This is a genomic window from Streptococcus sp. 339 (genome assembly GCF_013277285.1).
GTDB classification, from domain to species: Bacteria; Bacillota; Bacilli; order Lactobacillales; family Streptococcaceae; genus Streptococcus; species Streptococcus pseudopneumoniae.
Genome location: NZ_VMMR01000011.1, coordinates 1 through 43,830 on the forward strand (window position 1 = coordinate 1; position 43,830 = coordinate 43,830).

Here is a 43,830-nt window from a genome sequence, read left to right on the forward strand (position 1 = left end):
ACTGCTTTGAGGTTGCAGATAGAACTGACGAAGTCAGCTCAAAACACCGTTTTGAGGTTGCAGATAGAACTGACGAAGTCAGCTCAAAACACCGTTTTGAGGTTGCAGATAGAACTGACGAAGTCAGCTCAAAACACCGTTTTGAGGTTGCAGATAGAACTGACGAAGTCAGCTCAAAACACCGTTTTGAGGTTGCAGATAGAACTGACGAAGTCAGCTCAAAACACCGTTTTGAGGTTGCAGATAGAACTGACGAAGTCAGTAACATATACATACGGCAAGACGAAGATGGCCTGGTTTGAAGAGTATGGAACAATCATAACTTATTTGAAGATTTTAAAAGATTGTAAGCTATTATATCTGGATAAATAAGTATTAGAAACTAAAGTGAGGAAAAAGATGTTTTTATATTTAAAAGGTTTAGGAAAATTTCGTAAGTCAAAAGCTTATGGATTGGTGGGATGTCTGGCATTGGTGAGTATGATTGGATTGTCGATTCCTGATTTACCAGTTGTTGGAGGAAGAACAGTGTATGCTGACGTCATTCAAGGTGGCGATGATATAAAAGATGTGAGCGTTCATGAGAAGTCCGCTGAGGGTGTTGCTATGACTTATACCACTTATGATAGTGGTACGAGTGGAAAACAAACCGCGTCTGGCAGTGGTGTCTTTGTAGCGCCGAATGTCATGGTAACCGTAGCTCATAATTACTATGATAAAAACCAAGAAAACAAGTCCGCGGTCTTGCGTGGTGGGGAGTCTGCTCGTAGTTATGTTGTGATGAACTCAGAGACGGAAAAGAACAATAAAGTACCTACTTCTGGTGTATCAGAAGCTCTTGAAAAAGACTCTATTCACTTATATAACGGCAACGACTTTGGTAAAGACTATAGCAACGACTTAGCAGTAGTGGTAACTAAAAAGCCTGTAGAAGCTATGACGGGTGGTGAGGACTCTCCAAGAGAGTTGAGCCATAAAGAGGTTTCTACTGGTGATAAAATCACTATGGTAGGTTATCCCAATGATTTTTCGACTCCGAATTTAAGTGAAGAAAACAAGAAGAGGTTGAAAGATGGTAAGGCTTATTCAGTCTCAACAACTGTAAGCAGTGTCAATAAAGAGAGCGGTGCAGTCACTTATCATTCCTCAGCTTTGGGAGGTTTTTCAGGTGCTCCTTTGTTTAATGGGAAAGGAGAGGTAGTCGGTATCCACCAGCACGGAACAAATACTTCAAACGCTCCTGAGAGTGAGCGTATTGGAGGTGGTACGATTTTTACGGAAAAGCACAGAGCTTGGATTCGTTCTATGATTGATAAATATGGTATAAAGGGTTGGTATATAGATGGTGCAAACCGTTACTACTATGATGAAAATCATATAGCTTTAAAAGATGTAGAGTATGAGATTGACGGTGCTTTGTATCGTTTTGATGAAAAAGGTCGAGCGACTTTAGTAAAAGGTGAAGAAAAAGGCCGCGTTCTACTTCGAGTGGAAGATACTAAAGGAACTCCTTTGATTTCAGATAAGGTTGTTCAGGAAGGTCCTGTTGGAAGTGGTTTGAATTTTCATTTAAGACAAAATCCAGACTTCAAACAGTTAATAGCAACTTCCCCAACAGCTAAAGTGGTATCTTACAATGGAGTTTCTGTCAACAAACTAGTAAGTGATACTAGTTGGTCTGATGAGTATGTCAGTAAGTTAGCTTTAGGTAATACCATTATAAAAGCTGTTGTTGACTCAGTAAATCCTTCATCTACTTCGTCTTCTGATTTCGCAAGAACGGAAGTTGGTAAGGTTGACTTGAGTGGCAAATCCAACTTACCTATGCCTAGTAAAGAGGTGTTACAAGCTCCGAATGGCTCAGAAAATTTCTATGCTACAACGCACATTCAAACGCCAGATGGGTCGGGGTCAGGTACTTTAATTGCACCCAATTTGGTGTTAACAGTCGCTCATAATTTTTTAACAGTTAAAGGTTCTGAGGTCGTTACGAAATCTGGTCGCACCAATACAGTGTATAAAGCAACCTTACCGAATGGGTTGTCTGTGCATTTTTCAGATGATGATATTGTTTATTGGAATAAAAAAGATTCCGTATTTGGATTTAAAAATGACTTAGCCTTGGTTCGACTAAAAGAAGATTTCAAAGCGGTATCTCCTGTAGAGGTGGTTTCTGAGTCAACTTCTATCGCTAAGGGTGAAAAAGTTTCGGTTTATGGTTTCCCGGACGGTCGTTTATCTCCAGTCTTGGATAGTGAAGTTGTAGATACTACTGATTTCGGTTCAGGTATTGAGGGTATCAGCTATGAAGGCACAAAACCCGGAGCGTCTGGTGGTGGTCTTTATAATGACAAAGGTACTTTAATTGGAGTTCACCAAAATGGTGTTGTAGGAAGCCGCAGTGGTGGTTTGGTTTTATCAAAAGAGCAACTGGATTGGGTTCGTTCTTATATTGAAGGTAAACCAAAAGAGCCTGTCTATGTAAGAGATGAAGTTTTGGTGGATGAGAAGGATAAGGATAAACTTCCTTCAACTCCAAAAGACGAAAAACAAAGTACACCTAAAATAGAGTCTGATAAAGATAAAGTAGAACCTCCTCTCAAACCGCAAAAGGAGCCGGAAACAGAGGTTATTACCACTTACGAAGGTGATAGTACCCTTGAGGTTGGAAAAGAGCGTACAGAGGATACTAAGGGTGAAAAAGAAGGTGTTCCACTTATTTACCGAGTAGTGTATAAAGGTACTAAGCCGAAAGTAGAAAAAGAATCGATTGCTTTTGATACTCTTTACCAAGGAGATGAAACAAAAGAGCTTGGTTTCCGTTCAGTTGTAGAGGGTAAAGGAGGGGTGGTTACTCGAACTACTACTTATCAAGTAGATAAGTATACAGGAGCGGTATCTTCTCAAGTTTCTGAGAAGAAAATAGCTCCTCAATCCAAGGTGATTACTTTAGGTATTAAACCCAACAGTGTCATAAAAGAACTTCCGATTACAGAGCGTTTTGAGGACTCTGAAGAGTTAGAGAAAGGGAAAACGGAGGTTGTTTCGGAGGGGTATGTAGGTAAAGAAGTTACTAAGGTGACTTATAAGGTCTTAGCTGATGGAAAGATTGTTGAAAATTCTCGTACAGTCGAGGTTACACCTATGAGAGAACGTGTGGTTCTTAAGGGTGTGAAGGAAGTGGTGTCATCGACGGAAGAAAACTCAAGTAATCTCAAAGAGGAAGTGGTATCTCCAGATAAAGTAGAGTTTCTAGTTCCAAAAGATGCGCCGATCAGAGAAGAACTGCCTGCGTCTAGTGAGGAATTTTCAGAATCAGAGGTTTTAGTATCGGGAGAAAAAATACCAGGCGACCTTGGGAAGTCTATAGTATCTTCAAAAGAACTAGTCCCTGAAAGAGTGGAAGTTCCAGACTTTGTGGCTAAAGTTACAGGTGGAGAAAAATTGACAGTAGAAGGGCACCGAGATGAGAGAAAAATAAAGACTCCATCAAAACAGGAAAGATTATCTAGCCCAGAAACCACTGCTCAATTCACAACGAACGGGACAGGTTCGTCATCGTTAACAGCTGTTTTTGGCGTTGAAGCGGATAACATGTCACTTTCTACTGTTGAACATTCTGTTATTACATATAATCAACAAAGAGGATGGCATAAGATAAATAATCAGTGGTATTTTAGAAATTCCGATGGGAAAGAACGGACAGGCTGGATGAAAGAAAATGATGCATGGTATTATTTTGATGCGAATGGAATCATGCAAACCGGTTGGATACAGGATACAGACGGTAATTGGTATTATCTCAAGGATAATGGCATGATGGAGGTAGGCTGGTTCCAAGATTCAAGTGGCGCGTGGTACTACTTAGGATCATCTGGTTCCATGGAATCCAATACATGGATTTATTATAAAGGAAAGTGGTACTATATCGATGCTTTTGGGAAACTACTTTTCAATTCGCTAACACCAGACGGCTATAGAGTGAACGAGTACGGGGAATGGATCAACTGATTTTGCTTTATGACCTATTGATGAGCAAGCGAGTAGTATAAAAAACATTAGAATTAATAGTCTAGGAAGTGGTAAGAGTTCTCTAAAACGGCTGATTTTGTAATCTTTTTTGTAAAATAGAGTCTTTAATAAATAATATGAGCAAGATTTATCTCTTTACAAGTGATTAGGATTAATAATTTTTAACTTTCTCGCTCCTTTTGTCTTTCTTTTCCGAATAAATAGGTAGTAGCAGTGAATCTAGTAAACCTAGATTTAAAAATGTGCTATAATGAAAGGAGAGGAAATATGATTCTAAGACATCCGGGCATTAGCCCGACCAATGATTTGGTTGCTAAGAAAATCTTTAGCAACCCAGAAATCACTTGTCAATTTATCCGCGATATGCTGGATTTACCAGCAAAAAATGTGACCATTTTGGAGGGAAGCAATATTCATGTCTTGACTTCCATGCCCTATTCGGCGCAAGATTTCTATACCAGTATAGATGTTTTGGCGGAGTTGGATAATGGTACGCAAGTTATCATCGAAATTCAGGTTCATCATCAGAATTTTTTCATCAATCGCCTGTGGGCTTACCTATGTAGTCAGGTCAATCAAAACCTAGAAAAAATTCGCCAACGAGAAGGTGATACACACCAGAGTTACAAACATATTGCACCAGTATATGCTATCGCTATCGTGGACAGTAATTATTTTCAAGATGACTTAGCTTTTCATAGCTTTAGCATGCGCGAGGATACGACAGGTGAGGTTTTAACAATTACAAACAATGGACAGGAAAACCATCTAGTCAAGATGGCGTTCTTGGAATTAAGAAAATACAGAGAAACCAGCAAAGATAGCATTCGCAAACCGTGGTTGGAGTTTTTTGGGAATAAACCCTTTACCCAGCAGCCCGAGCGAGCCATCAGCCAAGCAGACCAACTGCTGGACTACAAGAGCTGGTCCGAGGAGGACAGGAGAATGTTTAGTGAACAACGCAGGCGTGAAGAACAAGCATTATTGGCTCATGACTATGCTTTGGAGCAAGCTGAGGAAAAAGGTTTAGAGAGAGGTCTTGAACGTGGTCGCGCAGAGGGGATTGAACAAGGCATCGAAAAAGGTATTGAACAAGGACTTGAACGTGGGAAAGTTGAAGGAAGTTTGTCCATGCTACTAAATCTAGTCCGTCAAGGTATTCTAACTTCCGAGATTGCCAGTAAGCAGTTGGGTATGACTGTCGCTGAATTTGAGTCACTATTGAAAGATCATCATAAATAAGAATGTTGAATCTCAAATTCAAGTTAGGCAGAGAGAAGAAATTTTCAGAGAGATTTGCGATCCAACTATTTTTTAGGACAATCATTGCTTCACCTCTCGATGAAGGCAACTTTTTTAGAAGTCGTTTTTTTAGGTAAGAGGATTGACTTTAGGAAATCATCTACGAGTCAGTTTTTTTAAGTCCTCATATAGAGACTCTAGGCATAAAATCTTAAAAATCACAAACACGCATAGTATCAGGTAATTAAAAAAACTTGATATTATGCGTTTTATAGTGCATTGAATCTATATTAGGACACAACAATTCTTAAATCATTGTTAGAAATTGGTTTGAATTTTCCAATCAATTTGTTCGATTTTTACATCATTGCATTATATCATGCGACTATTAACCTTGTCTTCTCCTAAAATTGACTTTCTTGTTTTCTTATCTTGTCCACTCGAAACAAGTATTGTAAGAATTTGATTATTTTTGAAAGTACTTTTAATATATTTGATATAGTTAAAAAAGATTTGAAACTAAATTCCAAATTAGAAAAAGACTTGAAATACTAAAAAAAAGTATACTCTAATTGGAAACGGTAACAAAACTAATTTAGAGAATGAAATATAGAGTATTTCTCTCTTAAAAGTTTTTGGTGAAACGAGATGTAGAAAGGAGATTTAGCCAAAGAGTCTACTAGTGCTAGAATAATAGATTAGAATTATTTTAGAAAAACTAATACTCAATGAAAATCAAAGAGCAAACTAGGAAACTAGCCGCAGGCTGTACTTGAGTACGACAAGGCGACGTTGACGCAGTTTGAATTTGATTTTCGAAGAGTATAAGTGAGCAGCTTATAAATTCAATTTCCCAAATAGATTCATACTAGTATCTTTTGCAAAAAATAAAGGGCGACTTCCTTCATGAATATCAATTTCATCTATAAGGAAGGTAGCTCATTGAACTAACTTATTTATTCTGTTTGTCGCTAGAAAAATCAGACCTCCTTGTGAAGATTGAGGAGGTACTGAATGAAAATCAAAGAAGAAACTAGCAAGCTAGTAGCAGATTGCCCAAAACACCGCTTTGAGGTTGTAGATAAGACTGACCTATATAATCCAAGGTGAAGCGACTGTGGTTTGAAGAGATTTTCAAAGAGTATAGGCTAGAGAGTGTAGTGTTTTTATGTCCTTCTAGTAGAAAATGCTAGACAGAAGAATGGGGAACTTGGATAGGAAAAATAGATTGAGAAAGGAGGTTAGAAGAGATGATTATTACAAAAATTAGCCGTTTAGGAACTTATGTGGGAGTAAATCCACATTTTGCAACATTAATAGATTTTCTAGAAAAAACAGGACTAGAAAATTTAACAGAAGGTCCGATTGCTATCGATGGTAATCGATTGTTTGGGAATTGCTTTACTTATCTAGCAGACGGTCAAGCAGGAGCCTTCTTTGAAACTCACCAAAAATATTTGGATATTCATTTAGTTTTGGAAAACGAAGAAGCCATGGCTGTTACGTCGCCGAAAAATGTAAGCGTTACCCAAGAGTATGATGAAGAGAAGGATATTGAATTATACACAGGGAAAGTGGAACAGTTGGTTCATTTGAGAGCTGGCGAATGCCTCATCACTTTTCCAGAAGATTTACATCAACCCAAGGTTCGTATAAATGATGAACCTGTGAAAAAAATTGTCTTTAAAGTTGCGATTTCTTAATGTAGAAAGGGAAGAACGATGAAAAAAATGAGAAAGTTTTTATGTCTAGCTGGAGTTGCGCTAGCAGCCGTTGCCTTGGTAGCTTGTTCAGGAAAAAAAGAAGCTACAACTAGTACTGAACCACCAACAGAATTATCTGGTGAGATTACAATGTGGCACTCCTTTACTCAAGGACCCCGTTTAGAAAGTATTCAAAAATCAGCAGATGCTTTCATGCAAAAGCATCCAAAAACGAAAATCAAGATTGAAACATTTTCTTGGAATGACTTCTATACTAAATGGACTACAGGTTTAGCAAATGGAAATGTGCCAGATATCAGTACAGCTCTTCCTAACCAAGTAATGGAAATGGTCAACTCAGATGCTTTGGTGCCGCTAAATGATTCTATCAAGCGTATTGGACAAGATAAATTTAACGAAACTGCCTTAAATGAAGCAAAAATCGGAGATGATTACTACTCTGTTCCTCTTTATTCACATGCACAAGTCATGTGGGTTAGAACAGATTTGTTAAAAGAACATAATATTGAGGTTCCTAAAACTTGGGATCAACTCTATGAAGCTTCTAAAAAATTGAAAGAAGCTGGAGTTTATGGCTTGTCTGTTCCGTTTGGAACAAATGACTTAATGGCAACACGTTTCTTGAACTTCTACGTACGTAGTGGTGGTGGAAGTCTCTTGACAAAAGATCTTAAAGCGGATTTGACAAGTCAACTTGCTCAAGATGGTATTAAATACTGGGCTAAAATGTATAAAGAAATTTCACCTCAAGATTCTTTGAACTTTAATGTCCTTCAACAAGCTACCTTGTTCTATCAAGGAAAAACAGCATTTGACTTTAACTCTGGCTTCCATATTGGAGGAATCAATGCCAACAGTCCTCAATTGATTGATTCGATTGATGCTTATCCTATTCCAAAAATCAAAGAATCTGATAAAGACCAAGGAATTGAAACCTCAAACATTCCAATGGTTGTTTGGAAAAATTCAAAACACCCAGAAGTTGCTAAAGCATTCTTAGAATCACTTTATAATGAAGAAGACTACGTTAAATTCCTTGATTCAACTCCAGTAGGTATGTTGCCAACTATTAAGGGGATTAGCGATTCTGCAGCCTATAAAGAAAATGAAACTCGTAAGAAATTTAAACATGCTGAAGAAGTGATTACTGAAGCTGTTAAAAAAGGTACTGCTATTGGTTATGAAAATGGACCAAGTGTACAAGCTGGTATGTTGACTAACCAACACATTATTGAACAAATGTTCCAAGATATCATTACAAATGGAACAGATCCTATGAAAGCTGCAAAAGAAGCAGAAAAACAATTAAACGATTTATTTGAGGCTGTTCAGTAGATGTAAAAGACTAGAAAATAGGTGGGCTAGTGAGCTGAAAAGCTCTAGCCCAATCTTGTAAAAGAAGGGAGAAGGAGAATGGTTAAAGAACGTAATTTAACTCGCTGGATATTTGTTTTGCCAGCTATGATTATCGTAGGATTACTCTTTGTTTATCCGTTTTTCTCGAGTATTTTTTATAGCTTTACCAATAAGCATTTGATTATGCCCAATTATAAATTTGTTGGTTTAGCTAACTATAAAGCTGTGCTATCAGATCCCAACTTCTTTAATGCGTTCTTTAATTCAATTAAGTGGACCATTTTCTCATTAGTTGGTCAAGTTTTAGTAGGGTTTGTATTGGCTTTAGCTCTTCATAGAGTACGCCACTTCAAGAAATTATATAGGACCTTATTGATTGTTCCTTGGGCATTTCCTACCATCGTTATTGCCTTCTCTTGGCAATGGATTCTAAACGGGGTTTATGGCTATTTACCTAATCTAATCGTAAAATTAGGTTTAATGGAACATACACCTGCATTTTTGACAGATAGTACATGGGCATTCCTATGTTTGGTGTTTATCAACATTTGGTTTGGAGCGCCGATGATTATGGTTAATGTGCTTTCAGCTTTGCAAACAGTACCAGAAGAACAATTTGAGGCTGCTAAGATAGATGGTGCTTCAAGTTGGCAGGTGTTCAAGTTTATCGTCTTTCCACATATTAAAGTGGTTGTAGGGCTTCTAGTTGTTTTGAGAACTGTATGGATCTTTAATAACTTTGACATTATCTACCTTATTACGGGTGGTGGACCGGCTAATGCTACAACGACGCTTCCAATTTTTGCTTACAATCTGGGTTGGGGCACTAAATTGTTGGGTCGTGCTTCAGCAGTTACAGTGTTGCTCTTTATCTTCTTGATGGCGATTTGCTTTATCTACTTTGCTATCATCAGTAAGTGGGAAAAGGAGGGTAGAAAATAATGAAGAAGAAATCCAGTATTTATTTAGATATTCTCTCACATGCACTCTTGATTGGTGCGACTATTGTTGCAATTTTCCCATTGGTATGGATTATCATATCGTCTGTCAAGGGGAAAGGGGAATTGACTCAGTATCCAACACGATTTTGGCCTGAACAGTTTACATTAGATTATTTTATACATGTTATCAACGATTTGCACTTTATTGATAACATTCGAAATAGTTTAATCATTGCCTTAGCTACAACCCTTATTGCGATTATTATTTCTGCTATGGCAGCCTACGGTATTGTTCGATTCTTTCCTAAATTGGGAGCAATCATGTCGAGACTACTCGTCATTACCTATATTTTCCCACCAATTTTGTTAGCAATTCCCTATTCAATTGCCATTGCTAAAGTTGGGTTAACAAATAGTTTATTTGGCTTGATGATGGTTTATCTATCTTTTAGTGTTCCATATGCAGTTTGGCTCTTAGTTGGATTTTTCCAAACAGTTCCAATTGGAATTGAAGAAGCGGCTAGAATTGATGGTGCAAATAAATTTGTTACGTTTTATAAAGTTGTGCTACCGATTGTAGCACCAGGTATTGTAGCAACAGCCATTTATACATTTATCAATGCTTGGAATGAATTCCTGTATGCCTTGATTTTGATTAACAATACAGGAAAGATGACAGTAGCAGTAGCCCTTCGTTCACTTAATGGTTCAGAAATACTAGACTGGGGAGATATGATGGCAGCGTCTGTTATTGTAGTTCTTCCATCAATTATTTTCTTCTCTATCATTCAAAATAAGATTGCAAGTGGATTATCAGAAGGATCTGTGAAGTAATACTCAATGAAAATCAAAGAGCAAACTAGCCGCAGGCTGCTCAAAGTACAGCTTTGAGGTTGCAAATAAAACTGACGAAGTCAGCTCAGAACACGTTTTTGAGGTTGTAGATGAAGCTGACGAAGTCAGTAACCATACGCACAGTAAGGCGACGTTGACTCGGTTTGAAGAGATTTTTGAAGAGTATAAGTTAAAATTAGAAAGTTTATTCAATAATAAAGGAGAAAAAACATGGTTAAATACGGTGTTGTTGGAACAGGGGATTTTGGAGCTGAATTGGCTCGTTATATGCAAAAGAATGATGGAGCAGAGATTACTCTTCTCTATGATCCAGATAATGCAGAAGTAATTGCAGAAGAATTGGGAGCAAAAGTAGCAAGTTCCCTAGATGAGTTGGTTTCTAGCGATGAAGTAGATTGTGTTATCGTCGCAACTCCAAATAATCTTCATAAAGAACCAGTTATCAAGGCCGCACAACATGGTAAAAATGTTTTCTGTGAAAAACCAATTGCGCTTTCTTATCAAGATTGTCGCGAGATGGTAGATGCATGTAAAGAAAACAATGTGACCTTTATGGCAGGACATATTATGAACTTCTTCAATGGTGTCCATCATGCAAAAGAACTCATTAATCAAGGAGTTATCGGAGACGTTCTATATTGTCACACAGCTCGTAATGGTTGGGAAGAACAACAACCGTCAGTATCATGGAAAAAAATTCGTGAAAAATCAGGTGGTCACTTGTATCACCACATCCATGAGTTGGATTGCGTTCAATTCCTTATGGGGAGCATGCCTGAAACTGTAACCATGACAGGTGGAAATGTGGCCCATGAAGGTGAACATTTCGGTGATGAAGATGATATGATTTTTGTCAATATGGAATTTTCTAATAAGCGTTTTGCTTTGTTAGAATGGGGTTCAGCTTATCGTTGGGGTGAACATTATGTCTTAATCCAAGGAAGCAAAGGTGCCATCCGCTTAGACTTATTCAACTGTAAAGGAACTCTTAAGCTAGATGGGCAAGAAAGCTATTTCTTGATTCACGAATCGCAAGAAGAAGATGATGATCGGACTCGTATCTATCATAGTACAGAGATGGATGGAGCAATTGCTTATGGTAAACCAGGTAAACGTACTCCATTATGGCTATCATCTGTCATTGATAAAGAAATGCGCTATCTGCATGAGATTATGGAAGGAGCTCCAGTATCAGAAGAATTTGCAAAACTTTTGACAGGTGAAGCTGCCCTAGAAGCAATTGCTACTGCAGATGCTTGTACCCAGTCTATGTTTGAAGATCGCAAAGTAAAATTGTCAGAAATTGTAAACTAAATTTTGGTATTCTCCTATTATAGGTCGACTTGCTCCTCTGAAAGTACTTTTAGAGGAGCTGTTTGACTTGGCTAGTTTTTGAAACTGAAATCTATTATACTACAAACTCTTGAAAGCGTTTTAATTTTAAGGTATAATAATCTCATAGAAATAAAGAAAAAAGAAAGGGAGGAAAGAAGATGCCACAGATTAGTAAAGAAGCCTTGATTGAACAAATCAAAGATGGAATCATCGTTTCTTGTCAGGCTCTTCCTCATGAACCGCTTTATACAGAAGCGGGAGGGGTGATTCCCTTGCTGGTCAAAGCGGCTGAGCAAGGTGGAGCAGTCGGTATCCGAGCCAATAGTGTTCGCGATATCAAGGAAATTAAGGAAGTCACCAAACTTCCGATTATTGGGATAATCAAACGAGATTATCCGCCACAGGAACCCTTCATCACGGCTACTATGAAAGAAGTTGATGAATTGGCAGAACTGGACATCGAGGTGATTGCTCTGGATTGTACCAAGCGTGAACGCTACGATGGTTTGGAAATTCAAGAGTTCATTCGTCAGGTCAAGGAGAAATATCCTAACCAGCTCTTGATGGCGGACACCAGTACTTTTGAAGAAGGATTGGCAGCGGTCGAAGCAGGAATTGACTTTGTCGGAACAACCTTATCAGGCTACACATCCTACAGTCCAAAAGTGGATGGTCCAGATTTTGAACTCATCAAAAAACTCTGTGATGCCGGTGTAGATGTCATTGCAGAAGGAAAAATTCATACACCAGAACAAGCCAAACAAATCCTTGAATACGGAGTGCGAGGCATCGTTGTTGGTGGCGCTATTACTAGACCAAAAGAGATTACAGAACGCTTCGTTGCTGGTCTTAAATAAGATGTGAGGGGGGAGTTTTATATTTAAAGTTTTACAAAAAGTTGGAAAAGCTTTTATGTTACCTATAGCTATACTTCCTGCAGCAGGTCTACTTTTGGGGATTGGTGGTGCACTTTCAAACCCAACCACGATAGCAACTTATCCAATACTAGACAATAGTATTTTTCAATCGATATTCCAAGTAATGAGCTCTGCAGGAGAGGTTGTATTCAGTAACTTGTCACTACTTCTCTGTGTGGGATTATGTATTGGCTTAGCGAAACGAGATAAAGGAACCGCTGCGTTAGCAGGAGTAACTGGTTACTTAGTTATGACTGCAACGATCAAAGCTCTGGTAAAACTTTTTATGGCAGAAGGATCTGCAATTGATACTGGAGTTATTGGAGCATTAGTTGTCGGAATAGTTGCCGTATATTTGCACAACCGATATAGCAATATTCAATTACCTTCCGCTTTAGGATTCTTTGGAGGTTCACGCTTCGTTCCTATTGTTACATCGTTCTCTTCTATCTTAATTGGCTTTGTCTTCTTTGTTATTTGGCCACCTTTCCAACAACTTCTTGTTTCTACAGGTGGATATATTTCTCAGGCAGGTTCAATTGGAACTTTTCTATATGGATTTTTAATGAGACTTTCTGGAGCAGTAGGCTTACATCATATAATTTACCCTATGTTTTGGTATACTGAACTTGGTGGTGTTGAAACTGTTTCAGGACAAACAGTGGTTGGAGCTCAAAAAATATTTTTTGCTCAATTAGCCGATCCGGCTCATTCTGGATTATTTACAGAAGGAACAAGGTTTTTTGCAGGTCGTTTCTCAACAATGATGTTCGGTTTACCGGCTGCCTGTTTAGCGATGTACCATAGTGTTCCTAAGAATCGTCGTAAAAAATACGCGGGTTTGTTTTTTGGAGTTGCTTTAACATCTTTTATTACCGGTATTACAGAACCAATTGAATTTATGTTTCTATTCGTCAGTCCGGTTCTATATGTTGTTCACGCATTCCTTGATGGTGTCAGCTTCTTTATTGCAGACATCTTAAATATTTCAATAGGAAACACATTTTCAGGAGGTGTAATCGATTTCACTTTATTTGGAATTTTGCAGGGGAACGCTAAGACGAATTGGGTTCTTCAGATTCCATTTGGACTTATTTGGAGTGTTTTGTATTATATTATTTTTAGATGGTTCATTACTCAATTCAACGTTCTAACGCCAGGAAGAGGAGAAGAAGTAGATTCTAAAGAAATTTCTGAATCCGCAGATTCAACTTCAAATACTGCGGATCATTTAAAACAGGATAGCCTACAAATTATCAGAGCCTTGGGTGGATTAAATAATATAGAAGATGTAGATGCTTGTGTGACACGTTTACGTGTAGCTGTAAAAGAAGTTAATCAAGTTGATAAAGCACTTTTAAAACAAATTGGTGCAGTTGATGTCTTAGAAGTGAAGGGTGGCATTCAAGCAATCTATGGAGCAAAAGCAATCTTATATAAAAATAGTATTAATGAAATTTTAGGTGTAGATGATTAAGTACTTACTGACTTAATAAAAAATAGAGGAGAGTGATTGATGAGTAGGAAAAAATGAAAACGTATATAAATGCAAAGAACTCATTATCCAAGTTGGATACGCTTATAAAATAGGAGAATACAAATGAAATTTAGAAAATTAGCTTGTACAGTACTTGCGGGTGCTGCGGTTCTTGGTCTTGCTGCTTGTGGCAATTCTGGCGGAAGTAAAGATGCTGGTAAATCAGGTGGTGACGGTGCCAAAACAGAAATCACTTGGTGGGCATTCCCAGTATTTACCCAAGAAAAAGCTGGTGACGGTGTTGGAACTTATGAAAAATCAATCATCGAAGCGTTTGAAAAAGCAAATCCAGATGTAAAAGTGAAATTGGAAACCATCGACTTCAAGTCAGGCCCTGAAAAAATCACAACAGCCATCGAAGCAGGAACAGCTCCGGACGTACTCTTTGACGCACCAGGACGTATCATCCAATACGGTAAAAATGGTAAATTGGCTGAGTTGAACGACCTTTTCACAGATGAATTTGTTAAAGATGTCAATAACGAAAACATCATACAAGCAAGTAAAGCTGGAGACAAGGCTTACATGTATCCAATTAGTTCTGCCCCATTCTACATGGCAATGAACAAGAAAATGCTAGAAGATGCTGGAGTGGCAAACCTTGTAAAAGAAGGTTGGACAACTGATGATTTTGAAAAAGTATTGAAAGCACTCAAAGACAAGGGCTACACACCAGGTTCATTGTTCAGTTCTGGTCAAGGGGGAGACCAAGGAACACGTGCCTTTATCTCTAACCTTTATAGCGGTTCTGTAACAGATGAAAAAGTTAGCAAATATACAACTGATGATCCTAAATTCGTCAAAGGTCTTGAAAAAGCAACTGGCTGGATTAAAGACAATTTGCTCAATAATGGTTCACAATTTGACGGTGGGGCAGATATCCAAAACTTTGCCAACGGTCAAACATCTTACACAACCCTTTGGGCACCAGCTCAAAATGGTATCCAAGCTAAACTGTTAGAAGCAAGTAAGGTAGAAGTAGTAGAAGTACCATTCCCATCAGACGAAGGTAAACCAGCTCTTGAATACCTTGTAAACGGATTTGCAGTATTCAACAATAAAGACGACAAGAAAGTCGCTGCATCTAAGAAATTCATCCAGTTTATCGCAGATGACAAAGAGTGGGGACCTAAAGACGTAGTTCGTACAGGTGCTTTCCCAGTCCGTACTTCATTTGGAAAACTTTATGAAGACAAACGCATGGAAACAATCAGCGGCTGGACTCAATACTACTCACCATACTACAACACTATTGATGGATTTGCTGAAATGAGAACACTTTGGTTCCCAATGTTGCAATCTGTATCAAATGGTGACGAAAAACCAGCGGACGCTTTGAAAGCCTTCACTGAAAAAGCGAACGAAACAATCAAAAAAGCTATGAAACAATAGTCCTTAGTTATTCTATAAAAAGTAGTTTTTTAAAGAAGCTAAGAGTGTATACCCCCTTTTCCCTCTACACAGATAGTGTAAGAAAAGGGGGCTTTTGTTTAAAATGTAAGAAACTGTCACGAAATTAAAATGAAGTTCTTACATAAGCGAATCATAAAAAATTTCATTTTGATTTTAAAACAGTTCAAGAAAGTCAAAAAATTATTCTATTTGAAAGAGAGGTGCCGACTGTGAAAGTCAATAAAATTCGTATGCGGGAAACAGTGATTTCCTATGCTTTCCTAGCACCAGTGTTGTTCTTCTTTATTATCTTTGTTTTAGCACCAATGATTATGGGCTTCATCACAAGTTTCTTTAACTATTCTATGACTAGTTTCCAATTTGTGGGCTTAGATAACTATGTCCGTATGTTTAAAGATCCTGTCTTTGCAAAATCTCTGATTAACACAGTTATTTTGGTTATTGGATCTGTGCCAGTTGTTGTTCTATTCTCACTCTTTGTAGCATCGCAAACCTATCACCAAAATGCTATTGCCAGATCCTTCTACCGTTTTGTCTTCTTCCTTCCTGTTGTAACAGGTAGTGTTGCCGTAACGGTTGTATGGAAATGGATCTATGATCCATTATCAGGTATCTTGAACTTTGTGCTTAAATCAAGTCATATCATTACTCAAAACATTTCATGGCTTGGTGATAAGCACTGGGCATTGATGGCGATTATGATTATTCTCTTGACCACTTCAGTTGGTCAGCCCATCATCCTTTATATCGCTGCTATGGGGAATATTGACAATTCACTGGTTGAAGCGGCGCGTGTTGATGGTGCAACTGAGTTTCAAGTTTTCTGGAAGATTAAATGGCCAAGCCTTCTTCCAACAACTCTTTATATTGCAATCATCACAACAATTAACTCCTTCCAGTGTTTCGCCTTGATTCAGCTTTTGACATCTGGTGGTCCAAACTACTCAACAAGTACCTTGATGTACTACCTGTACGAAAAAGCCTTCCAATTGACAGAATACGGCTATGCCAACACCATTGGTGTCTTCTTGGCAGTCATGATTGCTATCGTAAGCTTTGTTCAATTTAAAGTACTTGGAAACGACGTAGAATACTAAAGAAAGGAGACAGTTATGCAATCTACAGAAAAAAAACCATTAACAGCCTTTACTGTTATTTCAACAATCATTTTGCTCTTGTTGACTGTGCTGTTCATCTTTCCATTCTACTGGATTTTGACAGGGGCATTCAAGTCACAGCCTGATACCATTATGATTCCGCCACAATGGTTCCCTAAAATGCCAACCATGGAAAACTTCCAACAACTTATGGTGCAGAACCCTGCCTTGCAATGGATGTGGAACTCAGTATTTATCTCATTGGTAACCATGTTCTTAGTCTGTGCAACCTCATCTCTAGCAGGTTATGTATTGGCTAAAAAACGTTTCTATGGTCAACGTATCCTATTTGCTATCTTTATCGCTGCTATGGCGCTTCCAAAACAAGTTGTCCTTGTACCATTGGTACGTATCGTCAACTTCATGGGAATTCATGACACTCTTTGGGCAGTTATTTTGCCTTTGATTGGATGGCCATTTGGGGTCTTCCTCATGAAACAGTTCAGTGAAAATATCCCTACAGAATTGCTCGAATCAGCTAAGATTGATGGCTGTGGTGAGATTCGTACCTTCTGGAGCGTAGCCTTCCCGATTGTGAAACCAGGGTTTGCAGCCCTTGCAATCTTTACCTTCATCAATACTTGGAATGACTACTTCATGCAATTGGTAATGTTGACTTCACGTAACAATTTGACCATCTCACTTGGGGTTGCGACCATGCAGGCTGAAATGGCAACCAACTATGGTTTGATTATGGCAGGAGCTGCCCTTGCTGCCGTGCCAATTGTAACAGTCTTCCTAGTCTTCCAGAAATCCTTCACACAAGGGATTACTATGGGAGCGGTCAAAGGATAATACTCTGCGAAAATCGAATGCAAACTAGGTCAGCGTCACCTTGCCATACTTAAGTATTGCCTGCGGTTAGCTTCCTAGTTTGTTCTTCAATTTTCATTGAGTATAAGAGAATATAGAGGTTATAAGTGTCTACAAAATGTTGGGTATTTGCTTACCTTAGAGATTTTGTCAGACACTTATCAACTTAAGAATGGTTTTAGTTAACTATCAGAAACGAAGGAAAGAGTATGATTTTTGACGATTTGAAAAATATTAGCTTCTATAAAGGGATTCATCCCAATCTTGACAAGGCAATTGATTATCTTTATGAACATCGTAAAGATTCATTCGAGTTAGGAAAATATGATATTGATGGTGACAAGGTCTTTCTAGTTGTTCAAGAAAATGTCCTAAATAAAGCTGAAAATGACCAGTTTGAACATCACAAGAACTATGCAGACTTGCATTTGTTGGTAGAAGGGCATGAATATTCGAGCTACGGTTCACGTATCAAAGACGAGGCAGTAGCATTTGACGAAGCAAGTGACATTGGTTTTGTCCATTGTCATGAACACTACCCACTCTTATTGGGTTATCACAATTTTGCGATTTTCTTCCCAGGAGAGCCACATCAACCAAATGGTTATGCAGGTATGGAAGATCAAGTTCGCAAGTATTTGTTTAAAATTTTAATTGATTAAAAATAGGATGAATTGTTTTTTTGTAAAGCTTTGATAATACTCTACCATGAAATTGATCTTTGTGAGGTAGAGAAATGAGAATAAAATATTTAAAAATTGGTATCTTCTTGTCAGTCTGTTTATTGCTAATGAGTAATATTTTACCTTCAATTGTGTATGCGAATGAAGTCTCGCATATCCAAACTATACAGTCAGAAATGGATCGAATAGATGCAAAATTATCTCAAAATTACTTGCTAACTGAACAAGAAATTAAGGATTTGGTGGAAGATAGCAAAGGAGTCTATCCAGACATATCAGATGAACGTAAAATTGAATTGCTAGAAATGGTATCTTCTAAGTATGCTGCAAGAGCTAGTTTCTTAGATGGAAAGGGAATTACAGTTAATGAGATGGCTTGGATAATTAAGGGCATTGTGACTGGATTGATTGGTAAATACATAAAATTAGGTACTTATGCGGCTAAGTATGGTATTAGTATGGCGCGCTCGATCTTAAGTAGGGCAGCTGCAACTGCAGCAGCAAGAGTAGGATTATTGACCAAGATTTCTGGATGGATTTTACAAATAGCTGTGAATGTAGCTGATGTATATGGTAATTTTGCCTACAATATTGCTGCAGCTTGGGATGCACATGATAAAATCCCTAACAATGGTCGTATAAACTTTTAAAATGCGAGAATGAAAGCACTTTGTATTTTTTTATTGAAAGCACTTTGTATTTTTTTATTGAATATGTTAGCTTGGACAGTGCTTGCAATGATAATCCGTGGAGGGCTAGATGGATTTAATGAGCATACTTGGAGTACTATTTTAATTGCTTCGCTGTCCGGGATATATATAGATTATATGTCCATAGATAAAAGTAGAAAAAAGTCCAAAAGAAAAAAGAAAAAATAGATTTGTTCATGGTAGGGACTTATGAAAGCTTTACTGACAAAAAAGAAAACAGTTTACAAAGAAAAATGATGGAGGAGCAAACATGGCACAAAAAGGAGTAAGCCTTATCAAGGCAGCATTTGATACAGACAACTTTCTCATGCGTTTTAGTGAGAAAGTCTTGGACATCGTGACAGCCAATCTTCTTTTTGTCGTCTCTTGTTTGCCCATCGTGACGATTGGAGTGGCTAAAATCAGCCTCTACGAGACCATGTTCGAAGTTAAGAAGAGCAGACGGGTGCCTGTTTTTAAAATCTATCTAAGATCTTTCAAGCAAAATCTGAAACTAGGTTTTCAGTTGGGGATGTTAGAATTAGGAATTGTATTTCTTACCTTTTCAGATCTCTATCTTTTCTGGGGTCAAACAGCTCTGCCCTTCCAATTGGTTAAAGCTATTTGTTTAGGTATTCTTATTTTCCTTACCATTATGATGCTGGCTAGTTACCCTATCGCGGCACGTTATGACCTATCTTGGAAAGAAATTCTTCAAAAAGGATTGATGTTGGCTAGTTTTAACTTTCCTTGGTTCTTCCTCATGTTAGCCATTCTTGTCCTCATTGTGATGGTTCTTTATCTGTCCGCCTTCAGTCTACTCTTAGGTGGCTCAGTCTTCCTACTTTTTGGGTTTGGACTATTGGTCTTTATCCAGACTGGATTGATGGAGAAAATTTTCGCAAAATATCAATAGGAGTCTTATTTCTGAAACTACTTTCAAAGGCTTCAAACGCTATTCTATAAGCTAGAAACTAAAATCTAAGTGTCTATAAGATATTGAAAGCCTTTTCGGTAAAGTGTATACTAAAGAAGTAAAGAAAGAATCTGCTTTAGCAGAAAATAAAAATAATAGGAGAAAATCTATGTCAGATTTGAAAAAATACGAAGGTGTCATTCCAGCCTTCTACGCATGTTATGATGATCAAGGAGAAGTAAGTCCAGAGCGTACACGTGCCTTGGTTCAATACTTCATTGATAAAGGTGTTCAAGGTCTTTATGTCAATGGTTCTTCTGGTGAATGTATCTACCAAAGTGTAGAAGACCGCAAGTTAATCTTGGAAGAAGTCATGGCAGTTGCTAAAGGTAAATTAACTATTATTGCCCATGTTGCTTGCAACAATACCAAAGATAGTATGGAACTGGCTCGCCACGCTGAAAGCTTGGGAGTAGATGCCATTGCAACAATTCCACCAATTTACTTCCGCTTGCCTGAATACTCAGTTGCCAAATACTGGAACGATATCAGTTCTGCAGCTCCAAACACAGACTACGTGATCTACAACATTCCTCAATTGGCAGGGGTTGCTTTGACTCCAAGTCTTTATACCGAAATGTTGAAGAATCCTCGTGTTATCGGTGTGAAGAACTCTTCTATGCCAGTTCAAGATATCCAAATCTTTGTCAGCCTTGGTGGGGAAGACCATATCGTCTTTAACGGTCCAGATGAACAGTTCCTAGGTGGTCGCCTCATGGGTGCCAAAGCTGGTATCGGTGGTACTTATGGTGCTATGCCAGAACTCTTCTTGAAACTCAACCAATTGATTGCGGATAAAGATTTAGAAACAGCGCGTGAGTTACAGTATGCTATCAACGCTATCATTGGTAAATTGACTGCTGCACATGGAAATATGTACGGTGTCATTAAAGAAGTCTTGAAGATCAATGAAGGATTGAATATTGGTTCTGTTCGTTCACCATTGACGCCAGTAACGGAAGAAGATCGTCCAGTTGTAGAAGCAGCTGCAGCCTTGATTCGTGAAACCAAGGAGCGCTTCCTCTAATCTATAAGGAGGTATTTATGACACACTACGTTGCAATTGATATAGGTGGAACCAACATCAAGTATGGTTTGGTTGATCAAGAGGGGCAACTTCTTGAATCGCATGAAATGCCAACTGAAGCGTATAAGGGTGGACCTCATATCTTACAAAAAACCAAAGATATTGTAGCCAGCTATTTAGAAAAAGGCCCAGTAGCAGGTGTTGCCATTTCTTCTGCAGGAATGGTGGATCCTGATAAGGGGGAAATTTTCTACGCTGGACCTCAGATTCCAAATTATGCAGGAACCCAGTTCAAGAAGGAAATCGAAGAAAGCTTTGCTATTCCTTGTGAGATTGAAAATGATGTCAACTGTGCAGGTCTGGCTGAGGCAGTATCTGGTTCAGGTAAGGGAGCAAGTGTCACCCTTTGCTTGACCATTGGAACAGGTATCGGTGGTTGCTTGATTATGGATGGGAAAGTCTTCCATGGTTTTAGCAATTCGGCCTGTGAAGTCGGGTATATGCATATGCAAGATGGAGCTTTTCAGGATCTCGCTTCTACCACAGCCTTGGTGGAGTATGTAGCAACATCTCATGGAGAAGATGTTGATCAGTGGAATGGCCGACGCATTTTCAAGGAAGCCACTGAAGGCAATAAACTCTGCATGGAAGGTATTGACCGCATGGTAGACTATCTAGGAAAAGGTCTGGCAAATATTTGCTACGTTGCCAATCCAGAAGTGGTTATTCTTGGTGGTGGTATCATGGGGCAAGAGGCTATCCTCAAACCTAAGATCCGCACAGCCTTGAAAGAGGCTTTGGTACCAAGTTTAGCAGAAAAAACACGATTAGAATTTGCCCATCACCAGAATACAGCAGGTATGCTTGGTGCATATTATCATTTTAAGACAAAACAATCCTAGTTTGGCTCAGCCAAACTAGGATTTTCTAATCAAATTCCCTTGACTTTCTTTATAATTGTGAGATAATAAATAAAATATATAAAGGAATTATATAAAATGACTATAGCGAATTCAAGTAAGATTGTGACCTTCCAAGCTAATAGAGAATTAGTAAATGATGCCATGGAAGTGTTAAAAGAAAAAAATCTCTCTCTTTCATCAGCACTCAGATTATTTTTAAAGAATGTTGCCGTAACAAATGAAGTAGATTTACTGAGTGAAGAGGAATTAGAGAAGGAGTATTTGTTTAGACAATTACAAGCAGAAGTTCAAGAAAGTTATGCCAAGATTGAGGCTGGAAATTACTTGACAGATGAGGATGTCGTGACACGCTATGGATTATAAAAGATATAGGATTTTGTATTCTCCTAGAGTGATTGATAGTCTGGATAAAATATATCAGTATATAGCGGAGGAAATCGGTTCTGTAGAGGCTGCGAGACGAAAAGTAGCCAATATTAGAAAAGATATTAATCGGCTAGAAATTTTCCCCCAAGCTGGATTTGATGCTGATGAAAAATTTGGTAAGAAATTAGACCCTCGCTACCAAACGCGAGGATGGACCTTGAGTAAGGATTACATTGTATTGTATACAATTGTTGAGGATACCGTCAGACTTGCTTATTTACTCCCTTCAAAAAGTGATTACATGAAATTATTCAAGACTAAGTCAAGATATGACTAATTCATAATCTTGAAGAGGTATGTTTGGTGATGAATAAAAATCCTAGTTTGGCTTAGCCAAACTAGGATTTTCTGACACGTTTTTGTCTACGATAGCCGTTGAGTTTCTTATTTTCCCAGTAGCTATTAAAGATTTTTTCCTTGCTTTCGCGATTGATTTCCAAAAAGTAGGCATAAATCAAATCGATAAAGAAGAGCATAGGAAGTTGAGCGGATATTCGTTGGATATAGGAAGGCTGGCTGTGGGTGGCTACAAGAACAGTCTCTGTGTAGGCCTGGCTATCTTTATTGGGAACACTTGAAAAGAGTACAGTCTTTGCCCCCATCTCCTTGGCATCTAATAAACTGTCTAAAATAGAGGGAGTTGTGCCAGAAAGTGAGAAACCAAGTACGAGACAATTTTCATCCATAATGCTGGTTGTCCAAGCAAAGCCGTCTTGATCGGTCAAAGCCTCGCAGACCACACCCAGACGCATGAAGCGCAATTTCATTTCACGAGCAACAAGGCCAGAACTCCCTGTTCCGAAGAAGTAGACACGCTCAGCATCTTCGATTAATTGGGCAATTCGTTCTAGTTGGACTTCGTCAATCAAGTCTTGTGTTTGTTCCCTCATATTGCTATAACTTCTGAGGACTCGTTTGGTCAGTGGACTGTGCTTGGAGACTTGGTTGGCTTGATTTTCTGCCTCATGTTGGTATTGGAAAATAAATTCTCGGTAGCCAGTAAAGCCACACTTTTTAGCAAAGCGGGTCAGAGCAGCCTGAGAGATATGTAATTTTTGAGTGACCTGTTGAGAAGATAAATCATCTGCAATCGTTTCCGTTTGTAAAAAATAGCGAGCGATTTCTTGCTCTAGGTCTGTCATTTCTTCAAAATGTGAATCAATGACAGTTGCGATATCTGGTTTGTCCATAGGGAAGGCTCCTTTAAATGAGTCGTGTTGGAAAAAGACTAGATTATTGAACTTTTACATTCATTATAACATATAATATAGGGATGAATAAATAAAAACGTATCTTGCCGTAAAAACGAAAAAAAGCTTCTTACTTTTCCATAATTTTCTGCTCAAATTGTGGTACAATTAAGAGTAAGATTTTAATTAGAAATGAGACTGATTTGTATGAGAAAATTTAACAGCCATTCGATTCCGATTCGGCTTAATTTATTGTTTTCAATTGTCATTTTACTCTTTATGACCATTATTGGTCGTTTGTTGTATATGCAGGTTTTGAACAAGGATTTTTACGAAAAAAAGCTAGCCTCAGCTAGTCAGACCAAGGTCACAACCAGTTCTGCCCGTGGGGAAATCTATGATGCTAGTGGAAAACCTTTGGTAGAAAATACGTTAAAACAGGTTGTTTCCTTTACGCGTAGCAATAAAATGACGGCTACAGACTTAAAAGAAATAGCTAAAAAGTTACTGACTTATGTGAGCATCAGTTCGCCAAATTTGACAGAACGCCAGCTGGCTGATTACTATTTGGCTGATCCTGAAATCTATAAAAAAACAGTGGAAGCTCTCCCAAGTGAGAAACGCTTGGATTCAGATGGCAATCGCCTATCCGAATCAGAACTGTATAACAATGCGGTCGATAGTGTTCCAACAAGTCAACTAAACTATACAGAGGATGAAAAGAAAGAAATCTATCTTTTTAGTCAGTTAAATGCTGTTGGAAACTTTGCGACAGGAACCATTGCGACAGATCCTCTAAATGATTCTCAGGTGGCTGTTATTGCCTCTATTTCAAAGGAGATGCCTGGCATTAGTATTTCTACTTCTTGGGATCGAAAGATTTTGGAAACTTCCCTTTCTTCTATAGTAGGGAGTGTATCCAGTGAAAAAGCTGGTCTCCCAGCGGAAGAAGCAGAAGCCTATCTTAAAAAAGGCTATTCTCTAAATGACCGTGTTGGAACCTCCTATTTGGAAAAGCAATATGAAGAGACCTTACAAGGAAAACGCTCGGTAAAAGAAATCCATCTGGACAAATATGGCAACATGGAAAGCGTGGATACAATTGAGGAAGGTAGTAAGGGAAACAATATCAAGCTGACCATTGATTTGGCCTTCCAAGATAGCGTGGATTCTCTGCTGAAAAGTTATTTCAATTCAGAGTTGGGGAATGGTGGAGCTAAGTATTCTGAAGGTGTGTATGCAGTCGCCCTTAACCCAAAAACAGGTGCTGTGTTATCCATGTCAGGGATCAAACATGACCTGAAAACGGGAGAGTTGACGCCAGATTCCTTGGGAACGGTAACCAATGTCTTTGTCCCAGGTTCGGTTGTCAAGGCGGCGACCATCAGCTCTGGTTGGGAAAATGGAGTCTTGTCAGGAAACCAGACCTTGACAGACCAGTCCATTGTCTTTCAAGGTTCAGCTCCAATTAATTCTTGGTATACTGCCTTTTCTGTGCCAATGCCGATTACGGCGGTTCAGGCTCTAGAGTATTCATCAAATGCTTATATGGTCCAAACAGCCTTAGGTCTTATGGGGCAAACCTATCAACCAAATATGTTTGTCGGTACCAGCAATCTAGAGTCTGCTATGGGGAAATTGCGTTCAACCTTTGGTGAATATGGTTTGGGTTCTGCGACCGGGATTGACCTACCAGATGAATCTACTGGATTTGTTCCCAAAGAGTATAGCTTTGCTAATTACATTACTAATGCCTTTGGGCAGTTTGATAACTATACGCCCATGCAGTTGGCTCAGTATGTAGCAACTATTGCAAATGATGGTGTTCGTGTGGCTCCTCGTATTGTGGAAGGCATTTATGGCAATAATGATAAGGGAGGACTGGGTGACCTGATTCAGCAACTGCAACCGACAGAGATGAATAAGGTCAATATATCCGACTCCGATATGAGCATCTTGCACCAAGGTTTTTATCAGGTTGCTCATGGGACTAGCGGATTGACAACTGGACGTGCCTTTTCAAATGGTGCCTTGGTATCCATTAGCGGAAAAACGGGTACAGCCGAAAGCTATGTGGCAGATGGCCAGCAAGCAACTAATACTAATGCGGTGGCCTATGCCCCATCTGATAATCCCCAAATCGCTGTTGCAGTGGTCTTTCCTCATAATACCAATCTAACAAATGGTGTAGGACCTTCCATTGCGCGTGACATTATCAATCTGTATCAAAAATACCATCCAATGAACTAGAAAGGAAATTATGCTTTATCCAACACCCATTGCCAAGCTGATTGACAGCTATTCTAAGTTACCAGGTATCGGGATTAAGACGGCTACGCGTTTGGCCTTTTATACGATTGGGATGTCTGATGACGATGTCAATGAATTTGCAAAAAATCTCCTTTCTGCTAAGAGAGAATTGACCTACTGTTCCGTTTGTGGACGTTTGACAGACGACGACCCTTGCTCTATCTGTACCGATCCGACTCGTGACCAGACAACGATTTTGGTGCTAGAGGATAGTCGTGATGTGGCAGCTATGGAAAATATCCAAGAATACCACGGGCTCTATCATGTCTTGCATGGCCTCATTTCCCCTATGAATGGTATCAGTCCAGATGATATCAATCTCAAGGGGCTCATGACTCGTCTGATGGATAGTGAGGTTTCAGAAGTAATCGTAGCAACCAATGCCACAGCAGATGGGGAAGCAACTTCCATGTATCTTTCCCGCTTACTCAAGCCAGCTGGGATCAAGGTTACGCGCTTGGCACGAGGTCTTGCTGTGGGAGCAGATATCGAGTATGCGGACGAAGTCACACTCTTACGGGCTATTGAAAATCGAACAGAGTTGTAAGTGTAGACAAATTTACGAACTCCATTCATTTATAAAAAATCAAGGAGGCTGAAAATCGTTCCTATCGGCCTCTTTTTGTATAGTGTGATGAGTAGGATCAGGTTCAAGTTTTAAAAAACCAAGCAAATATGATATACTAAAGAGCGAGTATTCTAGTAGAATTAGGACAAATAATATGAAACAAACGATTATTCTTTTATATGGTGGAAGGAGTGCGGAACGTGAAGTCTCTGTCCTTTCAGCTGAGAGTATCATGCGTGCGGTTAACTACGACCGTTTCACAGTCAAGACTTTCTTTATCAGTCAGTCAGGTGACTTTATCAAAACGCAGGAATTTAGTCAGACTCCAGGTCAAGAGGACCGTCTCATGACCAATGAAACCATTGATTGGGATAAGAAAGTTGCACCAAGTGCTATCTATGAAGAAGGGGCAGTGGTCTTTCCAGTTCTTCATGGTCCGATGGGAGAAGATGGCTCTGTTCAAGGATTCCTTGAAGTTTTGAAATTGCCTTATGTCGGTTGCAATATCTTGTCATCCAGTCTTGCCATGGATAAAATCACGACTAAGCGTGTGTTAGAATCTGCTGGCATTGCACAAGTTCCCTATGTGGCTATCGTTGAAGGGGATGATGTGACTGCTAAAATCGCTGAAGTGGAAGAAAAATTGACTTATCCAGTCTTCACTAAGCCGTCAAACATGGGTTCTAGTGTCGGTATTTCTAAGTCTGAAAATCAAGAAGAACTTCGTCAAGCTTTGGAACTTGCCTTTCAATATGACAGCCGTGTCTTGGTAGAGCAAGGGGTCAATGCCCGTGAAATCGAGGTTGGTCTCTTGGGAAACTACGATGTCAAAAGCACGCTACCAGGAGAAGTAGTCAAGGATGTTGCCTTTTATGACTACGATGCCAAGTATATTGATAACAAGATTACCATGGACATCCCAGCCAAAATCAGTGATGATGTGGTAGCTGTCATGCGTCAAAATGCAGAGACGGCCTTCCGTGCCATTGGAGGCCTCGGTCTCTCTCGTTGCGATTTCTTCTATACAGATAAGGGAGAGATTTTCCTAAACGAGCTCAATACCATGCCAGGTTTCACCCAGTGGTCAATGTATCCACTACTTTGGGACAATATGGGAATCAGCTACGCAGAACTAATCGAGCGTTTGGTTGACCTTGCCAAGGAAAGCTTTAACAAGCGCGAAGCGCATTTGCTATAAAATGAAAGAGAGGGTAGAAGCCAGAACCATCACTGCCAGGTGACTAGAGTTCTCGGGCTTCGACCCTTTTTAAAGGAGTAGAAATGAAATTAACAATCCATGAAGTTGCCCAAGCTGTTGGAGCTAAAAATGATGTTAGTCTTTTTGCGAACGCCCAGTTAGAAAAGGCTGAGTTTGACAGTCGATTGATTGGGACTGGAGATTTATTTGTGCCACTCAAAGGTGCGCGTGATGGTCATGACTTTATCGAAACAGCCTTTGAAAATGGTGCGGTAGCAACCCTGTCTGAGAAAGAAATCGCAAATCATCCCTACATTCTAGTAGACGACGTGTTGACTGCATTTCAAAAACTAGCTGCCTACTATCTTGAAAAAACGACTGTTGATGTCTTTGCTATTACGGGTTCAAATGGTAAGACAACGACCAAGGATATGTTGGCACATTTGCTGTCAACAATCTACAAAACCTACAAAACTCAAGGAAACTACAATAACGAGATTGGTCTTCCTTACACAGTTCTCCATATGCCTGAAGGAACAGAAAAGTTGGTTTTGGAGATGGGACAGGATCACTTGGGAGATATTCATCTCTTGTCTGAATTGGCTCATCCAAAGATAGCCATCGTGACCTTGGTTGGAGAAGCCCATTTGGCCTTTTTCAAAGACCGTTCGGAGATTGCCCAAGGAAAAATGCAAATTGCAGATGGCATGGCTTCGAATTCCTTGCTTTTGGCCCCAGCCGACTCCATTGTAGAGGCCTACTTGCCAACTGATAAAAAGGTGGTTCGTTTTGGGCAAGGAGCAGAGTTGGAAATCACAGACTTGGTTGAGCGTAAGGACAGTCTGACCTTTAAAGCTAATTTCTTGGAACAAGCCCTTGATTTGCCAGTGACTGGTAAGTACAATGCCACTAATGCTATGATTGCTGCTTATGTGGCCCTACAAGAAGGAGTTTCAGAAGAACAAATTTGTCAGGCCTTCCAAAATCTTGAATTGACGCGTAACCGTACCGAGTGGAAGAAAGCAGCCAATGGAGCAGACATCTTGTCAGATGTTTACAATGCCAATCCAACTGCTATGAAGCTGATTTTAGAGACCTTCTCTGCCATTCCAGCCAATGAAGGGGGCAAGAAAATTGCGGTTTTAGCGGACATGAAGGAACTGGGTAACCAGTCAGTTCAACTCCATAATCAGATGATTTTGAGCCTTTCTCCAGATGTGCTGGATACCGTGATTTTCTACGGAGAAGACATTGCTGAATTGGCCCAACTTGCCAGTCAAATGTTCCCAATTGGCCACGTTTACTATTTCAAGAAAACAGAAGACCAAGACCAATTTGAAGACCTAGTCAAGCAGGTCAAGGAAAGCCTCAGTGCCAATGATCAAATCTTGCTCAAGGGCTCTAACTCTATGAACCTAGCCATGTTGGTAGAAAGTTTAGAAAATGAAACCAAGTGATTTTGTTAAGTATCTGCAAAGAATGATTGCCCTTACAGATACTGGCTTAACCTTTACAAAAGATCCTTTTGACTGTGAGCGCTACGAAGACTTGCGAAGTCTGTTATCTGAAATGTTGAATCAGGTATCAGACCTTGATGCAGACGAAGTGGCAGAACTCTTGAAACCGACCTCCGCTTATGCGACTCCCTTAATGGACGTCCGTGCTTGGATTGTTGAGGATGAGAAGATTTGTCTGGTTAGGGGACAAGGAGAGGATAGTTGGGCTTTGCCAGGTGGCTTTGGTGAAGTCGGCTATTCTCCAACTGAAAATATTCTCAAGGAAATTGAAGAAGAAACCGGTTTTAAAGCCAAAGTTGAAAGACTGCTAGCTGTTTTTGATACCAATCGTTTCCAACTACAGAGCAAACAATATGCAAAGTTTGTTTTTGAATGTAAGCTTCTCGATGGACAATTCCAAGAAAATCAAGAAATCGCTGACCTTCAATTTTTTGCAATTGACCAACTGCCGAATTTATCTGAAAAACGCATTACCAAGGAGCAAATCGAGATTCTTTGGCAGGTTTATCAAGGTCAGAGGGAGCAATATCTTGACTAAGAAGATGATTATCGTATTTCTAAATCCATTTTTGACAAATAGCATGGTATAATAATATGCAGGAAAATTTTGAATTATGAGGAAGACTAGATGAATTTATGGGATATTTTTTTTACAACTCAGCCAACAGAACCACCTAAATTTGACCTTTTTTGGTATGTTAGCCTATTTACGCTCTTAGCCTTGACCTTTTATACAGCCTATCGCTATCGTGAAAAGAAGGTTTACCAACGATTTTTCCAGATTTTACAGGCCGTTCAGTTGATCCTTCTTTATGGTTGGTACTGGGTCAATCATATGCCATTGTCAGAAAGCCTACCCTTTTACCATTGCCGTATGGCTATGTTTGTGGTACTCTTGCTTCCTGGTCAGTCCAAATATAAACAATACTTTGCATTATTGGGAACATTTGGGACATTAGCAGCCTTTGTTTATCCAGTGCCAGATGCTTACCCTTTTCCACATATCACCATTTTATCCTTTATCTTTGGTCATTTAGCACTCTTGGGGAACTCTCTAGTTTATCTATTGAGACAGTATAGTGCGAAATTGCTGGATGTGAAGGGAATTTTTCTCATGACCTTTGCCCTAAATGCCTTGATTTTTGTGGTCAATTTGGTAACAGGTGGGGATTACGGATTCTTGACAAAACCGCCATTGGTTGGGGATCATGGTCTAGTAGCTAATTATTTACTTGTTTCAATTGTGCTGGTAGCTACTATCAGTTTGACTAAGAAAATCTTAGAATTCTTTTTAGCTCAAGAAGCAGAAAAAATGATTGCAAAGAAAGCTTAACACAGAGCTTTCTTTTTTTGTCTTAGAGAGTTTTTACAAGCAGCTTATAAAATAAGAATTTCTGAACATAGAAACTCAAAAATTGGCTGGGAAATTTAGGAAAAAAGCAAGCATGATTAAATTTTTTGTGTTATAATATTCTGTGAATAGCTATGCCTAAGTTTAGCTATGGAATAATACGAAGTGCGAAACTTGGAAGATAGAGAGGATGCGATGTAATGGCTAGAGAAGGCTTTTTTACAGGTCTAGATATTGGAACAAGCTCTGTCAAGGTGCTTGTAGCCGAGCAGAGAAATGGTGAATTAAATGTAATTGGCGTGAGTAATGCCAAAAGTAAAGGTGTAAAGGATGGAATTATTGTTGATATTGATGCAGCAGCAACTGCTATCAAGTCAGCCATTTCCCAAGCAGAAGAAAAGTCAGGCATTTCGATTAAATCAGTGAATGTCGGCTTGCCTGGTAATCTTTTGCAGGTAGAACCAACTCAAGGGATGATTCCAGTAACATCTGATACCAAGGAAATTACGGATCAAGATGTTGAAAATGTTGTTAAATCAGCTTTGACAAAGAGTATGACACCTGACCGTGAAGTCATTACCTTTATTCCTGAAGAATTTATTGTGGATGGTTTCCAAGGGATTCGTGACCCACGTGGCATGATGGGGGTTCGTCTTGAAATGCGTGGTTTGCTTTATACAGGTCCTCGCACTATTTTACATAACCTACGTAAGACAGTAGAACGTGTCGGACTACAGGTTGAAAATGTTATTATTTCACCACTAGCAATGGTTCAATCAGTTTTGAACGAAGGTGAACGTGAATTTGGTGCTACAGTGATTGATATGGGAGCAGGTCAAACGACTGTCGCTACAATCCGTAACCAAGAACTTCAGTTCACACATATTCTCCAAGAAGGTGGAGATTATGTAACTAAAGATATCTCCAAGGTTTTGAAAACCTCTCGCAAATTAGCGGAAGGCTTGAAACTGAATTACGGGGAAGCCTATCCGCCTCTTGCAAGCAAAGAAACCTTCCAAGTAGAAGTTATTGGAGAAGTAGAAGCAGTTGAAGTGACGGAAGCCTACTTGTCAGAAATTATTTCTGCACGAATTAAGCACATCCTTGAGCAAATCAAGCAAGAATTAGATAGAAGACGTCTATTGGAGCTCCCTGGTGGTATTGTCTTAATCGGTGGGAATGCCATTTTACCAGGTATGGTTGAACTTGCTCAGGAAGTCTTTGGCGTCCGTGTCAAGCTTTATGTTCCAAATCAAGTTGGTATCCGTAATCCAGCCTTTGCGCATGTGATTAGTTTATCAGAATTTGCGGGTCAATTAACAGAAGTGAATCTTTTGGCTCAGAGAGCGATAAAAGGTGAGAATGACTTAAGCCATCAGCCAATTAGTTTTGGTGGGATGCTGCAAAAAACAGCTCAGTTTGTACAATCAACGCCTGTTCAACCAGCTCCTGCTCCAGAAGTAGAGCCGGTGGCTCCTACAGAACCAATGGCGGATTTCCAACAAGCTTCACAAAATAAGCCGAAATTAGCAGATCGTTTCCGTGGCTTGATCGGAAGCATGTTTGACGAATAAAGAGGAAAAATAAATTATGACATTTTCATTTGATACAGCTGCTGCTCAAGGTGCAGTGATTAAGGTAATTGGTGTCGGTGGAGGTGGTGGCAATGCCATCAACCGTATGGTCGACGAAGGTGTTACAGGCGTAGAATTTATCGCAGCAAACACAGATGTACAAGCATTGAGTAGTACAAAAGCTGAGACTGTTATTCAGTTGGGGCCTAAATTGACTCGTGGTTTGGGTGCAGGAGGTCAACCTGAGGTTGGTCGTAAAGCTGCTGAAGAAAGCGAAGAAACACTGACGGAAGCTATCAGTGGTGCAGATATGGTCTTCATCACTGCTGGTATGGGAGGAGGTTCTGGAACTGGAGCTGCTCCTGTTATTGCTCGTATCGCTAAAGATTTAGGTGCTCTTACAGTTGGTGTTGTAACACGTCCGTTTGGTTTTGAAGGAAGCAAACGTGGACAATTTGCTGTAGAAGGAATCAACCAACTTCGTGAGCATGTAGACACTCTATTGATTATTTCAAACAACAACTTGCTTGAAATTGTTGATAAGAAAACTCCTCTTCTTGAAGCACTTAGCGAAGCGGATAACGTACTTCGTCAAGGTGTTCAAGGGATTACCGATTTGATTACCAATCCAGGATTGATTAACCTTGACTTTGCCGATGTGAAAACAGTTATGGCAAATAAAGGGAATGCTCTCATGGGTATTGGTATCGGTAGTGGAGAAGAACGTGTGGTAGAAGCGGCGCGTAAGGCAATTTACTCTCCACTTCTTGAAACAACAATTGATGGAGCAGAAGATGTGATTGTCAACGTAACTGGTGGTCTCGATTTAACCTTGATTGAAGCTGAGGAGGCTTCACAAATTGTGAACCAGGCAGCAGGTCAAGGAGTGAACATCTGGCTCGGTACTTCAATTGATGAAAGTATGCGTGATGAAATTCGTGTAACAGTTGTCGCAACGGGTGTTCGTCAAGACCGCGTAGAGAAGGCTGTTGCTCCACAAGCTAGACCGACTACTAACTACCGTGAGACAGTGAAACCAGCTCATTCACATGGCTTTGATCGTCATTTTGATATGGCAGAAACAGCTGAATTGCCAAAACAAAATCCACGTCGTTTGGAACCAACTCAGGCATCTGCTTTTGGTGATTGGGATCTTCGCCGTGAATCGATTGTTCGTACAACAGATTCAGTCGTTTCTCCAGTTGAACGCTTTGAAGCCCCAACATCACAAGATGAAGATGAATTGGATACACCTCCATTTTTCAAAAATCGTTAAGTAAATGAATGTAAAAGAAAATACAGAACTTGTTTTTCGAGAAGTCGCAGAGGCTAGTCTGAGTGCTCATCGAGAGAGTGGTTCAGTCTCTGTCATTGCAGTTACCAAGTATGTAGATGTACCGACAGCGGAAGCCTTGCTTCCGCTAGGTGTTCATCATATCGGTGAAAATCGTGTCGATAAGTTTCTGGAAAAATATGAAGCTCTAAAAGATCGAGATGTGACTTGGCATTTGATTGGTACCTTGCAAAGACGTAAGGTGAAAGATGTCATTCAATACGTTGATTATTTCCATGCCTTGGATTCAGTAAAGCTAGCAGGGGAAATTCAAAAAAGAAGTGACCGAGTCATCAAGTGTTTCCTTCAAGTAAATATTTCTAAAGAAGAAAGCAAACACGGTTTTTCGAGAGAGGAACTGCTGGAAATCTTGCCAGAGTTAGCCAGACTAGATAAGATTGAATATGTCGGTTTAATGACGATGGCACCTTTTGAGGCTAGCAGTGAGCAGTTGAAAGAGATTTTCAAGGCGGCCCAAGATTTACAAAGAGAAATTCAAGAGAAACAAATTCCAAATATGCCTATGACCGAGTTAAGTATGGGAATGAGTCGTGATTATAAAGAAGCGATTCAATTCGGTTCCACCTTTGTTCGTATAGGCACATCATTTTTTAAGTAGGAGAGAACCATGTCTTTAAAAGATAGATTCGATAGATTTATAGATTATTTTACGGAGGATGAGGATTCAAGTCTCCCTTATGAAAAAAGAGATGAGCCTGTGTTTACTCCAGTAAATTCTTCACAGGAACCGGCTCTCCCAATGAATCACCCTTCACAGTCGGCTGGAACAAAGGAGAACAATATCACCAGACTTCATGCAAGACAACAGGAATTGGCAAATCAGAGTCAGCGTGCAACGGATAAGGTCATTATAGATGTTCGTTATCCTAGAAAATATGAAGATGCAACAGAAATTGTTGATTTATTGGCAGGAAACGAAAGTATCTTGATTGATTTTCAATATATGACTGAAGTGCAGGCTCGTCGTTGTTTGGATTACCTGGATGGGGCTTGCCATGTTCTAGCTGGAAGTCTGAAAAAAGTAGCTTCTACCATGTATCTGTTGACACCAGTGAATGTTATTGTGAATGTAGAAGATATTCGTTTGCCAGATGAAGATCAACAGGGTGAGTTTGATTTTGATATGAGACGAAATAGAGTACGATAATGATTTTTTTAATTCGTATGATTTATAATGCAGTGGATATTTACTCCCTGATTTTGGTAGCCTTTGCTGTCATGTCTTGGTTTCCAGGCGCCTACGAATCCAGTTTGGGTCGTTGGATTGTAGCGTTGGTAAAACCAGTGCTTGCTCCCTTGCAACGCCTGCCTTTACAGATAGCGGGCCTTGATTTATCTGTTTGGGTTGCGATTGTTTTGGTTCGATTTTTAGGAGAAAACCTAGTCCGTTTTCTGGCGATGATAGGATGAATAAAGGGATTTATCAGCATTTCTCCATAGAAGATCGTCCCTTTCTTGACAAGGGAATGGAATGGATAAAGAAGGTAGAAGATAGCTATGCTCCTTTTTTAACTCCTTTTATCAATCCTCATCAGGAGAAACTATTAAAGATTTTGGCCAAAACCTATGGTCTTGCTTGTAGCAGTAGTGGGGAATTTGTCTCGAGTGAGTATGTTCGAGTTTTATTATACCCAGATTATTTCCAACCAGAGTTTTCAGATTTTGAAATATCTCTTCAGGAAATTGTGTATTCCAATAAATTTGAACATTTAACGCATGCTAAGATTTTAGGGACAGTCATCAATCAATTAGGGATTGAACGGAAACTTTTTGGAGATATCCTAGTAGATGAAGAACGGGCGCAGATTATGATTAATCAGCAGTTTCTTCTTCTCTTTCAAGATGGATTAAAGAAAATTGGCCGTATACCTGTTTCGCTGGAGGAACGTCCTTTCGCCGAGAAAATAGATAAGCTAGAACAGTATCGAGAACTGGATTTATCTGTGTCTAGTTTTCGATTAGATGTTCTTTTATCAAATGTTTTGAAACTATCTAGGAATCAAGCAAACCAGTTGATTGAAAAGAAACTTGTCCAAGTAAATTATCATGTGGTAGACAAATCAGATTACACTGTTCAAGTTGGAGATTTGATTAGTGTGAGAAAATTTGGTCGCTTGAGATTACTTCAAGATAAGGGACAAACGAAAAAAGAGAAGAAAAAAATAACCGTCCAGTTATTATTAAGTAAGTGAGGAATAGAATGCCAATTACATCATTAGAAATAAAGGACAAGACCTTTGGAACTCGATTCAGAGGCTTTGATCCAGAAGAAGTCGATGAATTTTTAGATATTGTGGTTCGTGATTACGAAGATCTTGTTCGTGCGAATCATGATAAAGATTTGCGTATTAAGAGTTTAGAAGAGCGTTTGTCTTACTTTGACGAAATGAAAGATTCATTGAGCCAGTCTGTATTGATTGCCCAAGACACAGCTGAGCGAGTGAAACAAGCAGCACATGAACGTTCAAACAATATCATTCATCAAGCAGAGCAGGATGCGCAACGCTTGTTGGAAGAAGCTAAATATAAGGCAAACGAGATTCTTCGTCAAGCAACAGACAATGCTAAGAAAGTTGCTGTTGAAACCGAAGAGTTGAAGAACAAGAGCCGTGTCTTCCACCAACGTCTCAAATCTACAATTGAGAGTCAGTTGGCTATTGTTGAATCTTCAGACTGGGAAGATATTCTTCGCCCAACAGCTACTTATCTTCAAACCAGTGATGAAGCCTTTAAAGAAGTGGTTAGCGAGGTACTTGGAGAACCGATTCCAGCTCCAATTGAGGAAGAACCAATTGATATGACACGTCAGTTCTCTCAAGCAGAAATGGCAGAGTTACAGGCTCGTATTGAAGCAGCCAATAAAGAATTGGCTGAATTTGAAGCTCAGACTAAACAGGAAGTGGAAGCTCCAACTCCTGTAGTGGGTCCTCAAATGGAAGAAGAACCTGCTCATCCAGTTGGTCCAATGTATGAAGAGCCAGAAGTAGCTCCAGTACATCCTTCGGCTCCAACACCAGCTACAGAAACATTTGATTCAGCACCAGGATTTGAAGCACCGCAAGAATCCGTTACAATTTTATAAGAAATATTCTGAGAACAATATCTTATCCTTATATTTCCAGCGAGCAGGAGATGGTGTGAGTCCTGTAATCCCTATTGATAAGATTATCCTCTCAAAAACTCAAGTCTGAAGTTAGTAGGATTTGACGTTCCCCACGTTACGGGATAAGAGGGAGAAAGACTAAATCTTTTTCCGAATAAAGGTGGTACCACGATTTTCGTCCTTTTTGGCAGTCGTGGTTTTTAATTTGTGATTATTTATAAAGGAGATACCATGAAACTCAAAGATACCCTTAATCTTGGGAAAACAGCTTTCCCAATGCGTGCAGGCCTTCCTACCAAAGAGCCAGTTTGGCAAAAGGAATGGGAAGATGCAAAACTTTACCAACGTCGTCAAGAATTGAACCAAGGAAAACCTCATTTCACCTTGCATGATGGCCCTCCATACGCGAACGGAAATATCCACGTTGGACACGCTATGAACAAGATTTCAAAAGATATCATTGTTCGCTCAAAATCTATGTCAGGTTTTTACGCACCATTTATCCCAGGTTGGGATACTCATGGTCTGCCAATCGAGCAAGTTTTGGCAAAACAAGGTGTCAAACGTAAAGAAATGGACTTGGTTGAGTACTTGAAACTTTGCCGTGAATACGCTCTTTCTCAAGTAGATAAACAACGTGAAGACTTTAAACGTTTGGGTGTTTCTGGTGACTGGGAAAATCCATATGTGACTTTGACTCCTGATTATGAAGCAGCTCAAATCCGTGTATTTGGTGAGATGGCTAATAAAGGCTATATCTACCGTGGTGCAAAACCAGTTTACTGGTCATGGTCATCTGAGTCAGCCCTTGCCGAAGCGGAAATTGAATACCATGATTTGGTTTCAACTTCCCTTTACTATGCCAATAAGGTAAAAGATGGCAAAGGTGTTCTAGATACAGAGACTTATATCGTAGTCTGGACAACAACTCCATTTACTATCACAGCTTCTCGTGGTTTGACTGTTGGTGCAGATATTGATTACGTTTTGGTTCAACCTGCTGGTGAAACTCGTAAGTTTGTCGTTGCTGCAGAATTATTGACTAGCTTGTCTGAAAAATTTGGCTGGGTTGATGTTCAAGTCTTGGCAACTTACCGTGGTCAAGAACTCAACCACATCGTAACAGAACACCCATGGGATACAGATGTAGATGAATTGGTGATCCTTGGTGACCACGTTACCACTGACTCTGGTACAGGTATTGTCCATACAGCCCCTGGTTTTGGTGAGGACGACTACAATGTTGGTATTGCTAATGATCTTGAAGTCGCAGTGACTGTTGACGAACGCGGTATCATGATGAAGAATGCTGGTCCTGAGTTTGAAGGTCAATTCTATGACAAGGTGGTTCCAACAGTTATTGAAAAACTCGGCAGCCTCCTTCTTGCCCAAGAAGAAATCTCTCACTCATACCCATTTGACTGGCGTACTAAGAAACCAATCATCTGGCGCGCAGTACCACAATGGTTTGCCTCAGTTTCTAAATTCCGCCAAGAAATCTTGGACGAAATTGAAAAAGTGAAATTCCACTCAGAATGGGGTAAAGTCCGTCTTTACAATATGATTCGTGACCGTGGCGACTGGGTTATCTCTCGTCAACGTGCTTGGGGTGTTCCACTTCCTATCTTCTACGCAGAAGACGGCACAGCGATCATGACTGCTGAAACGATTGAACATGTGGCTCAACTCTTTGAGGAACATGGTTCAAGTATTTGGTGGGAACGTGATGCTAAGGACCTCTTGCCAGAAGGATTTACTCATCCAGGTTCACCAAATGGCGAGTTCAAAAAAGAAACAGATATCATGGACGTTTGGTTTGACTCAGGTTCATCATGGAATGGAGTTGTGGTAAACCGTCCTGAGTTGACTTACCCAGCAGACCTTTACCTAGAAGGTTCTGACCAATACCGTGGTTGGTTCAACTCATCACTCATCACATCTGTTGCCAACCATGGCGTAGCACCTTACAAGCAAATCTTGTCACAAGGTTTTGCCCTTGACGGTAAAGGTGAGAAGATGTCTAAATCTCTTGGAAATACCATTGCTCCAAGTGATGTTGAAAAACAATTTGGTGCTGAAATCTTGCGTCTCTGGGTAACAAGTGTGGATTCAAGCAACGACGTGCGTATCTCTATGGATATCTTGAGCCAAGTCTCTGAAACTTACCGTAAGATTCGTAACACCCTTCGTTTCTTGATTGCCAATACATCTGACTTTAACCCAGCTCAAGACGCAGTAGCATACGAAGAGCTTCGCTCAGTTGATAAGTACATGATGATTCGCTTTAACCAGCTTGTCAAGACCATTCGTGATGCCTATGCGGACTTTGAATTCTTGACAATCTATAAGGCCTTGGTGAACTTTATCAACGTTGACTTGTCAGCATTCTACCTTGATTTTGCCAAAGATGTTGTTTACATCGAAGGTGCCAAATCACTGGAACGCCGTCAAATGCAGACTGTCTTCTATGACATTCTTGTCAAAATCACCAAACTCTTGACACCAATCCTTCCTCACACAGCGGAAGAAATCTGGTCATATCTTGAGTTTGAAGCTGAAGACTTCGTTCAATTGTCAGAATTGCCAGAAGCGGAAACTTTTGCTAACCAAGAAGAAATCTTGGATACATGGGCAGCCTTTATGGACTTCCGTGGACAAGCTCAAAAAGCCTTGGAAGAAGCGCGTAATGCAAAAGTTATCGGGAAATCACTTGAAGCTCACTTGATTGTTTATCCAAACGAAGTAGTGAAAACTTTACTCGAAGCAGTAAACAGCAATGTAGCTCAACTTTTAATCGTGTCTGAATTGACCATCGCAGAGGGACCAGCTCCAGAAACTGCTGTTAGCTTCGAAGATGTAGCCTTCACAGTTGAACGCGCTGCAGGCCAAGTATGTGACCGTTGCCGTCGTATCGACCCAACGACAGCAGAACGCAGCTACCAGGCAGTCATCTGTGACCACTGTGCAAGCATCGTAGAAGAAAACTTCGCGGACGCAGTCGCAGAAGGATTTGAAGAGAAGTAAGGTTGTTGTATGATACTAAGAAGGAAAAGGATTGCCAAACAGTCCTTTCCTTTTTGGTTTTGACTAGCTTTTTTGTGAAAAATTGTGTAGAATAGAATAGATAAACGAGGGGAAACCTCGGAAAATTTGAAGGAGAATCCATCTAATGGTAAAATTGGTTTTTGCTCGCCACGGTGAGTCTGAATGGAACAAAGCTAACCTTTTCACTGGTTGGGCTGATGTTGATTTGTCTGAAAAAGGTACACAACAAGCGATTGACGCTGGTAAATTGATCAAAGAAGCTGGTATCGAATTTGACCAAGCTTACACTTCAGTATTGAAACGTGCTATCAAAACAACGAACTTGGCTCTTGAAGCTTCTGACCAATTGTGGGTTCCAGTTGAAAAATCATGGCGCCTGAACGAACGTCACTACGGTGGTTTGACTGGTAAAAACAAAGCTGAAGCTGCTGAGCAATTTGGTGATGAGCAAGTTCACATCTGGCGTCGTTCATACGATGTATTGCCTCCAAATATGGACCGTGATGATGAGCACTCAGCTCACACAGACCGTCGTTATGCTTCACTTGACGACTCAGTAATCCCAGATGCTGAAAACTTGAAAGTGACTTTGGAACGTGCTCTTCCATTCTGGGAAGATAAAATCGCTCCAGCTCTTAAAGATGGTAAAAACGTATTCGTAGGAGCTCACGGTAACTCAATCCGTGCCCTTGTAAAACACATCAAAGGTTTGTCAGATGACGAGATCATGGACGTGGAAATCCCTAACTTCCCACCATTGGTATTCGAATTCGACGAAAAATTGAACGTTGTTTCTGAATACTACCTTGGAAAATAAAAAATGTAAGTCTAGAATTGATTTCTAGGCTTTTTGTTTTTGTTCCCAGTTTCCAATGGCTTGAAAAAGCGATATAATGATAGTAGGAAGTAATTTGTTTAAGAGAGGGTGGCACTGATGGCTTATATTGAGATGAAACACTGTTACAAGCGTTATCAGGTTGGGGACACGGAGATTGTGGCCAATCGCGATGTGAATTTTGAAATTGAAAAGGGTGAATTGGTTATTATTCTAGGTGCATCTGGTGCAGGCAAGTCAACGGTTCTTAACCTTCTTGGGGGAATGGATACCAATGATGAGGGGGAAATCTGGATTGATGGTGCCAATATTGCCGACTACAATTCCCACCAGAGAACTAATTACCGTAGAAATGATGTCGGTTTTGTTTTTCAGTTTTATAATCTAGTGTCCAATCTGACAGCTAAGGAAAATGTGGAATTGGCCTCAGAAATTGTGACAGATGCCTTGGATCCTGAACAGGTCTTGACAGATGTAGGTCTGGCTCATCGTCTCAATAACTTTCCAGCCCAGCTTTCTGGAGGGGAGCAACAGCGAGTCTCCATTGCACGCGCGGTAGCCAAAAATCCTAAAATTCTCCTTTGTGACGAACCAACAGGCGCCTTGGATTATCAGACGGGCAAGCAAGTCTTGAAGATTCTCCAAGACATGTCTCGTCAAAAGGGGGCGACGGTGATTATCGTGACTCACAATGGAGCTTTGGCGCCCATTGCTGATCGCGTGATTCATATGCACGATGCCAGTGTCAAGGATGTGGTGCTCAACCAGCATCCTCAGGATATCGACAGTTTGGAGTACTAGCATGATTAATCGAAAAACCTATTGGAAGGACTTAATTCAGTCCTTTACAGGCTCCAAGGGGCGTTTTTTATCCATCTTGACCTTGATGATGTTGGGGTCTCTAGCCCTAGTAGGTCTCAAAGTGACTAGCCCCAACATGGAGGCGACAGCTAATACTTATTTAACAACTGCTCAAACCTTGGATTTGGCAGTTATGTCTAATTATGGTTTGGATCAAACAGATCAAGAAGAACTAGAACAGATAGAGGGCGCAGAGGTCGAGTTTGGCTATTTGACAGATGTGGCTATGGATAATGGGCAGGATGCCATTCGGCTGTATTCCAAACCAGAGCGAATTTCAACCTTTCAGCTAAGAGAAGGACGACTTCCTCAGTCAGACAAGGAAATCGCTTTGGCCAGTCATCTGCAGAGTCAATATAGTGTGGGCCAGGAGATTAGTTTTAAAGAAAAAGAAGAGGGTCATTCCTCTTTAAAAGACCATACTTATACCATTACTGGTTTTGTGGATTCAGCTGAAATCCTCTCCCAGCGAGATATGGGCTACGCAGGAAGTGGAAGTGGGACTCTGACAGCCTATGGGGTGATTTTACCTAGTCAGTTTGATCAGAAAGTCTACAATATAGCTCGTTTGAAATATCAAGATTTAGCAGGTTTAAATGCCTTTTCAGCAGCTTATGAAGAAAAATCCAAACAGCATCAGGAAGATCTAGAACAAGCTTTGTCAGATAATGGCAAGGCACGTCTGCAACTCTTGAAAAAAGAAGGCCAAGAGTCTCTAGACAAAGGTCAAGAGACCCTTGACAAGGTTGAGACTAATTTGCAAGAAGGCAAGCGTCGTTTAGCAACTGCTCAAGCTCGTATACAGGCTCAGGAAAGTCAACTAGCCTTGCTCCCTCAAGCCCATAGAGAGCAGGCCAGTGCTCAACTTACCCAAGCCAAGCAGGAATTGAGCAAGGAAGAGGACAAACTAAAGCAGGCTGAACAAAATCTAGCCAAAGAAAAGGAAAAATTAGAAAAACATCAGAAAGTCTTGGATGATTTGGCTGAGCCCAAGTATCAGGTCTATAATCGTCAGACCATGCCTGGCGGTCAGGGCTACCTCATGTACAGCAATGCTACAGCCAGTATTCGGGCAGTGGGCAATATCTTTCCTGTGGTGCTTTATGCCGTAGCAGCTATGGTGACCTTTACAACCATGACTCGTTTTGTGGATGAAGAGCGAACTCATGCAGGGATTTTTAAGGCCTTGGGCTATCGTAGCAAGGATATTATCGCCAAGTTTCTCCTCTACGGTCTAGTAGCTGGGACTGTCGGAACAGCTCTAGGTAGTATACTTGGACATTATTTACTAGCCAGTGTGATTTCAAGTGTCATTACAAAAGGAATGGTAGTGGGAGAAACCCAGATTCAGTTCTATTGGACCTATAGCTTACTGGCTCTTGGTTTGAGTTGGTTAGCTAGTGTTCTACCAGCCTATCTGGTGGCTCGGAAGGAACTGCACGATGAAGCAGCCCAGCTTTTACTGCCTAAACCACCTGTTAAGGGAGCTAAAATCTTACTGGAGCGCATCGGTTTTATCTGGCGTCGTCTCAGTTTTACCCATAAGGTAACAGCTCGCAATATTTTTCGTTATAAGCAACGGATGTTGATGACAATCTTTGGTGTGGCAGGTTCAGTCGCTCTGCTTTTTGCAGGTTTGGGAATCCAATCCTCTGTAGCAGGAGTTCCGTCTAGACAGTTTCAACAAATCCAACAGTATCAGATGATTGTCTCTGAAAATCCTAGTGCGACCAATCAGGACAAGGCAAATCTAGAAGAAGTGTTGAGAGGGCAGAACGTTCAAGCCTATCAGAAAATCTATTCTAAAACGCTAGACAAGGATTTCAAAGGTAAGGCTGGTCTTCAGACCATTACCCTTATGATGACAGAGAAGGAAGATTTGACACCCTTTATCCATCTACAAAATCATCAGCAGGAGCTGTCATTAAAAGATGGCGTCGTTATTACAGCTAAACTCGCCCAGCTGGCAGGTGTTAAGGTTGGACAGACTTTAGAAATTGAAGGTAAGGAGCTAAAGATCGCCGCTATTACTGAGAACTACGTTGGTCACTTTATTTATATGAGTCAGGCTAGCTATGAGCAAATTTACGGACAGCTACCCCAAGCCAACACTTATTTAGTCTCGTTAAGAGATACCAGTGCTACTAGTATCGAAAGACAGGCCGGCTTACTTATGAATCAGGCTGCGGTGTCTAGTGTCGTCCAAAATGCTTCAGCCATTCGACTCTTTGACTCTGTCGCTAGCTCACTCAATCAGACCATGACCATCTTGGTCATCGTATCGGTTCTATTGGCTATTGTTATCCTCTACAATCTGACCAATATCAATGTTGCTGAGAGAATCAGGGAACTCTCTACTATCAAGGTTCTCGGTTTTCATAATAATGAAGTTACCTTTTATATTTATCGTGAGACGATTGTGCTGTCTCTTGTGGGAATCGTACTTGGTCTGCTCTCAGGTTTTTATTTACACCAATTTTTGATTCAAATGATTTCGCCTGCGACTATTCTCTTTTATCCACAGGTAGGCTGGGAGGTCTATGTAATCCCAGTGGCAGCAGTAAGCATCATTTTGACCCTACTTGGTTTCTTTGTCAATCATCATCTGAGAAAGGTTGATATGCTTGAAGCCTTGAAATCTGTAGAGTAAGCTAGTTGTTTTGTAACCGCCCAATAACGAAGTATATTGAAAAATCTCCAGACTAGAGAACTCACGGATAGTTCCTAATCTGGAGATTTCTTATTTGCACTTTTCTTGTACAACTTTATTCCATGGTAAATAAGCCTCTAAAACCTCTTTGTTTACGAGAGTTTCCTCGTTTGGAAGACATTCTAGAAGATAGGATAGATATTTTTCACTATTTAGTTGATGACGTTT

At 40.0% G+C, this 43,830-nt stretch carries 39 protein-coding genes and 1 pseudogene; 38 read left to right on the plus strand and 2 right to left on the minus strand.

What is annotated here, in order from left to right; all coding sequences use genetic code 11:
- The 21 genes from HT736_RS01755 to HT736_RS01850 all read left to right on the plus strand — a co-directional run.
- Positions 1 to 302 (plus strand): hypothetical protein (locus tag HT736_RS01755; protein WP_172930683.1); only part of this gene is annotated, 302 nt, incomplete at its 5' end.
- 97 nt (positions 303 to 399) lie between these two features.
- Complete coding sequence (locus HT736_RS01760) at positions 400 to 4,011, plus strand: trypsin-like peptidase domain-containing protein (RefSeq protein WP_054392705.1); 3,612 nt, start codon at positions 400 to 402, stop codon at positions 4,009 to 4,011.
- Positions 4,012 to 4,299: 288 nt separating this feature from the next.
- Positions 4,300 to 5,274, plus strand: coding sequence for an Rpn family recombination-promoting nuclease/putative transposase (locus tag HT736_RS01765; RefSeq protein ID WP_172930684.1), 975 nt, complete (start codon positions 4,300 to 4,302; stop codon positions 5,272 to 5,274).
- A gap of 1,250 nt (positions 5,275 to 6,524) precedes the next feature.
- Complete coding sequence (locus tag HT736_RS01770) at positions 6,525 to 6,977, plus strand: YhcH/YjgK/YiaL family protein (protein ID WP_050208634.1); 453 nt, start codon at positions 6,525 to 6,527, stop codon at positions 6,975 to 6,977.
- Positions 6,978 to 6,995: 18 nt separating this feature from the next.
- On the plus strand, positions 6,996 to 8,333 hold the full coding sequence (locus HT736_RS01775; RefSeq protein WP_172930685.1) for a sugar ABC transporter substrate-binding protein: 1,338 nt from the start codon (positions 6,996 to 6,998) through the stop codon (positions 8,331 to 8,333).
- Positions 8,334 to 8,411: 78 nt separating this feature from the next.
- Positions 8,412 to 9,296, plus strand: coding sequence for a sugar ABC transporter permease (locus HT736_RS01780; protein ID WP_000237984.1), 885 nt, complete (start codon positions 8,412 to 8,414; stop codon positions 9,294 to 9,296).
- Positions 9,296 to 10,129, plus strand: coding sequence for a carbohydrate ABC transporter permease (locus tag HT736_RS01785; protein WP_000730466.1), 834 nt, complete (start codon positions 9,296 to 9,298; stop codon positions 10,127 to 10,129). The genes HT736_RS01780 and HT736_RS01785 overlap by 1 nt, the downstream gene beginning before the upstream one ends.
- A gap of 231 nt (positions 10,130 to 10,360) precedes the next feature.
- A complete protein-coding gene (locus HT736_RS01790) occupies positions 10,361 to 11,464 on the plus strand; it encodes a Gfo/Idh/MocA family oxidoreductase (RefSeq protein ID WP_050208639.1) in 1,104 nt (367 codons plus the stop codon).
- A gap of 179 nt (positions 11,465 to 11,643) precedes the next feature.
- Positions 11,644 to 12,342, plus strand: a complete 699-nt coding sequence (locus HT736_RS01795) for an N-acetylmannosamine-6-phosphate 2-epimerase (protein WP_001135655.1) — start codon at positions 11,644 to 11,646, stop codon at positions 12,340 to 12,342.
- Positions 12,343 to 12,361: 19 nt separating this feature from the next.
- Positions 12,362 to 13,879, plus strand: coding sequence for a PTS transporter subunit EIIC (locus HT736_RS01800; RefSeq protein WP_172930692.1), 1,518 nt, complete (start codon positions 12,362 to 12,364; stop codon positions 13,877 to 13,879).
- Between the two features lie 123 nt (positions 13,880 to 14,002).
- The gene (locus HT736_RS01805) at positions 14,003 to 15,331 is read left to right on the plus strand and encodes an ABC transporter substrate-binding protein (protein WP_000672129.1); all 1,329 of its coding nucleotides are present in this window, start codon (positions 14,003 to 14,005) and stop codon (positions 15,329 to 15,331) included.
- A 251-nt stretch (positions 15,332 to 15,582) separates the two neighbouring features.
- Positions 15,583 to 16,449 (plus strand): sugar ABC transporter permease, encoded by an 867-nt coding sequence (locus HT736_RS01810; protein WP_161802645.1) that lies wholly within the window; start codon positions 15,583 to 15,585, stop codon positions 16,447 to 16,449.
- 15 nt (positions 16,450 to 16,464) lie between these two features.
- Positions 16,465 to 17,304, plus strand: coding sequence for a carbohydrate ABC transporter permease (locus HT736_RS01815; protein WP_001192006.1), 840 nt, complete (start codon positions 16,465 to 16,467; stop codon positions 17,302 to 17,304).
- Positions 17,305 to 17,531: 227 nt separating this feature from the next.
- Positions 17,532 to 17,984: a YhcH/YjgK/YiaL family protein gene (locus HT736_RS01820; protein WP_000575436.1), complete on the plus strand. Its 453-nt coding sequence runs from the start codon at positions 17,532 to 17,534 to the stop codon at positions 17,982 to 17,984.
- 326 nt (positions 17,985 to 18,310) lie between these two features.
- Positions 18,311 to 18,655 carry a hypothetical protein gene (locus HT736_RS01825; protein ID WP_025170608.1) on the plus strand — a complete coding sequence of 115 codons (345 nt, stop codon included), beginning with the start codon at positions 18,311 to 18,313 and terminating at the stop codon, positions 18,653 to 18,655.
- Between the two features lie 33 nt (positions 18,656 to 18,688).
- Complete coding sequence (locus HT736_RS11570; protein ID WP_001810112.1) at positions 18,689 to 18,883, plus strand: hypothetical protein; 195 nt, start codon at positions 18,689 to 18,691, stop codon at positions 18,881 to 18,883.
- An 82-nt stretch (positions 18,884 to 18,965) separates the two neighbouring features.
- Positions 18,966 to 19,610: a YesL family protein gene (locus HT736_RS01830; protein WP_172930686.1), complete on the plus strand. Its 645-nt coding sequence runs from the start codon at positions 18,966 to 18,968 to the stop codon at positions 19,608 to 19,610.
- Between the two features lie 169 nt (positions 19,611 to 19,779).
- Positions 19,780 to 20,697 carry a dihydrodipicolinate synthase family protein gene (locus HT736_RS01835; protein WP_172930687.1) on the plus strand — a complete coding sequence of 306 codons (918 nt, stop codon included), beginning with the start codon at positions 19,780 to 19,782 and terminating at the stop codon, positions 20,695 to 20,697.
- Between the two features lie 17 nt (positions 20,698 to 20,714).
- On the plus strand, positions 20,715 to 21,599 hold the full coding sequence (locus tag HT736_RS01840) for an ROK family protein (RefSeq protein WP_023933715.1): 885 nt from the start codon (positions 20,715 to 20,717) through the stop codon (positions 21,597 to 21,599).
- 96 nt (positions 21,600 to 21,695) lie between these two features.
- A complete protein-coding gene (locus HT736_RS01845) occupies positions 21,696 to 21,983 on the plus strand; it encodes a hypothetical protein (RefSeq protein WP_000150673.1) in 288 nt (95 codons plus the stop codon).
- Positions 21,973 to 22,323, plus strand: coding sequence for a type II toxin-antitoxin system RelE/ParE family toxin (locus HT736_RS01850; RefSeq protein WP_000384969.1), 351 nt, complete (start codon positions 21,973 to 21,975; stop codon positions 22,321 to 22,323). The genes HT736_RS01845 and HT736_RS01850 overlap by 11 nt, the downstream gene beginning before the upstream one ends.
- Before the next feature lie 61 nt (positions 22,324 to 22,384).
- On the opposite strand, the gene HT736_RS01855 is transcribed toward HT736_RS01850, so the two are convergent.
- Positions 22,385 to 23,236, minus strand: coding sequence for a MurR/RpiR family transcriptional regulator (locus HT736_RS01855; protein WP_172930688.1), 852 nt, complete (start codon positions 23,234 to 23,236; stop codon positions 22,385 to 22,387).
- Between the two features lie 192 nt (positions 23,237 to 23,428).
- Here HT736_RS01855 and pbp2b point away from each other — a divergent pair, with 192 nt between their 5' ends.
- From pbp2b to HT736_RS01940, 17 genes are all read left to right on the plus strand, one after another.
- Entirely contained in the window at positions 23,429 to 25,486 is a 2,058-nt protein-coding gene (gene pbp2b, locus HT736_RS01860) for a penicillin-binding protein 2B (RefSeq protein WP_172930689.1), read from the plus strand.
- A 10-nt stretch (positions 25,487 to 25,496) separates the two neighbouring features.
- Positions 25,497 to 26,093: a recombination mediator RecR gene (recR, locus tag HT736_RS01865; protein WP_000966761.1), complete on the plus strand. Its 597-nt coding sequence runs from the start codon at positions 25,497 to 25,499 to the stop codon at positions 26,091 to 26,093.
- A 175-nt stretch (positions 26,094 to 26,268) separates the two neighbouring features.
- Positions 26,269 to 27,312: a D-alanine--D-alanine ligase gene (locus HT736_RS01870; protein WP_000814626.1), complete on the plus strand. Its 1,044-nt coding sequence runs from the start codon at positions 26,269 to 26,271 to the stop codon at positions 27,310 to 27,312.
- Between the two features lie 83 nt (positions 27,313 to 27,395).
- The gene (gene murF, locus HT736_RS01875) at positions 27,396 to 28,769 is read left to right on the plus strand and encodes a UDP-N-acetylmuramoyl-tripeptide--D-alanyl-D-alanine ligase (RefSeq protein WP_000778737.1); all 1,374 of its coding nucleotides are present in this window, start codon (positions 27,396 to 27,398) and stop codon (positions 28,767 to 28,769) included.
- Complete coding sequence (locus tag HT736_RS01880) at positions 28,756 to 29,367, plus strand: NUDIX hydrolase (RefSeq protein WP_000804584.1); 612 nt, start codon at positions 28,756 to 28,758, stop codon at positions 29,365 to 29,367. Before murF ends, HT736_RS01880 begins: the two co-directional genes overlap by 14 nt.
- Before the next feature lie 90 nt (positions 29,368 to 29,457).
- Positions 29,458 to 30,162: a TIGR02206 family membrane protein gene (locus HT736_RS01885; protein WP_001055261.1), complete on the plus strand. Its 705-nt coding sequence runs from the start codon at positions 29,458 to 29,460 to the stop codon at positions 30,160 to 30,162.
- 218 nt (positions 30,163 to 30,380) lie between these two features.
- Positions 30,381 to 31,754 carry a cell division protein FtsA gene (ftsA, locus tag HT736_RS01890; protein ID WP_000090408.1) on the plus strand — a complete coding sequence of 458 codons (1,374 nt, stop codon included), beginning with the start codon at positions 30,381 to 30,383 and terminating at the stop codon, positions 31,752 to 31,754.
- 16 nt (positions 31,755 to 31,770) lie between these two features.
- Complete coding sequence (ftsZ, locus tag HT736_RS01895) at positions 31,771 to 33,030, plus strand: cell division protein FtsZ (RefSeq protein ID WP_000144268.1); 1,260 nt, start codon at positions 31,771 to 31,773, stop codon at positions 33,028 to 33,030.
- 4 nt (positions 33,031 to 33,034) lie between these two features.
- Positions 33,035 to 33,706, plus strand: coding sequence for a YggS family pyridoxal phosphate-dependent enzyme (locus tag HT736_RS01900; RefSeq protein ID WP_001101082.1), 672 nt, complete (start codon positions 33,035 to 33,037; stop codon positions 33,704 to 33,706).
- A 9-nt stretch (positions 33,707 to 33,715) separates the two neighbouring features.
- Complete coding sequence (locus HT736_RS01905) at positions 33,716 to 34,255, plus strand: cell division protein SepF (protein WP_023933203.1); 540 nt, start codon at positions 33,716 to 33,718, stop codon at positions 34,253 to 34,255.
- Positions 34,255 to 34,518: a YggT family protein gene (locus HT736_RS01910; protein ID WP_000576513.1), complete on the plus strand. Its 264-nt coding sequence runs from the start codon at positions 34,255 to 34,257 to the stop codon at positions 34,516 to 34,518. The genes HT736_RS01905 and HT736_RS01910 overlap by 1 nt, the downstream gene beginning before the upstream one ends.
- Complete coding sequence (locus HT736_RS01915; protein WP_001032411.1) at positions 34,515 to 35,300, plus strand: RNA-binding protein; 786 nt, start codon at positions 34,515 to 34,517, stop codon at positions 35,298 to 35,300. Before HT736_RS01910 ends, HT736_RS01915 begins: the two co-directional genes overlap by 4 nt.
- 8 nt (positions 35,301 to 35,308) lie before the next feature.
- Positions 35,309 to 36,190, plus strand: coding sequence for a DivIVA domain-containing protein (locus HT736_RS01920; RefSeq protein WP_001123177.1), 882 nt, complete (start codon positions 35,309 to 35,311; stop codon positions 36,188 to 36,190).
- Positions 36,191 to 36,442: 252 nt separating this feature from the next.
- Entirely contained in the window at positions 36,443 to 39,235 is a 2,793-nt protein-coding gene (gene ileS, locus HT736_RS01925) for an isoleucine--tRNA ligase (protein ID WP_172930690.1), read from the plus strand.
- Positions 39,236 to 39,380: 145 nt separating this feature from the next.
- The gene (locus HT736_RS01930) at positions 39,381 to 40,073 is read left to right on the plus strand and encodes a phosphoglycerate mutase (protein WP_000240129.1); all 693 of its coding nucleotides are present in this window, start codon (positions 39,381 to 39,383) and stop codon (positions 40,071 to 40,073) included.
- Positions 40,074 to 40,190: 117 nt separating this feature from the next.
- Positions 40,191 to 40,892 carry an ABC transporter ATP-binding protein gene (locus HT736_RS01935; RefSeq protein WP_023933206.1) on the plus strand — a complete coding sequence of 234 codons (702 nt, stop codon included), beginning with the start codon at positions 40,191 to 40,193 and terminating at the stop codon, positions 40,890 to 40,892.
- A gap of 1 nt (position 40,893) precedes the next feature.
- On the plus strand, positions 40,894 to 43,602 hold the full coding sequence (locus HT736_RS01940; protein WP_172930691.1) for an FtsX-like permease family protein: 2,709 nt from the start codon (positions 40,894 to 40,896) through the stop codon (positions 43,600 to 43,602).
- A gap of 90 nt (positions 43,603 to 43,692) precedes the next feature.
- Here HT736_RS01940 and HT736_RS12030 read toward each other — a convergent pair.
- Positions 43,693 to 43,830 (minus strand): annotated as a pseudogene (locus HT736_RS12030) (IS66 family transposase); the annotation flags it as partial.

Coding starts and splice junctions, on each gene's coding strand:
- HT736_RS01760 (WP_054392705.1), top strand. CDS start 400: ATGTTTTTATATTTAAAAGGTTTAGGAAAATTTCGTAAGTCAAAAGCT.
- HT736_RS01820 (WP_000575436.1), top strand. CDS start 17,532: ATGATTTTTGACGATTTGAAAAATATTAGCTTCTATAAAGGGATTCAT.
- HT736_RS01785 (WP_000730466.1), top strand. CDS start 9,296: ATGAAGAAGAAATCCAGTATTTATTTAGATATTCTCTCACATGCACTC.
- HT736_RS01835 (WP_172930687.1), top strand. CDS start 19,780: ATGTCAGATTTGAAAAAATACGAAGGTGTCATTCCAGCCTTCTACGCA.
- HT736_RS01880 (WP_000804584.1), top strand. CDS start 28,756: ATGAAACCAAGTGATTTTGTTAAGTATCTGCAAAGAATGATTGCCCTT.
- HT736_RS01815 (WP_001192006.1), top strand. CDS start 16,465: ATGCAATCTACAGAAAAAAAACCATTAACAGCCTTTACTGTTATTTCA.
- HT736_RS01775 (WP_172930685.1), top strand. CDS start 6,996: ATGAAAAAAATGAGAAAGTTTTTATGTCTAGCTGGAGTTGCGCTAGCA.
- recR (WP_000966761.1), top strand. CDS start 25,497: ATGCTTTATCCAACACCCATTGCCAAGCTGATTGACAGCTATTCTAAG.
- HT736_RS01770 (WP_050208634.1), top strand. CDS start 6,525: ATGATTATTACAAAAATTAGCCGTTTAGGAACTTATGTGGGAGTAAAT.
- HT736_RS01830 (WP_172930686.1), top strand. CDS start 18,966: ATGGCACAAAAAGGAGTAAGCCTTATCAAGGCAGCATTTGATACAGAC.
- HT736_RS01915 (WP_001032411.1), top strand. CDS start 34,515: ATGAATAAAGGGATTTATCAGCATTTCTCCATAGAAGATCGTCCCTTT.
- HT736_RS01805 (WP_000672129.1), top strand. CDS start 14,003: ATGAAATTTAGAAAATTAGCTTGTACAGTACTTGCGGGTGCTGCGGTT.
- HT736_RS01905 (WP_023933203.1), top strand. CDS start 33,716: ATGTCTTTAAAAGATAGATTCGATAGATTTATAGATTATTTTACGGAG.
- HT736_RS01825 (WP_025170608.1), top strand. CDS start 18,311: ATGGTATCTTCTAAGTATGCTGCAAGAGCTAGTTTCTTAGATGGAAAG.
- HT736_RS01870 (WP_000814626.1), top strand. CDS start 26,269: ATGAAACAAACGATTATTCTTTTATATGGTGGAAGGAGTGCGGAACGT.
- HT736_RS01940 (WP_172930691.1), top strand. CDS start 40,894: ATGATTAATCGAAAAACCTATTGGAAGGACTTAATTCAGTCCTTTACA.
- HT736_RS01850 (WP_000384969.1), top strand. CDS start 21,973: ATGGATTATAAAAGATATAGGATTTTGTATTCTCCTAGAGTGATTGAT.
- ftsZ (WP_000144268.1), top strand. CDS start 31,771: ATGACATTTTCATTTGATACAGCTGCTGCTCAAGGTGCAGTGATTAAG.
- pbp2b (WP_172930689.1), top strand. CDS start 23,429: ATGAGACTGATTTGTATGAGAAAATTTAACAGCCATTCGATTCCGATT.
- HT736_RS01885 (WP_001055261.1), top strand. CDS start 29,458: ATGAATTTATGGGATATTTTTTTTACAACTCAGCCAACAGAACCACCT.
- HT736_RS01790 (WP_050208639.1), top strand. CDS start 10,361: ATGGTTAAATACGGTGTTGTTGGAACAGGGGATTTTGGAGCTGAATTG.
- HT736_RS01900 (WP_001101082.1), top strand. CDS start 33,035: ATGAATGTAAAAGAAAATACAGAACTTGTTTTTCGAGAAGTCGCAGAG.
- HT736_RS01855 (WP_172930688.1), bottom strand. CDS start 23,236: ATGGACAAACCAGATATCGCAACTGTCATTGATTCACATTTTGAAGAA.
- HT736_RS01910 (WP_000576513.1), top strand. CDS start 34,255: ATGATTTTTTTAATTCGTATGATTTATAATGCAGTGGATATTTACTCC.
- ftsA (WP_000090408.1), top strand. CDS start 30,381: ATGGCTAGAGAAGGCTTTTTTACAGGTCTAGATATTGGAACAAGCTCT.
- HT736_RS01845 (WP_000150673.1), top strand. CDS start 21,696: ATGACTATAGCGAATTCAAGTAAGATTGTGACCTTCCAAGCTAATAGA.
- ileS (WP_172930690.1), top strand. CDS start 36,443: ATGAAACTCAAAGATACCCTTAATCTTGGGAAAACAGCTTTCCCAATG.
- HT736_RS01935 (WP_023933206.1), top strand. CDS start 40,191: ATGGCTTATATTGAGATGAAACACTGTTACAAGCGTTATCAGGTTGGG.
- HT736_RS01810 (WP_161802645.1), top strand. CDS start 15,583: ATGCGGGAAACAGTGATTTCCTATGCTTTCCTAGCACCAGTGTTGTTC.
- HT736_RS01920 (WP_001123177.1), top strand. CDS start 35,309: ATGCCAATTACATCATTAGAAATAAAGGACAAGACCTTTGGAACTCGA.
- HT736_RS01795 (WP_001135655.1), top strand. CDS start 11,644: ATGCCACAGATTAGTAAAGAAGCCTTGATTGAACAAATCAAAGATGGA.
- HT736_RS01930 (WP_000240129.1), top strand. CDS start 39,381: ATGGTAAAATTGGTTTTTGCTCGCCACGGTGAGTCTGAATGGAACAAA.
- HT736_RS01765 (WP_172930684.1), top strand. CDS start 4,300: ATGATTCTAAGACATCCGGGCATTAGCCCGACCAATGATTTGGTTGCT.
- HT736_RS01780 (WP_000237984.1), top strand. CDS start 8,412: ATGGTTAAAGAACGTAATTTAACTCGCTGGATATTTGTTTTGCCAGCT.
- HT736_RS01840 (WP_023933715.1), top strand. CDS start 20,715: ATGACACACTACGTTGCAATTGATATAGGTGGAACCAACATCAAGTAT.
- murF (WP_000778737.1), top strand. CDS start 27,396: ATGAAATTAACAATCCATGAAGTTGCCCAAGCTGTTGGAGCTAAAAAT.